Raw genomic sequence first — 57,671 nt, 5'->3', positions numbered from 1 at the left:
ATAGCAATCATTTGGTCAATTGTTAAGTTTGTTTGATAAAGTGGACCATAAGGTGGAAGGATTGGAAGAAAATCTTCACAAGATAAACATCAGTTTTAACATAAATGTCCAATAAAAAAACCATCTCAAAGGATAACTGAAGAGATGATTTTTATAAAACTTTATTATTTGTTTATCTTAGGATAACGACATTCAAACATATGTAAATAAAGAGTTCAAACATATTATATATATCAAATATGTTCGAACTCTTTTGTTGTTGCTTTGTAAAAAATATTGATTAAGAAGGTGCTACAAACATTGACTTAATGACAGAAGAAAAACCATCATTTTGAAAAAACATTGATCAAAATGAGAGCTTTTTTAGTACATTTGAATATTATTTTGTAAAAAAGATTGATTATTTCGGAAAGCGAATCTTCAACTAACGCACCCCGTTAGCCATCCATGTAGCGCAAAAACCAGCGCTACACCACAGAAAATGAAAGATGATTAAGTTCTTTCATGGGAGTTGAATAAGAAAAGAAACGCTTATGCCACAATCGCACCCTTTAACGGAATAACACATGAGCTTCTATTAGCTAGTTTTTTAATAAGAGGCTCTACTACTTGGTAGAAGGTGACTGGCAGCCATAAGAGTATGCAAGACATAGAAAACCACTCTTTTCTAGGATAGGCCTACTCATTGAACTGGCGTCAACAGTAAGGAAAGGATGCCCATTTTCATATGCCTTTTTTGCACGAGTAGCTAAAAGTGCTGTATAATAACCTTTTCCTCGGAACAACGGTAGTGTTGAACCTCCCCATAAGCTGGCGAAGGAGGATTTTTCTTCCAAATACATCCAAGCTGCACTTACAAGCTGACCATCTTCATAAATTCCATAAAGGTATAGGGATTCAGGATTATTCTGTTTATCTCTCCAAAGTCTTTCTCCCAGCTCAGCATGCGGTACATTCCAGATGGCATCTTCTAGAACAATAATGTCTTGAATGCCTTGTTCATCTGTTATTTCCTTTAAATTGAAGTGTCGGTCATTATTAAGTAAGGGGTGCTGTTCATCTAACTTCATGACCATTAGTGCTTCAGGGTCATCTATTGTGAATCCTTCTTGTTCAAGAATATCTTTCAAACTAGCAGGCTTGTCGTAGTTATACACCTTCCACTCAAAATCCTGCTCAAGGTTACTAAAATAGTTTAACTCGTTCTTAATAATTTCTCTTACATCGCCTTCGTTTACATTAGATGAGACAATGAACCCTTTTTCACCAAACTGTGAAATGTGACGCACGACATGTTCTGTTTCCTCTCTTATGTAACCTTTTACTTGAGCCTCTTGTCGAAGTTCTTTGTGGAATAGTGAGATTAATTCATTTTTATCCATGGGCTACCCTCCTATATTTTAAAAATTCTTTTTCTAACGAATCTTATTCCATTAATTAACATATTTATTAGTACCAATTATTTCAAAAGAAGACGTTCGACTCAATCTTTTTTTTCGTAAAAAAGACGCTTTTCTTTGTTCCATAATCGCGCCCTTTAATTGAATAACGATTAACCTTCTATTAGCTGGTTTAGTTCAATAAAGAAAAAAGGGCTGTCTATGCAACTCATTTTATTGAATTTTGTTGTATAAATTTCAAGTTCATTTCTCAAAAGTCAGATTTATTTTTGTGTAAAGACTCTGTCGTTTTAATGGATAATGGTTATTTGACAACAGCTGTAATAATAATTTTCTTGCTTGTTCAAAGATTTTATATTCCTGAAAGAAATGATTATAGTTTGCAATCCGGTCTTCAAGAAATTCATATTGATTATAGTATTCAAAAAAAGACTTATAAAGCATGTCAATTTGTCCTTGTGGAATTTGATTTGTCATATCTTCTAAAACATAACTTAGCGTTCCAGATATGTTCACACAGTAATAACGAAAATCTTCATAGAAATCCACCTCATCCTCATCGGATAATTTCAAAAATTCTGATCGAAAATCTTCACATATTTTATTAATATCACTAGTAGGAAATGGCTTTCTTAATTCGGTTTTAATTTCAGCTAGTTGTTTTAAAATATCATCCATATTTTCACCTCTATAAGTGTGTTATTTATCTATTTTATCAAATTAGTTTATTAGACAAAGCACAAACCTTTCCAAAGCGTCGTTTTGGGAACCTTTCATTAAAGAATTTTATTCAATAATATGGCCCGATTGTTGAACATTTGTTAGATAACACTATTCAACTAAACTGCCGTTAGTTGAATAACAGTACTCCAATGAATCCGTTTAAAAAGCATCTGGTAAATGGTGCTCTTTATCTTTTCTTAATGCTTCAACTGATGTAATTTACTAATTTTCAAAATAATAATAGCGCTATGAGACGTATCGAGATTCAGTAACGCGTACCGTTGCCCATCTCGATTACTTTCCCAGCGCATAAAAAAGTCTTTATCCTTTGTTAAGATAAGGTATCAACCAGCTTAGTTTGTTCACACTTATGAATAATTTTCATAAATATTGGACAAATCTGCATTAAACGATAATTAGCATTATTTAAACGAATAATCCCCTTTTGAACGATAACGATAATTAGAAAGTTGTGACCAAGGTATTTATATTATGTAAACTAAAATTATTTGGCGTGGAGGAGGGCTTGGATACGTCAATTCCCCATAATATCTGTTGTACATTTACAAGAACTTCAGGTCTTTTGGGATAAGAACTTCAGGTCTTTTCTTGTTGTAAAAGGACCCGACAGCATAGATATTTTTTAACAAAATAAACCAGGTACTCAATAATTTTGAGCCTGGTCTATTTTTTTATTCATGTCTTATATACCAGTTTACTTCTTTTTGTTTGCATGCCTTTTCGCAAATGTAGAAGGGGAAAATGAAACTTTGTATTTCCCTTCAAGTTCCTTCCTTACTTTTTCCGTTAGCTTTAATCCTTGTTGATTATGTATTTCTTCAAGTTCAATCCCATTAGGAACTATTCCATCATTAGCCCAATCAATCCACTCACCATATTTTAATATCCATTTTGTTAATTCCGATTGTAGTTCGATGGAAATTGGAACATATGATATTTCAAAGTTACTGAGGCATTTATTACACCATATAGCATCAGCTCCGATATCTGCTTCTACTCTTAAATCATATGTTTCATCACATATACATTGTTCAATCATTGCTTTTTATCTCCTCTTATCTTTTCTCTACTATTTTTTGAGTAAAGAGATGATTTCTTTGTTTTGATCAATTTGGATTTTAATATTTACTCAAATGATCTGAACCCATCTTAATAGTAACGCTACTAACAATATAGGTATTAATGGAAACAACAATCCAACCATATCTACCGTATCTCCAGAAAAATTCATGCAACCCCTTCTCTATAACATAATTTTACCATATATAGAATTCGGTTTAACAATTAAACAATATGGCCCTTTTCATGAAGAAAGATGCTTTCCTCATTACAAAAAGCGCCCGATTGTTCAAGATCGTTTTCAACTAAAGCCCCTGTAATTGAAGTATAGGAACGATTAAATAATGCAGGTTTAAAGCGTCAAATTTACTGATTTTCATTCAGCTAACACACTCTGAATAATTTTGAAAAGCACTATAGTAGACATGTTTCTATATTTGCATAAAAAGCTGCATAGACAATATTCAAAGGAAAATCCAAGAAATGTTGGTTTTACAGCATTTCTTGGATTTCGGTTTCTTTCCAAACTTTTATTTGGGAACGTTTATTATATTTATTTTGTATGCTTTATAAATATTGTTGCAATAAAACACAGGTTAATTTATTGACTCTAATTTTTATGTCTATTCTTTACAAAAATCTACAAATTTTTTTGCCTGTATTAAGGACATACCTGTTTGCTCTCTCAAAAACTTCACCGCTTTAATTTCACCGACTGACTTTATTTTCTCTTTTACTAAGGCAATCAGTTCCTCATTATAGATTTTAGTATAATCCATTTTTTCGCCCCCTCGTGTAATTAAAGTTTAACATTCCCAAAGCGAGATTTTGGGACTTTTTGCTCTTAACGTTGTAAATCCAAATGAACAACAATAAGTAATTATTTTTTATTTTGGCTCTGTTAAATTATTATGTTGATAATCGAATAATAAATTAAGGAAGCCCTAACGAGTTTCCTTGATTTTGATTCTCTATGGTCCAAAAATTCCATTTGCCAACAGTAACAGAAATATAAATATTGATAACGGTATCATAAATGTAATGTTTGAAAGAATACTGAACACCTTTACAGTTATATTTTTAGACCTGACCCCTAAAATTAACGACACAATAAACCCAATGTCTATTAAAACATATAAGAAAATTGGAATCCATAGATTTATATTCGGAGACCTAAATACAAAGAAAATAAATAATGCAACTAAGAACATTGGCTATAATAATAGCCAATATATTACCAAGGATAAAAAACAGCCATAATAGATGTAACATAACACCTAATCCGGCTATCTTATTATTTCAATTTATTAGAAATTTATATTCTACAATTATATTTCAACCTCTGTTTCAGACAAATTCAATGCTTTTCCGCCCACCTTTACCTCAATAATTTCTTTCCCTTGAGTGGTTAACGCTATAACTATTTCTGAAGGTTTTTTCATAGAGTAACCTTGCTCAACAGATATATTAATAACATGTTCAGGTTTGATTTTACCATATTTATATAGATAACATGAAAGGGCACCATTGGATGTACCAGTTGCAGATTCTTCTGGAATTCCATATAAAGGTGCCAAATTTCTACAGTGAGCATTTGAACCCTTTAGTGATTCAAGGGTAAAAATATGATAACCAATGGTATTATATTTACTGCTGATATTTGTTACTTTTTCAAAATCTGGCTTTATAGAATTTAATATATCTAAGTTTCTAATCGGTACAAGTATATCCCTAAGGCCAGTAGATACAATTTGCACTGGTAGATCCCCCAACATTTCATCTATAGTAATATTTAAGGAATCTGCAATTTCCTTCTTGTCTATTATTTCATAATAGCTTGGAGCATTTTGATCCATCATAATTGATAGGTCTTCCATTACTTCTACATTTAAAATTCCAGCCTTTGTTTCTTGAGAATATTTTCCTGGTTTAATATATCCTTGGCTTGAAAGTGTATAGAACGCTGCTATCGTTGCATGGCCACAAAGATCAACCTCTTCATTAGGTGTAAAGAATCTAACCTTGAAGTCAGCAAGGTCTGACTTCATGACAAAAGCAGTCTCACTAAAACCGATGATACCTGCTATTTTTTTCATGTCCTCATCTGATAAATAATCAGCGCTAAGTACCACTCCGGCAGGGTTCCCTCCCTCAATGGATTTTGCAAATGAATTTAATGTATAAACTTTTAACTTCATAATATGATCCCTCCAAATTGTATATCGATTTTATATTTGCACGATTGTCCCAACATTCATTTCTTCTGCTTTTGATACAATATAGTTTGCAACTGCAAGATCCTGCAATGCTATGCCAGTACTATCAAAAATCGTAGTTTCTTCATCACTTGTACGTCCTTTCGCATTTCCAAGTATGAATTGTCCGATTTCAGTCAAATTGTTTTTGCCTAATATACCAGCCCTTATAGCACTTTGTGTTTCTCCGACTGTCGATGCTTGTGTAATATCATCTACATATACAGAAGCTACCTCAAAGATCTTTTCATCTATTTCCTGTTTTCCAGTCATGTCTGCCCCCACACAGCTGAAATGTATGCCTGGCTTAATCCACTCCTTAAAAATCAGTGGTTTTCGCGAAGGCGTTATCGTAATTACTGCATCGGTTTCTTCCAAAGCTTTCACTGGATTTTCTACAGCTACAAACTGAACTGACTCAATTCTTTGTTTCCAGCTCTTATTATAAGTATCGTTGATATCATTTATGATTTTATCTAGTTCCGTCTTTATTGAATACTGGAATTTTGATGCATTTTCATATTTTACGGGGTCATATATATATACCTTGTTGATTGTCTGAACTTGAGATAGAGTGGCTGCTATTTGAAAAATCGCCTGAACTCCTGTACCTACAATCATTAGTGTTTTTGAATCTTGTTTTGACAGGTGTTTCACGCCTATTGAACCTGCTGCTCCAGTACGCATTCCTGTCAAATAACTTGCGTTGATCATTGCCTTAGGAAACCCATTCTTCAAATCAAATAACATAGTCAGCCCAGTTATAGCTGGAAGCCCTTGATTTTTATTTTCACCAAACCATGAAACGAGTTTTAATCCAAACACATCTTCTTCATTAAGCATCCCTGATTTAATATCCATTTCTGCCCTACCCTCAAAAATCACCTCAGATACCATGGAGAATAGTCTCACCTGATTGTTGGCTTTAAGCGCATAGGCTTTTTCTACACATGCTACTGTATTCTTGATATCTAGAATGTTCTTAACATCATTATCACTTAGAATTCTTATTGGTACCATAGTTATCATTCTCCTTTTTAATATCTGTTAATGTAATTGTATTTGAACAACAACAAAAAGTATCCAACCATTCTTGGTTGTTATTTAACCAACCAAATGATAGAGTAAAAATACTATGATTTTGGAGGAATTTTATGTTGGATATCAACTGGAGACCTGATAGAAATAGTCCTATTCGATTGAATATACAGATTGTTAACTTCATAAAAGATAAAATAGCAACTGGAGAATGGCCAGTTGGTTTCAAATTGCCAAGTCAGCGGACACTTTCTGAAATTTTCTGTGTAAACAGAAGTACCATAGTATCTGCCCTTGAAGAGCTGGCAGCTGAAGGCCTTATTAGCGGTAATGCTGGTGGAGGTACAAAAGTAATAAACAATACATGGACATTGTCCATTAATCATTCACATAATTGGCTTCCCTATATATCTTCGGGATTACATCAAACAAATCAAAATATAATGCAGCAGATCAATCAGGCTGAATTCCAACCTGATATCATCAGAATGGGGTCCTGCGAACCTTCCCCTGAATTAATACCTAACAAAATGATTCAGGGCGTACTAAAAAAACTGTCTAAGTCTATGGCATCGCTGGGTTATGAAGAACCAAAAGGAAATATCCATCTAAGAAGAGAGGTATGCACATACCTTAAAACAATAGGAATAGAAGCTGATCCATCCTCAGTTTTGATTACCTCTGGTGTTTTGCAGGCACTGCAGCTTATTTCCCTTGGCCTTTTGCACACGAACTCAGTAGTATATGTTGAAAAGCCATCCTACCTATACTCTCTTAGAACCTTTCAATCGTTCGGAATGCAGCTTTCGGGAATTAAGCTGGATGAAGAAGGTATAGAAATAAATGAATTGGTTGATCGACATAGGCGGAGAAAAGGAGCAATGCTTTTTACAATACCTACTTTTCAAAATCCTACCGGGAGTGTCATGTCACTTGAAAGAAGAAAAACGCTTGTTGATGCGTGTGATAGGGAACGTTTGCCTATTATCGAGGATGATGTATATAGGGAGCTTTGGTTTGATGAACAACCTCCACAGCCAATAAAGGCATTTGATAACAATGGACTTGTATTATATATTGGTGGAATATCGAAAAATTTAAGTCCTGGTCTCAGGATTGGATGGATTGTTGGATCAGAAAAAGTCATTGAAAGATTGGCAGATATAAAAATGCAAACTGATTATGGAACGAGCTCACTCTCCCAGAATGTAACCACAGAACTATTCTCTAGTGGTCTTTATTATCAGCATAACGATATAATGAGGAAAAATGTTAAGATCCGAAGAGATGTTGCTCTTGAAGCATTAAAGAAATATTTTACCGGCATCGGTACATGGAATATCCCTAGGGGCGGATATTTCATCTGGCTTAAGTTAAATGAAGGTATATCCATGTACCAGCTTTTTACTAAAGCCTTAAGTCGGAAAATACTTGTTCACCCTGGAGATTTGTATGAGTTTCACTCTGATCAATATTTAAGAATTTCTTATTCTTATGCATCCTTAAATGAAATTGACTATGGAATTAAAACTCTTTCAGAATTGGTAGCAGAACAAATTTTTTAAGTTTCATATAGAGATTTAAATATGGCAGATAATTATAAAAATGAGTATTGAATAACCACTGTATGAGATTCGAAAGCATCATCAACTCCTCTAGTTCCTGAAGTTTTGAATCATTAATCTATCTAATTTCCTAAAAAACCAATTGTCTCATAACTCAAATAACCTATGCGCAGAACCCGAACTTTAACACAAATATCCATAGTCCTGCGTATTTGTTCGGCCCCCTAAAGCAAATTACGGCATACTATCCCCTTTTCTTAGCCGTTAAGTGCTTAGAAAAGAGGATAGTATTGTTCATAAAAATGCTTATTGGATTCGTTAAATATGTTAGCGTTTATATTCGGGCTGTTCTAGAATAATCGGATTCGGATTGCTAAGTACCCATTGCACTGCCAACTCGCATAGTCTCGCAGGTTCCTCATCTCCATCGCCTTTGTGAAGTTCTTTCGCTAAAGTGATAGACTCCTGAAGTGCAGCGGGATGTAATGGCGTACCAAAGCTAATGTAATGGTTAAAACTTTTGAGCATTTTACGAAAATCATTATCCCAGTTGATCAGGTAACTCTAATTCCAACACGTTTCGGAGCTTCTTCATCATCTGATAAATATGCTGTTATTGAACACTTGTTCATAACCCGTTATAAATGTTGGTGCACGTCCATAGCTTTTAGCTCCGACTATATAGAAGTCCTTTTCTGGTTGGCCTAATATTTCTTCTCCATGTGCTCTTACTGTGCCACAACTATGCACATTTGGATCAATTAGTGTCGCTAAAGCATGCACACATTCTGCTGCTGAATCAATTGAAAAGCGTAGTTAGCAATTAATCGTAAGATCCGGTCGATTTCCTGCATTGAACACAAGTCCCATTCTTATTGAACTATAGCACCCTGTTCGTTGAAGTAGAATAAAGAGCTTATTCAATAATTGCGCCCGATTGTTGAATAAGTCTATAAACTAAGTTGTGCCGTTAGTTCAATAACTTCAACAAAAATATTTTAATCCTTTTTAAACAACAAGAAAAAACGAATTCTAAAATCAAAATCCGTTCTTCGTAAATTCTTATACTAACTCTAAAACAATGTTTGGAGTATATGTGGCAACACATTGGCGCTGATGTGTTTAATTATATTGGCAAAGCTCCTATTTAGTTAAAGCAGAAGGTGTTATGAAGTAATCAAAAGCGTTCCATCGTTAGATCAGTATTTACTGAAACCGCAGCTTTATTACCTTTAGCAGCTGAAATCATTAAAGAGGATGGTTTAGATCTTTCTGTTTCCCCTGCGATATATATGTTTTTTTGGGTTGTTCTACCAACACCATCTGTTATAACTTTTCCATTTTCATGAATTTCACAGCCAAGCTTCTCAGCAAACTGATTTGGGCGATAATAAGATGGGGCAACAAATCCACCCGATCTTATAATTGTTGCTCCTGTTTCAAACTCTATTTTTTGTAAGTAACCGTCATTACCTATTAAGTCTTTTATCTTTTCCGATATAACTTTGATATTGTGTTTTTGTAACTCTATTTTACCTTCTTTAGATAATTGAACTCCATTCGTTAAGACAACCAAATCCTGCGACCAATTATAAATTAACTTAGTCAAATGCAGTACATGCTCTTCTTTTTCTGCAATAACCACTAATGGCTTATCTTTTTGCTCCCAGCCGTCACAATATGGACAACTAAATAGACTTTTCCCATAAAACTTTCTTATACTTGCTATAGTAAATATTTCTTGAATACCGGTGGCGAGTATTATTTTTTCTGAAACAAATTCCTCACTAGTAGATGTTTTGACAGTAAATCGCTCATTACCTATATCCTTTATGATTTCAGTAACTGTTGCAGTAAAATATGATACGGACGGGTAATTCTCCAACTCTTTTAACGCTATTTCTTTAAACGCTTGTGGTTTTATCCCATCTCGAGTAATAAATCCATGTGACGCTTGTGTCACTCTATTCCTATTCATTCCATCGTCAAATAATGCAATGTTTCTCCTAGCCCTTCCTAAAGTTAAGCTAGCACTTAACCCAGAAGGACCTCCACCTATAATGATACAATCAAGGACATTCATTTTTTTACCTCCGTATTGATTTTGTTTTATTTTGAATTGTTATTTGCAATAGAGAACTACATTATTTCCCCCATCATGGATTTCCATTCTTTACACACTAATATTAAATTTGAAAAGAACTGACGGTGTGTTTAGCGACAACAGGAGATATTGCTTTTATTTTTATTCCTAAATCTGAACATCAATAGTATAGTGAGACTACAAAATCATTCATGAATAATAAGTTGTCAAATCAAAAAGATCAAATTATCGTTATTGATAAAATGACCCTATTTTATATCGAATTATTCAGTTTAATTCCAATTAAGCAACCTCTTCACAATGTGCGGAGTGTATGTGGCAACAAATAGGTGCTAGTGAGTTATATAGGCTTAGTTCCTATTTTAGTGGAATCGAGTCTATTTTTCTTATACATATTCAACTTTAGCTTCCTCAACTGAAATACTCTATAGTTAAAGAAGGAATCAGACGCTTATTCCACAAACCTGGCCCGATTGTTGAACACATGTAAAACACCACTCTTCAACTAAACTACCCCGTTCTTTGAGAAAACAACCTATATCTTTTATTACCTAGAAGTTTAAGAAATAGGCTTTAATGTACAATTAATAATTGATACAAGCTCCTTAATGCAACATTGGAGTTGATTTAATTGTTGTAGTAAATAAGGGCATCTTTGGTAAAAAGAGGATAGATAGAGCGAATTTGTTTAAGCTTTTCTATCCTTTTAATTTTTATACATATAATGTGTGACATTAAATAAGAACTCACTATTTATAATAGTTTCAGCTTATAATTTGACTTTAAATAAAAGCAACAATCACGCGTGTTTGTTTAATTGTTAAAAACCTCCTACCAATACATTCATTTATCAAAGAATGTAAACGAACCAGATGCTTACGACAATAAACCAAATGTTTATTGACAACAGGAATACTCGCTCACAAATCCCAAAGATAAATCGCAAAGGCTTGAACATAGTTACAATAACAGCCCCAAGCGAGATAGAAGAAACTATGGTTACGATGTTAAAAAATTGATTTAGATTTTTAAAGCCTTCCAGTAGTTTTAAATGACTTCCTCCACGATCAATGACCATATAGGAAAAAGCGAACGCAAGAATAGCAAATAAGTAATGGAGTTTTCCTTGAACCGTAAGTTTTTCTCCTTCTAGGTCAGTTGGAAAGAATAACATGAGGATACGGGAGATGACCATTAGAATGATTAAAATCGGAATGGACGCGGATATGGAGAAGCGATCTTTTACATTCAACAACACGATAGAAAGTGACAATGCCCCTAAATTGCTGAACCAAGCGTAAATTAAAAATAAATTTTTTGTAGCACCTACACCGTAGTCACTTACAGCATGTCGAATAGGATGATAGCCTGTTTTCTTAAAGTGAAGTATGAGAAAAAGAATGAAATAACTCAAAAAGAACAATACGGCCACAATCGATAGGATTTTCTCGATGGACAAATTCAGACCTCCCAAAGTTCATCAGATTCAGTTCCGCAACAGTTCCTTCCCCGTTTGTTGAAGAGCATAATCGACAATTTAATTTTAAATACTTTATTATTTTTTAAATTATGATTTAAACGACTTTATTATCATCATCCAAAAAAATTTTTCAAAGGTTCTTTCTTTTTATACAACTTGTTTCATTAACATGGGAACAAGTTGATTTGGTAAATGAATGGAAAAGGAAAAAAAAACATATATTGCCCCTTCATCCCCACTTAATGCCGCTTCTAGCATCCTATAAAGCTTCTTTAAGAATATACCAAATTTATCCATCAGAACCTGTTTTCCTAAATAAAAATCGTAAAGCATTAGATCCGCGGGGTTTGCATGTCATTTTTAAAAATGTATTGAAAAAGCAGGCCTCCCACCTACCCGCTTCACGCTACATCACTTACGGCATACTTTTGCAACATTGATGTTACAGCAAAATAAAGAAAACGTTGATTTACGAACATTTCAAGAACTACTGGGTCATGAAAGTATGACATCAACTCAAGTCTATACACACGTTGAATTTGAACAGAAAAAGAAAGCAATTGATTCTTTTTTAATATTTCGATTTCTTATTCTTTAAGAGGAAGCAACTACCCGTAATTGGGTAGTTATTTTTTATTAGAAAAATCGTAACCGTTCAAATGATTTGGATATAGAATGATAATGATTAGTTGTTAACTGCGGTTGATAAGGATTATTCATATTTGTTGACGGCATTGAAAATCCTTCTGATTGAAACCCGACTTGTTGACGATAAGAATAAGGGTTTCAATCAGTTGTCTGAAACGGTGATGTTACATTTTTACCTTCTATTTACGGATTAGAAAATAGTGTAGCATTATTTGAATAAGGACTTGTATTCGATAACATTGCGTGCTCCATTTTAAAAAAAGTAAAACGAATTAGTTGATCTTTAAATTCATTAATATAGTGTGGATTTTTTAATAGATTTTCAAATGCTACTGGTAGTTGTTCATAGATCGTTTCTAAATCCAATAGTTCACCAAACTTCTCTTCCATTTCTAATGCGGTTTTAAGAACTGTTTCCAATAACATCTGTGCAGTACGTAGCTGTTTTAATTCTCGAGAAGACCTAAGGAAATAGCTATCTAAAGCACCTAAAGACGATTTTTTAGAATGTAATAGCAGCATTCGAATAGAATTATCTTGGACCCCCATATCATGGAATATGCCTGCTTATTGAATATCGTAGTCCGTGTGGGGTAAAATACTTTTCTGTTTTAGTTTTCTTTTTCATGTCACTTCCATTGGAGACCGGCATTTCTATAATCCATCCTTTTTAACAATGTAATTCATCTGTTTGTTAGCAAAAGCCTTTCCTTTTAAACCATAAAGCAAAGGATCGTCTGGTGGCTTTCCTTGAGCATATGCACAAAGTACAGCCATTGCTTTTGGTGGGATTGGAAGTAATCCTTCTCTATTTTTTGAATTAATGATTGGTGTTTCTATTTCCTCCTGATTATTTTTTATATCTTCCCTTTTTAGCGATTTAACCTTTAGTTTGATTAAATTCGTATTACGTAATCCAGTATAAATACCCAACAGCATCGGTGCGAGAATGTTTACTCCATCTGCTTGTAATTCATGTGCTGCTTTATATACTTGATACAGCTCCATAATATTCTTTAGAAAAATGCGTTTCACCTGAATAATTTTCAATGGTTACGTTCAAAAATGGATTATTATTTACTACCCCCTCATTATTTAAGTATCTATATAGAGAAGTCATTGTACTTTTCTGTTGATTTAGTTCTTGGCTTATAGATTTCATAGTTATCTTTTAGCCATTTTTTGCAGTATTTACTTGTTACATTCTCGTTTGTTGGTTCTAATTCTAGGCTCTTCATATGTTCAGAAATCTTTTTAATTTTTCTCTGATATACTTTTTTCGAATTTAATGACCAAACACTATATTGCTCTTGCTCCATATATGCTTCTTCTAAAGTGCTTTTTTCTGTAATCGTGTTATTCATTTAAACGGACAAACCCCAAGTTAAATACAAATTAACGTTTAGAAGTAGCGTTAACATTGTATAACTTGGGGTTTTCCCCATTGATTGTTGTTTTTACAGTCCTTTGACTAATAAATAATGTTTATCGTACAAACACTTGTGAAAGAAGCTTCATATATAATATTCGTGTTTTATTTAATCAATAAAGTATTTAGCCGATGGACGAATAGCATTTTTATCATCTTAATACGAATGTTTTGGATTATATAATGCAAAATGGTTCGTTAATTATCTTTTGTAAGGATTAATTACGAACATTCATATCTAACAATTTTTTATTGCTTCAATCCCCTTCTTTTCAATTACTTTCTTTCAAGGATACTACCATTTGTTTAATGATCTTTTTAGATAATTGAGAATGCTTTACTTACAGTGACGCGTTTTCCACAATCGCGCCCGATTGCATAATACCAATTATTTCAAAACCATATGTTAAACTCATAATTGGCAATGATAGGGAAAAAGTATGATAGGCGCTTGGTAATCTTTCGTGTATTCTTGATGAAGTTGATGAACACATCAATATATGATTAAGAAATCAATACAGAATGAAGGAGAGTGCCTTATGAATGAAATCATAGAGCAAGAGAAAGACTTCGGATTTGCTAGAGTATATGCTATTGAACTGCTGTTTAAAGAAAAGCCAGTTGTGGACCGCGAACTACTCTACAGCAAGATAGAACAATACATGGGGAAAACAGATCGACCACAAAATGAAAAGAGTGGGTCGCTGGCAGTATGGGAGCCCTATGAGCAACATGAGAAAGGCGAAATGCTTCACTTCTTTCATTTGAATTATATGGTGAAATATGCAGAAGGAGAAATGCCTGCACAAACAACTCTTACTGGCATGAATGTAGGTCCGATATCTGATTACGAAGCCGCTTTGCAGCAAAGTTGGCATTGGAATGAAGCAGGCCAAACGTTGCAAGAGTGTAGTCACGCGTTGTTACTTGTCGATATGATGGCATCTGGACTGGAGCCAAAAAAAAGATTGGAGCTACATACGAATGTTCTTCGTGCAATCGTGGAAACAGTCCCTTGCGCTGCGATTTATTTTAGAGAAAGCAATAAGTTGGTCGAGCCATCTGTGTTTTTGGCTGCTATTGATGAGGGCGAAATGTTGTATGGAGCATTGAACATTCGGTTCTACAATGTTGAGGGTACTGGCAGTGAACGCCAGGAAGGTCTCATGGATTCCATTGGGCTTGCTGCACTAGGCATTCCTGATGTGCAATGTCACTTCTATGATATGGATACCAATGAGGTTGCAGGCTGCTTGACTAACTTTGCTTATTATTTATTTAATCAAGGTGATATTATTACAGATGGAGAAACGATAGGTTTTACAGAGGAGATGCGTTGGCGCTGCGAGCATCAATATGCATTGGCTGTTCCGCACCGTATAGTCATTGATCTTGATCCCGGTGAGGGCAACTATGCAGGTCACCAGGGTGGGTCTGGAGAATAGTTGCTCCTTTGGGTATATAGTGGTGTAGGTCCTTTTAATACAACCAAAAGTGCGGAGCCTAATTTCAACGGTTTTAATCCTTGAGTACTAGTTTTATCAAAATTTGTTTCTAATGCTTAGACTTTATTAATGGGGCGCCCTAGATAATCGTGGTTATCATACTTTATCAAGGCCTAAATCGTAAAAAATCAGGGATGTTACATATTATACATGGCTAATATGTAACATCCCATTTTTTTTATGTTTCACAATTGCGCCCGATTATTGTATATGGCTGGCATTAAATGTATGCATTTACAACGATAAGCACAAAGAAGTTCCATAATGTAAGTTTGGACACGTTACAAAAAACACAAATGCTCGTGAAAACGTTTGTGTTTTTCATTTTTTATATTTCTAGAAGCTAAAGTTTTAGCAATCTTTTTCTCTTGCAAGGTTTAATCGACATACCTTCTTATGCACTATAAATTATAAGGAATTGAAATATTTAATTCGAAATTGTAGCATTCAAATGTACATTCTGTAATTAACATCAATGTTTCCTTCGTAATTTGTTCTACGCTTTTTTGTAATATTCTTTTTGATTGGTTTAATGTAATGTCATAAAAAGATTCCGAACGTAACGCCCATTTGCGAACTGTTCATCTTTTTCTTTTAATTGACTCGATAAGACTTCTTTCACCTTTTCGAGGACTTGTTTTTCAGCAATATAATCATTCTTTTCACATGTATATTGGAAAATTTGAAGAAGCTCTTCAAGCGTATAGTCATTAAAATGGATAAAAGTATTAAAGCGGGACTTGACCAAAGCCTCAAGGAAAATCTTCTTGCCCTGCAGCAATAGCCTCTTCCCTTGATTTAAATGGTTTACCCCAGTTTTTCCTTACTATGATCATATGTCCAATAGCCTTCATAATCTTGCGTTCCAGCCTTTGTTAATTCCTTTAGTACCTCATTCAAAAAGTTATTCAATTTCAATCTCCTTTTCAGTTGTCATGGATAGTTTAGATATACGCTAACTCTCATTTTCCTTTATATAATCGTGATTTATTAGAGGTAAGAAAGCTTTAGAGTAATTACGCTTATGACAGTATCCGTGACTCCAATTAGGAATATGATTCATATAACTCTAACGGGCAGTATAACGTGGTATAATTTGTACGTAATAGTGACGAGGTGATCGTATACATGGGAAACACAATAACTTTATTTGACAATTGCGATGAAAAAATTGTTGAGTCACTCTCTATGTCCAATGGCGCCACTAATGTGCTTCTCGAAGTACTAGCATTAAGTGGGTCAGACTTATCAGTAACAGCCAGAGAGAAAGAGTTTATCGTTTGGTTGAATCAAAGAGATCAATCAGTTGTAGGTATTGGAACTGTGGGTTTTAGCATTAGTGAGATGCCTTGGACGAAAAGGGATTTTATCGAGCTAAAGAGATTTTTGTTGTCTGTTATTGATGGTGCAATTAATAAATGCAGATGGGAAGATTTAAATTACACCCCAAATGAGTACATGGTAGTAAGGAATTTAAATCATTTATGTTTATTAATAACTAATTTTTATGAAGAATTTGTTGATGAGAGTTATTACACTTACTGGGTTACAGACGAGTCAGATGAGGAGCCTACAATACCTATTGGTTTCCCAAAATGTTCGAACCATAAAGTTCTTCTATCTTGTCATGGTTGCCTATTATGTAATAATGGCATGTAGTCTTACGCTAACAGGCACGATAGTTCATCAGGTAAAATAAAAAAGAAGAGGCAAAGAAGAGGCTGGGACAAAAGGATTTTAGCCAATAAAAAACCCGAACTATATTACAAAACGCTCATTAAGTGTTTCGTATTAGTTCGGGTTTTTTGTTTATATTGCTTTGTAAATTTAAAAATTATCCGGCTTTCATAATGGACAAATTAGTTATGTCCCAGCCCCTCTTTACTAATACATCTCAACTATTAGTCTATCCTTACCAACAGTGAGCAACACATAAGGCAGGTCTCCCAACTACCCGCTTCACGTTGCATCACTTACGGCTACGGCATACTCCTCCCTTTTCTTAGCCTTTAAGTGCTTAGAAAAGGGGATAGTATTGTTTATAAAAATGCTTATTGGATTCGTTAAATATGTTAGCGCTTATATTCGGGCTGCTCTAAAATAATCGGATTCGGATTGCTAAGTACCCATTGCACTGCCAACTCGCATAGTCTCGCAGGTTCCTCATCTCCATCGCCATTGTGAAGTTCTTTCGCTAAAGTGATAGACTCCTGAAGTACAGCGGGATGTAATGGCGTACCTAAGCTAAAGTAATGGTTCAAACTTTTGAGCATTTTACGAAAATCATTATCCCAGTTGATGCTGCCGTTATCTAAAATTTCGTATGAGACTTTACCAGTAATACGAATAACCTCTCCTTGTACAGTTTGCGCATGTCCTTGCGAAGGAATTAGTAAATTCCAAAGTTCATTATGTTGCGCCTGCCAGCCCTTTGTACATACTGTTATTGGAGACGTACCATCATGCGTTTTTCGCTTCTCTACTGGTGGAACATCAAATAGCTCATAAAGACGGGAAAGTGCCTCATCCGTTTCGTTCAAATATTCTTTATTAAAACCTTCTCTGTGAAATTCAAAGTCTTTTCCAATTCGCTTAATAGAATTTTTCATTTCCGGCGTTACAGCTATACCCGCGCTCAGAAAAATCTCAGAAACTTCCACTAGATCAACAATATTTATATTTCTACATACTGCTAAAGCTTTGTCCAAAGGCGTCTCATTCATCATATTTACCGCGCTAATATTTGCGCCTTTAGAAACCAATGTGCGCACCGCATTTGGTTTGAAAAAAGCAGCCGCAGCAAATAATGGTGTTTCGTTTTGATAATCCAAGGCTTCTATATCTGCACCTAACTCAAGAAGCAATTCAATATTCCCCCGCCAACTTATTGCCTGATTATGTAAAGCCGAACTTTTGTAATTGTCTCTCGCATTTATATTTGCCCCCTGTTCCACGAGCCAGCGAACCAATTCATCCGGTACATTGAAAAAACTTAAGGCTGTTGTTTTACTATAACCACCATATGCATCTAGCTCGCACTTTGTAAATACCTCTTGTAATGCCGCAATATCACCTGCTTCAATTAGTTCATTAAAATTTTTCGGTAACGTTTTTCTCTTCCTCGCCATATGTATTTTCGCTCCTTACATTAGATTTTTGAATATAGTTCATTACGTCATTTACCATATATATCGATCTATATTTTACCATGTTATAATTTCTTTGCTAAGAGAGTTTACAGTTAATTATGAAAAGAGGTTATACTTATGCAACCGTTTTGGGGAAATGACTATAAAGAAGATGGGTATTACGCTTTTGGTAATCCAAGCATTGAAGTGATCGAGCAAACAAAAAATTTACCTCCCAACTGTTGGCATTCTTTTTATAATTATTTGGATTATATTTGCTGCTTGGATTAGTATAATTATTATTCATCATATTTAAAGTTTTGTTCAGCAAGAGTCATCCTTCCTTGCTGAACAATTTCTTTCAGAGAAATATCCTTCAGAAGCATCGTTTGGAAAGTAAGAGGATTAAAGTGATATATATAGTTAGAGACGATTGTTTGCAAAAATACTGATAGAGGACTATTGACGAACGATTATAATTGAAAATACTTTAAATGTTCGTGTTTTGATAACGAAAGTGCTTTTCATCCATCAGCTGGATACTTCATAAATTGAGTAAAACACGAATATTATATGTAAAATCAACTATCTAGTAAAGGCTGTTTATCTTTTTGTTTTAGTGATCTATCTTAGGTTTAAGACGTTTAATGTTTCAGTATTCATATTGCTAATTGTAATAGAAAAGCTGCAGCAAAATAGTTACATTTCCAATAAGCGGAATTTTTCAAGTGTAGCAACAATCCGTGCGAAAAGAGCATTTCTCAAAGAAGGAAAAACTGCTTCATATTTTCAGAAAGTTAACATAATGTTTGCTACTTACGTAAGTATTACTTATATGAATATTTTTTAATATTTGGCAAATATACTGTAAACGATTATTAGCACAATTTGTATGAATAATCCCCTTTTGAACGATAAATTATAGGAACCATCCGATAAAAAAATTGTAAATAAGGTATTTATATTATGTAAACTAAACCAATAGAATTGTATAAATAATTAGACATTTACTTTTAAAAATAACGCTATGAGGCGTATCGAGATTCCGTTACACGTACTATTGCCCATCTCGATCGCTCTCACAGCGCACAATAAAAGCTACGGAAGACACTGAATAAAGATAGTAATTTTCAGCAACAGGTGTTTTTGTAATCTTTAATTTACAAATAGTTCGCTATTTTAGAATAATTCAAAAAGTCCTGCTATATAACATAACTAAAGAAAAATATTACTGAGGCTCCCTATTAAAACAAAATGCTTCAAATCTTAAACAATTGAGCATTGTATATAGTATCTTCTATTTAAAGCTATGCCAACTGATTAGTCCCGATATTTATTGCTTGTTGAATTAAGTTCGTTACGGTTTTAACTCTTCCAGGTACTAAATGAACGCCATCAGGTTCAAAATTTTCCGGATGATTAATCGCTGCGGAATGCCAATCAATTAATGTGGTATAAACTAATATTTTCATTTGGCGGAAAGAACATTATGGGCAATGGCGTTTATTTTCCATCAAGGAACCCCTATAAAATAGCACTACTATAAAAGCGTATTCGAAAATTTCTCGAATACGCTTCATTTAATCTTCCATCGTTTCTAAATAGCCTTGTTGTAAACATGTATCCGTCAAAAACTTCTTAAGCCCCGTAGCAAATGACAATTCAATCGTGCTACTCGTAACGGCTAATATTTCCCCTTCTCCTAAGATCACATGATTTACTTTTGAGCCAACGATTAACGCTGACTCGGTTGTAATCGTCCGTTCATTACGGTATTGCTTCAGTGCTTTACTTGGACTTTTTGGCGCTTTAATTGGTAATTCCTGCGGTGTGACGATTTGTTTTAACGCCTTCATGAAAATCGATGGTACCACACTTGTTTTAAAGCGCTTATTATACGAAATTAATTCCAAATAGCGAATAGCACGCGTGATACCGACATAAAAGAGTCGCGTTTCTTCCTCGATTTCTTCTTCTGCCTCACTAGGTAAAATCCCCTCAATCAAGTCAATTAAATACACACGGTCAAATTCCAAGCCTTTTGAACTGTGTAATGTTGTCAGTGTAATTGCATTCAATTCATTTTTTATATGAGACGATCGTGCTAAATTTTCAAGCTGCTTCAAACGACCCGCAAAATCGGTCATCGTTGGCGTATGACGAGCAATTATACCAAGTACATCCACAATATCTAGTAAATTTTCATAATTAAAACCGAGTTCCTCACTCATTTTCTTTAAGGTACGCTCATAACCAAAGTCATAACGGATATGCTCTAGCATGGCTGATGGCGTTGTTTTATCAAATTGAATGCTATCATACGTTTTGCGAAGCCGCTTAATATATTCAGGCTGATAATCCTTTAACTCAACATGCTCTAACAACTGTGTGAATACACAGCCATCCTTCTGCACTTTCTGTAGCGCCTTCAATTGCGTTGGTGTAATATATGCATTCATTTTTCTGTAAACTTTTTCAAATACCGTAATATTTTTTGTATTGTACGCTAAACGCATGAAGTTCATAATATCGTCCACGACCCAATGTGTGAAAAAGCGAATCGTGGAATCTTTCATATAGAAAGGCAAACCTGCTCTGTCAAACGCGTCCATAAGCGGAATGGCTGACATATTATTTCGATATAAAATAGCCGTTGAGCCGCGCTTAGACAGATTTTTCAACTGGTCCACTAAATATTTGGCCTGTAAATTGTAATTCTCTAGGATTTTAAACGAGATTGGCTCTGCTGCAGGATTTTCCGTAAACATTTGTTTGTTATAACGCTTTTTATTTCGCTGAATGAATATATTGGCTGGCTCTACAATCGTTGCAGATGAACGATAGTTTTGCGTCATAAGTAAAACATGCGCTTCCGGATATATCTTTTGGAAATTCAACAAATAATCTGGCTCTGCACCGCGCCAGCTATAAATGGCCTGATCCTCATCTGCACCGACGCATAAGTTTTGATGGACTGCGACGAGCTTCGCGATGATCGCATGTTGAACAGGCGATGTATCCTGACTTTCATCCGTTAAATAATAATCGTAGCGGCGTTGGTATTGCGCCAACACCTCTCGATTTTTTGTAAAAATATCATTCGCCATTAATAGCATATCGTCAAAATCAATTAACAAACGGTCACTACCAATGCGTTTATATTCCTCATAACGCTGTAAAATCTCGACTTTTCTTGGCACCTTTACTTCTGCAATTGCCCATTCCTGCTCTGGCAGCATTTTATTTTTGATAAACGTTATGTATGTCAGTAGCTCGTCTAACTGATCTTCGGTAATTTTTGAGCCATTTAATTGTTCAAAAATCTCGCGAAGCACTCGTTTTTTTGAAACAACACCAGGCTTGTCCGATTCTTCAATGATGCCGTACGAAATGCCCTGACGTTCAAGTGTCTGCCGCACAACTTGAAATGCTAAACTATGAATCGTCGAAAAATCAACTTGTGGCAAATGCGGAAAAAACTTTGCAAAACGTGCCTCCATATCATTTGCCGATGCCTTACTAAACGTGACAGCCTTTATGCGAGAAGGATTCACACCAAGCGCCTCAATCATATAGCCAATACGCATAATAATCGTCGTCGTTTTTCCTGACCCGGGAGATGCCAATAGTAACAGCGGGCCATTCGTTTGCAACACCGCCTGCGTCTGCACATCATTTAGACGAACGCCAAGTGAACGCTCCTTTTCCTCAAAAAACGCTTTTTGTGCTCCATTCATATCAATTGCTCCGTTCTAAAAAATCTATACTTTATTATATCAAATGATGAGGATTCATCCGAGGAAAGCAGCACAATATTAAAGCAAAGAAAGAATAAATGTAAGCGTCAAATAGCGCCTACCTGTTGTTTAGGGGGGCGCTACTGTTATCATAATTTAAATCATTATTTTTTCGACACCTTAAAGTTAGTCAAAACTTCTCTGATCTGAGCATGAGCGTATCTACCGCTGCGTGTTAATGTTTAAATTGTTAGCCACAACATGTCTGAGGCGCTCTGAACTTGTTTCATTAACATGGGAACAAATTGATTTGGTAAATGAAACGATTCGAATTGATGGAAAAGGAAAAAAAGAACGGATATTACCCCTTCATCCTCACTTAAAGCCGCTTCTAGCATCCTATAAAGCTTCTTTAAGTGAGGATCAAGTGTATCCAACAGAATCTGTTTTCCTGAATAAAAATCATAAAGCATTAGATCCGTGCGGTTTGCATGTCATCTCTGTAGATGTGTTGAAAAAGGCAGGCCTTCCACCTACCCGCTTCACGTTGCATCACTTGCGTCATACATTTGCAACACTGATGTTGCAACAAAATAAAGAAAACGTTGACTTATGATCAAGAACTCCTTGGCCATGAAAGTATTACATCGACTCAAGTCTATACCCATGTTGAGTTTGATTAGATTTACCGTAGATTCTTAACATTGCTTTATGGAAATCCTTGAATAACTGATTATTTTCTACTTCCCTAAATCCTTCAGGAAATCGCTGCTCTATTGTTAGATCACTCCTTAAACAAAGGAATCATTGCCGATTATGTCTTAATGGATTCTTGGTTTACACAAGCACCTTTGATTAAAAGTATTCATGACAAAGGTCTATTTGTCATTGTTATGGTGAAACAGTTGAAACAACGTTATCAATATCAAGGACAACGGTTAACACTGCTAGAGTTATACCGTAAAGCCAAGCCATCGATGGGCAATAAAGATATTCTTGGTTCCATCCATGTCCAATTTGGCTAGTTTTGTCCTAGCCTCTTTTTTGTTAAAACATAATAGTAAACAGGACTAAAATTTTCTTCGCGTTCACTTCTAATAAAATCACTTACTTGCCAGCCAACTTTAAAGTAATGAGTAAACACTTTCCGTGTTTGCAAACGCCACTCTAAAGCAAGAGCAAAGTCTTCCTCTTTAATTTTCTGGAATTCACCAGGTACTGGAACAAATAATATTTCATAATCAACAGTTAAATTTGTATTCACTTCTTCAGGAACTGGATATTCATTCTCCCTTTCTTTCACTCTGATAACTGCCATATCTTCTTGATATTTAGGGAGCTTCCCATAAACTCTATCAACTTTATCTTTTACGTGATCACTTTGAATCCACCAGTCAACATAAAAGCGATCAGACGGAATACCAGAATTAAGACTATCTTCCATTTCCCCATAATAGTTCTCTTTATAAGTAGAGCAAACTCCACCAAGCTTTTTAATATTTAAATTGGCATTCACTGTTTCTAATGGATCATACGTCCAAGTAACTAAATCATAACCAATTTTTAAAGCTTCTTTACACTGAGCAAGTTTTAATTGTTCACCAATTCCACTGATGCGGTATTCTGGATGCACCCCAAGTAAATAGGAACATAAATAAGTATTGATTCCATTAAAGCCAGCAAAGCTATATTGAAATCCAATAATTTTATCGTCTAAAAATGCTCCAATTACCATTCCACCATTATCTACCGATGTAACTGCATGGGCAACGGGAACCGGATCATCTGACTGCCAAATGATTTTTTCTAATTCACTTACCTCAACAAACTCCTTCACATCATGGATAGGACGGATTGTAAGTGAAAGGTTTTCGAGCTGACCCATATACTAGTTTTCCTTTCTCTTTTCAATTTATATTTTTGCAGCATTTAATAAACATACTGTTAAAATTTTTGTACCGTAATTGAGTGCATCAATTTGAAAAGACATTTGTGGATGATGTAAGCCTGGCTCTAAACCACACCCTAATCCAATCATCGTTGCAGCAATATGCGGATGCTTCATTGTATAGAAGTGGAAATCCTCTCCCCCACGTGTAATACAAGGTTCTACGAGATGTTCAGGTCCACATATATCCGCAATGGATTTTTTTGCTATTTCAATCATCTTCTCATTGAGTGCAGCTGCGGGTACAGACCCTTGAAATTCATAATTAATTTGAGTATTCGTTAAATTCCCTACTGATTCAAGAACTTTCGCTGTTTTCTCTTGCAACTCAGTCATACCTTCATTTGATTGAGCACGTAAATCTAACGTAAATGAAGCTTTTCCTGGAATAGTATTTGCACTTTCCCCTGAATGAAGCTGTGTCATTTTAACAGAAAAAGAACAACCTACTTGAAGTCTAATCCCTTGCAACACTTGGATTAATAAAGACGCAGCCTCAATCACATTACTTCCATTCTCTGAACGCGCTGCATGCGCCTGCAAGCCATAAATAACACCAACCGTAGTTACAGAGGCACCATGGACAATAGCTGGTGCAGCTTTTCCATAAGGAACTTCGAAAGTTGGACGTAAATGGATGCCAAATAACATCTCAATATCATTCAAAATCCCAGCTTCCATAAACCGCTTAGCACCTTCTCCAGTTTCCTCCGCTGGTTGAAAAATGAATCGAATCGTTTTTTCTGGACGAATCCCAGCTTGTTTTAATGCTAAGGCTGTATGTAACACCATTGTGCTGTGAGCATCATGTCCGCAAGAATGGTTTGCACGAACAACATGATCAACTTCTTGAACAAGAGCGTCCATATCTGCCCTTAGTCCAATAACATTACTTGTTTTACCTTCAATTTCTGCAATGAATCCGTAATGTCCTGAAAAAGTTTGTACAGTAAATCCAGCCGCTTGAAGCTTTGCAATCAAATAAGCTGAAGTTTCCTTTTCTTCCCAACTAGGTTCTGCAAGAGCGTGTAAGTCACGATATGTCTGGATAATATTTCCTTGATTATCACTAATAAAATCGATTGGGTTTAAATTGCTCATTATTAGCTCCTTAATTAATCAAAAATATACATTTATTTAAGTAGATGTATGTCTAAATTAACTTTTTCTTCTAATGCTTTTAGAATATACTGTTAGCTCTTGTAAAATATCTTCATTTACATCAATGCCTAATCCAGGTCGTTCATTAAGCTTAATAATCGGAATGTCGTATTGTAAATTACCAACATCTTTTTCAAATTTTAATGGTCCTGTTAGTTCGGCACTTGTTATGATCTTCTTTGAAAATGCAACATGAAATCCTGCTGCAGATCCAATTGATGACTCTACCATTGATCCAATTTGACATTCGATTCCTGCCATTTCTGCCATATGAGCTAATTTTACTGCAGGATATATGCCACCACATTTCATTAATTTGATATTCACTTTATCAGCTGCTCGCTTCGAAATGATTTGGCGCATCTCTACACTACTATGCAGACCTTCATCTATCATCATTGGTATAGTCGATTTGCTTTTAATTTCAACCATTCCATCGATATCAATTGCTGTTACAGGTTGCTCAATCCAATCGATGGAGAGACCTGCTAATTTATCAAGGATTTGTAGGGCTATCGCACTATTTTTCCAACCTTGATTCACATCAACTCGAATGGCAATGTCTTCCGCAACTCGCTCACGAACTGCTTTGATTTTTTTAACATCTTCTAATGGCTCTGTACCAACTTTTAACTTTAAAGAACGATATCCATCTTCTACACATTGTGCTGCCTCATCCGCCATATTTTCTGGTGTATCAATACTTAAAACATGGGTAATTGGCATACTTTCACGATAACGACCACCAATTAACATATACACTGGTAAACCTGCACTTTTTCCTGCCACATCATAACAAGCAATATCAATTGCAGCTTTTGCGGTTGAAACACCAAAAATTGTCTCGTCCATAAGGTCGTGAATCCGCTCAATATTAAGCGGATTCTCATCAATAATAATGGGCGCTAACGTATGAGCTAGAATATTATACGTACTTTCTAATGTTTCCCCAGTTACATAACTATCAGGTACTGCTTCACCATAACCAACAAATCCATTATCAGTTGTAATTTTAACAATGATAGATTGAATACTATTATATCCGCCATAACTAACTACAAACGGATTATTAAGCTGTAATTCAATTGCAAATAAATCTACTTGTTTAATCTTCATCGTTCTATTCTCATCCTTTTAATTCGTTATTTATAACTTTTTTCATTTGAATCAATTTCATAATTACTTATTCTAGTTATAAAAACGAGCGATTCGTATATTGAATTAATTCATTGTTCGTCACTATAGTGTAATACTCTCGTTGATTGGAGCGTAAGGCGGCGACTCCTGCGGGAACAGCGCGAGCTGAAAGCCCCGCAGGAACCCAGTGACGAGGAGATTGAAGCCGTGCCCACGAAAAGCGTCCGCCTGGAGCGGAAATCAACCTTGTTCTGATTTTAATGTTGATTGTTCAATTATGAAATTGACTTATTGACAGTACGATTGCAGTAGCTTTTGGAACTTTAGCAATCACCTCTTGCTTCGCTGAATGAAGAAAAAATGAATTATCTTGCCAAATCACCACCATCTTCAGCTAATGAAACTGGCACTTCTTTTTTTCGTGTAAATTTAAAGTAATAGAAGATATAGCAAAGTGCTATAAAACCAAATCCAATAAATAACGAAATACGTTGCGTTGGATCAAATGCTGTCATGACTACTAAAACCAAACACAAAGTTATACATACAATTGGAATTAACGGAAAAAGTGGGACGCGATATTTTAAGTCTTCAACTTTACCGCCACTAGCGACATATTGCCTACGGAATCTTATTTGCGAATAAGCAATCACCATCCAAGTGACAATTCCACCAACACCACTAATCGCTAATAATAATACGAATAATGTTTCTTTAGCCATAACACTTGACAATAGAGATACGTAAGCAAAGATTAATGTAAAAGTAAGAGCATTTATTGGTACTCCACGCTTGTTCACTTTTCCAAACATCGGTGGAGCTTGACCACTCTGTGATAAAGAGAACAAAATTCTTGCACAAGCAAACATACCCGTGTTACCTACAGAAAGAATTGCTGTTAAAATAACAAAGTTCATAATATCAGCTGCATATGGAATACCTACCATATCAAACACTGTGACGAACGGACTCTCAAGAATTCCCGCTTCTTTCCAAGGAACAATTGCAGATAATACAAAGTTTGCAAGTACATAGAAAACTAAAATACGTATAATGATTGTGCGAATCGCTACTGGGATATTTCTCTCCGGATTTTCGGTTTCTCCAGCTGCTACTCCAACAATTTCCGACCCCATGAAAGCGTATACAACTGTCATCATTGAAACAAATATCCCGATAAATCCAGTAGGCATTAAACCAGAACTTGTAAAGTTTGAGAAGAATGGAGCTTCTTGACCTTGAATTGGTACAATACCAAAAATAGCAGCTCCACCGATTATAATAAATGCGATTACTGCAAGTACTTTAATCGCTGTAAACCAATACTCCATTTCAGCAAATGCCCTAGTTGTTAATGCGTTAATTCCAAACAATAATGTCGAGAAGACAAGACACCAAATCCATATTGGAACATCTGGGAACCATCTAGCCATCAATAGTCCAGCTGCTACGAACTCCAAACCTAAATATATCGCCCAGCTGAGCCAATATATCCAACCAATCATAAATCCAGTGGCCGGTCCAATAAATTTTTCCGCATGGGCTTGGAACGAACCAGACACTGGCATAATTACTGACAATTCACCAAGGCAAACCATAACAAGATACATAATAAGTCCACCAAATAAGTAAGCTGCAATAGCTCCGAATGGACCGGCTTCTCCAATAGCATAACCTGAACCTAGAAAGAAACCAGTACCCATAACTCCACCGACGGAGATCATAAATAAGTGTCTACTTTTCATCGAGCGTTGTAATTCTTTCGGCCGGCTATCAAACTCGTTTTTCATAATATTCACCCTTTTCAGTCAATTTAACTCATAGCACTACATTGAAAACGGACGGAAGATGCGTTTTGCATCTCCTGTCTATCAAATTTAATATACTACTGTTAGATTTGGTGAAACATATTCCATTGAATCACTTTTCGCCGGTTTAAAAATTTCATATGCAACATCTCTTTGATATCTGCTTTGCTTTTTAGCTTCCGTAAAGAGAGTGCGAACATTTTTACGGCAAAGCTTTTCAATATCATCAATTACTGCTTGTGGATTTGGTTCTACTAATCCAAAAATAACAGCATCGTAAGATCTAATTGCACCAAGGTTTGCTACGAAATCAATTACAATATCAATAGCTTTCTCTTTGATGATTTCGTCTCCTTCTGCAGAAATCGGGATGTTTGCTGCTTCAACAACTAGGCTTGCTTTTACTTGATTAGCATTAGATTTATTAATAACATCTTCTAGTGCACATGGAATTAAAATATCACAATCTACATCAAGCCATTCTGAGTTTGGACGTACTACATAGTCATTTTCAAAATAATTTTGATCCATTTCACCGAACTCATTCTTATGATCAATTAACTTTTGAACATCTAATCCATCTTCGCTAGCGACAAATAGATTCGCATCAGAAATTCCTACAACTTTATACCCTAGTTGAGAAAGTTTTAACGCACAACTTGCACCAACGCAGCCGAATCCTTGAATAACAACTCTTGCACCTTCTCCACCATCTTTATATTTCCAAGCTTCGTCAGCAGAGAAGGCAACGCCATAACCTGTTACTACATCATTCATATACAATCCATCGATTTTTTGAAGTAATAAATCATCGTAATCTTTTATCCCTTTTAAAACAGCTGGATCACTTTTCATAGATTGGGTAAGAGGAATTTCAATCCCAAATTCACGGAAGATTTTCAGTACATCATTATATTTCGTACCAAGGTCACTTCCTAAAGAAACTCCGTTGTCAATATACGGTAGCATAGCAATTATATATCTCCTCAATACTTCAAAAGCATCTGGAGCTTTATAATCATAGGCAATACCACCTTTACAACCTCCAGTAGTTTCTGATTCACTTGCTACATATTTATACGCCATCGCTTCTGCAAGACGCTCAACTTCCTCTCTTGTAACGGATGGGTGCATTCTTGTACCGCCACCTGTGTAACCCTTTACAAAGTTGTGTACAACCATCCATCCTTTTGCATCTGTTTCCGTGTCGTTCCATTCAACAATTAAATATGGTTTTGTAGACATGTATACTCCTCCTAAGTCGAAATATAGAATAGATTCTGCATTTTAACAAAGTTAATTTCCACAACAAATAGAGCTTCGGAACTTTCAAAATCACGCTTTGGCGGACGATTTCCAACGTCCAAGATGTCCTAGTGTCTAGCGTTTGTATCCACAATACAAATAAACTCACTAGTTTTTATTTTTTACAATTCCATAGAGTTATTTCAGGGCGTATATTTAACTACTTTCTATCGATGAATCAAAGGGAATCATAAATAGAAAATCTCATTGGTTTGATTATTTCTCCCCTCCAATTTGCTAATATTGTCTTTGTATCACTCAAACCAATGGAGTGGTTGTGGGATTATATTCATATTAATTTGTTTTGTTTCTTGGTACTCATCCAGTCCATATGTGTAAATACTACGACCTATTCCACTTTGTTTATAGCCGCCCCATGGTGCCTGAATGTTTGTGAGGTGATAAGCATTCATCCATGTAATTCCTGAACGAACTTTCTAATTGACACGTAATACTTTATTACTGTTGCTAGAGAAGACCGCACCAGCTAAACCATAATCATTGTCGTTTGCAAGACGAATAGAGTTTATATCGCTGCGTGATTTGGGATCCCCCTTGATTATCTCATTACTTTTGGTCACATAGTGTTCAATTCTTTGTAAAAGGAGACAGCCATATATAGAAAACGATCTCTTTATGCCCATCATTTTGTTTGCTTATTTGTGCGGACGGAAAGAGCGGATATATTCATTGGAATCGTTATAATTAAGAATTCCAACTGCCTCAACATCAACAACAACCATGTAAGATTTTTTGCTAGCTAAAGCATTCGCTAATCCCTTTTCAAACTCTTCCACAGAAGTTGCTTTTTCCGCTTCATACCCCATAGATTTTGCCATCATAACAAAGTCTGGGTTTTTCAAATCAACAGCAGTTTTTCTGCCATAAGCAGCCTCTTGATAATACTTCAAGATACCGTAACCTCCATCATCAAATAACAGAACAATTATTGGCGCATCTTCATGTACAGCTGTAATCATCTCACCAGCATTTACCATAAACCCGCCATCGCCAGCTACAAGTACTACTGGTTTGTCTGGTTGACCCACCTTAGCACCAATCGCCATTGGTAAACCTTGACCAATTCCTCCGCCTGTCATGTAGAGGTAATTTCTTGATTCATGTACATCAACTAATTTGTTCGCCCAAGTATAACCAGGAATTGTAACATCCGTTACTAAAATTGTGTCATGTGGAAGTTGCTCGTTCATAATTTCAGCAATTTCACCGTAAGGCTCGATTGTACTTCGAAGATCTTCACGAACTCCCTCACGAACTTCTTTTATCTCTTCTGTATAAGTTAGATCTCGAGTGATTTCTACATCCGCTATACCTTTATTAATTGCTGCTAATACAGCTTTTGCATCACCAATTAAAAAGTCTTGTGTATCAAAGTTACGGTTAAATGCTTCTGGATTCAAGTCAATATTAATATGATTTTCCGGAACAGGTGTAGACCAACCATTTGTTTCAGTGCCACGGAAACGAACGCCAACACTAATAAGTAAGTCTGCTTTGCTTACATGCTCCTCAACACGTGGGAACCATGCAAAGTTTCCAATACATAGTGGGTGATCTTCAGGAATAGCACCTTTACCTGATTCACTTGTAATGACACCTGCTTTAATTTTGTTCACTAGCGTTACTAACTCTTCTGATGCGCCAGCGTGAATAATTCCATCTCCTACCCAAATCACTGGGCGTTTTGCTGCAGCGATTTTTTCAATGATTCCTTCCGGTAATGTAACTTGTACTTCTGGATCTTTAACATTTTCTACATTAACTAGATTATTTTCTGGAATAATCATTGCCTGAAAATTCGTGGGAATTTGGACAGTGACTGGTCCAGTCGGAACAGTTACTGCATCTTTAATTGCTTTTCTCATGAATGATTTAATTAGTTTTGGACGTTTCAATAAAAAAGCAGATTTATTCACACCTTCCATCATTTTCAATTGATCTTTACATTCATGGATATAACGTTGATCCGTTCCAATATAGTTTGAATCCGCTTCGCCTGTAATGTGAAGAAGAGGTGTACCAGAGTTCCAAGTTTCTGTTAGTGAACCAGCACCATTTCCAGCTCCAGCACCCGTGCTTGTTAATACAACTCCTAGTTTTCCAGTTGCGCGCGAATAAGCATCTGCCATATTGACAGCTCCGCTTTCACCACGCGATGTCGCCATACGGATTTTCCCATCTCTGAGTATCGCATCATAAATCGGCATATTATGAATACTCACAATCCCAAATAGTACTTCAACACCAGCGTCAACTAATTCTTCTACAATTGCATCGGCTACAGTGTATTCTTGGTAGTTTTTGCTTTTCTCTACAGCTACTTTCTCTAATAGTTTCTTCATTGTGTTCCTCCCAATAATACATAATTTTTTATTATTGATATGGCAAGTTGCAAGTTAATTGCGACTGTCAATTTTAATTAGCCTTTAACTTGTTGATATTTTTCTAAATTACCATCGGTTTCTTTATTAAAATTCTTCTCTGTACTAACGCCAACTACATATGTGACAACAAAGTTTATCATCATAATTAATAGTCCCATATCAAAGTCTTTGATCATACTTGGAAGATTTGGATATAACGTCGCCAATGTAGTATCGGTTACTGTCGAATAAATAACTAGAATGACTCCAACAATCATCCCTGCGAAAGCACCTATTTTGGTAATCGGATTCTTTTTCAGAAGACTAAAGAAAAGTGCTGGGAACAGCTGGACAATAATGCTGTAGACCATAATGTAAATTAAACCAATCAACTTCGATTCATTCAAAGCGAAAAATATAGCAATGACGACTAAGATTGGTACCAATAGACGACTTAATCTTCCAAGTTGCTGGTCGGTTGTTTTAGGTCTCCACACTTTAAAAATGTTTTTCGATAAAAGTGTAGCGGATGACAGTAATACAATTGAGCTTGGAACAAGTGCCGCCAGTGCTCCTGCCCCTCCAACTAATCCGACAAACCAAGGTGGAAATGCACCCTGTGCAAGCTTAAATATAGACATGTCTGCGTCGTTTAAACCCGGCACTTGTAAAACCGCAGCAAACCCAATAAAAACAGAAAATACGATAATAAGTTGATATATAGGCATACTTGCAGCATTCCAACGAAGGGCCTTCGCGCTTTTGGAAGAGAAAACACCCGTTTGCATATGTGGAAAAAGATAAAATGCTAACGCTATCATAATCGACGTTGTAACAAACCATGTAATACTCAATCCTTCAGCAGGAAACAAGAGCATTTCTGGATGTACGCTCTCAATCGCTTGGAACATCGGTTTGAATCCACCATAGTAGTGGAATGGAAAATAAACGCCCATAAATATGATAACTCCAAGAATTAAAATATCTTTGAATATCGCTGTCCAGGCAGATCCGTGCATCCCTGAAATTGTTACATATACGGTGACTAATAAACCACTAAGCACAACAGCAAGTCCTGATGAAATCGACCCATACGATGATGCCGAAACAATAATTCCTAAACCAACAAATTGCATGACTAAATAGGATACAGATGCAATCACACCAATAATCGCAACAACAACTCCAAGACCTACACTCTTATATTTTTTCTCATAAAAATCTGCTTGCGACATAACATTATTTTTCTTTGCATACTTCCAAATCGGTGGTAACATCCAATATGCAACAATAAAATAGAAACAGTTAAATGCATATACTGCAGGCATCCCAACACCATAAGCCATCCCACTTGCGCCTAGGAAAGTGAATGTGGTAAACATTTCTCCCGCTAAGATAAAGAATATAGTTAACGAGCCAAAGCTTCGTCCCCCAACAGCCCATTGCTCCATATTCATTTCTTTACCTTTCCTTGCGCTAACACCTAAATAACAAGCGAATATCAAAATTGCAAATGTAATAAAAAGTGATATATTCATATGTCCTCTTCTCCTTCATGGTTAGCAGGATCTAGAATGTTTACGATGTATAAGAAAAGTGATGTTAAGATGACCCACAATAAAAGCCAGAACAAAACGAAAGGCAAGCCAAGAACGTACGGTTCTATCTTATTTATTACACTTAAACTCCCTATAGCAGGAATTAAACTGAAAAAGTATAACCAAATTCTCCTTTTCATTCTCCTTTCCCCCTTATTCCAATTTTCGACGAAAGATTTTGGCTCATTACCAGTGTGAACGCTTACAAAAACCTTTAGTTCTCATTGGTTTGATTATTGCTATCTCTCCAATTAGCTAATATTGTCTTTGTATCACTCAAACCAATGGAGTGGTTGTGGGTTTAAATTCATATTAATTTGTTTTGTTTCTTGATACTCATCCAGTCCATAAGTGCCAATGCTACGACCTATTCCACTATGTTTGTAGCCGCCCCATGGTGCCTGAATGTTTGTGAGGTGATAAGCATTCACCCATGTAATTCCAGAGCGAACTTTCTGAATGACACGTAATGCTTTATTACTGTCGGTAGAAAAGACCGCACCAGCTAATCCATAATCAGAGTCGTTTGCGAGACGAATAGCCTCTTCTTCATCTTTGAACTTTTGAATCACAACAACTGGTCCAAAAATTTCTTCCTTAACAATTCGCATATCGCTCGTTACATTGGTAAACACCGTTGGTTCAATGAAGAAACCTTTCTCCATCCCATCTCGCTCAATACGATTACCACCGCAGGCCAATGTAGCCCCTTCTTCTTGACCGATACGGATATATTCAAGAATGCTGTTCATATGATTCTCGCTAACTATTGCACCCGCTTTTGAGCTTTCATCATGTCCGGGGCCAACTTTAATTTGTTGTGCGCGTTTTACGTATTTTTCAACAAACTTATCGTAAATTCCCTCTTGCACTAACACTCGACTTCCAGATGAACACACTTGTCCACTACCATAAAAGATTCCAAATAAAGCATAGTCAACAGCTGTTTCGAAATCAGCATCATCAAAAATAATATTAGGGGATTTCCCGCCAAGTTCTAATGATACTTTCTTCAAGTTTCCAGTCGCCGCATGCATGATACTACGCCCAACTCCTGTGCTTCCTGTAAAGGAGACAACATCCACATCGTCACTTTCAGCAATCGTCTGGCCAACGACGGTTCCACCACCCAGGATTAATTGCGCAACACCTTTCGGTAAATCTGTTTCATCGATTAACTGAAACAGTTTGACAGCTGTTATCGGTGTAATTTCAGCCGGCTTTAATATAATTGAGTTTCCTGCCGCAAGTGCTGGAGCTACTTTCCAAACCGCCATTAACAATGGATAGTTCCATGGAACAATTAACCCCGCTACTCCCATTGGTTCTTTCACAATCATCGTTTGTAAACCTTCCATTGCTTCATATATTACACCTGCTTGATTTTGAATAAGGCCTGCATAATAACGAAAAGCGCTAATTGAGTCGGCAACATCACCCTCTGCTTCCCTTAACACTTTTCCGTTGTTTTGTGTTTCTAACTGAGCAATTTCAGCTGCATGTTCTTCCATTTTGTCAGCAATTTGTAGTAATATCGCAGCTCTTTCTTGTGGATTTTTTGAAGACCAAACGCCACTTTCAAAAGTTGCTTTCGCAATTTTAATCGCTTGTTCAACCTCTTCTTTAGTTGCTTTCGGGGCTTTAGCAATCACTTCTTGATTTGCAGGATTAATTACATCAAATAGTTGAGGATTACTTGAATCAATCCATTCTCCATTTATATAAAGCTTTAATTGTTCTGTCATCTGCTTTCCTCCCTAACTGTTTATAAAATTATTTATGTTTATTAGTACTAAAGCATGCAGGTATTGCATAATTCTTAAAACTGCATAACTTCAACGTTTTGTTTATAACTTGATAAGAACTCAAGTGAGTTTTTTATACTCACATCTATGTGTTTTCTCCTGTTACATTACATTTTCTCTTTACAATTATTTAGGAATGATTAAAAGAGTCTGTTATTTATAACATTTTTTTAAATGTACTTTCCTTTTTATTAGCAAGTTTAAATTATTATTCAGGAATGCCCATTGCTTCCTTGTACTGCTTGTGGAAATGCTTTATACCATGCTCAGTTGGTGAATAAATCCCATTATCAAAGGCCTTTGTATGAAGCCCAGATTGCAATAATTCAACGAGATCAAAGTCTTCTTTACGAACTTGATCGACAAATTTAATAAGTTCTTCTTGTTTATCCGTAATTTTCTCGGAACTAAAATAGTAGCTGTAAATTGCCAAAGATTGGTTTGGCGAGATAGGTAGTATTTGGCTTGTCGTTATGTTTCCTTCATCACCAGGATAAATGCTAATCATTAAGTTAGGCCATACCCAATAGAAAAATGCTGGATCTGCTTCTTCTCCTTGTTTCATCTCAGAATATTGACAAGTGTATGTGTTAAACGTGTCGATATTGTAATTTTCCAAATCAAATGTTTTAGCAAATGCAGGGTGCGCTAATTTACAATGATCACACTCTAAATAATTGTCAACGACTGCTTTCCAATTTGCTTCGATTACCCTTTGAGTCGTTCGGATTCTCTTCAAAGCATTTAAAAACTTATATTGATCAAGACTTTCAACTAGATCGCTATATTCGGATTGAAACGATTTAGCGTTTGGATCTAAGTTTACAAAAATGAGAGATTGGTAAATTTCTAGCTTAACAGGTGTCATGCAATTGTGGTCACCTAAACTATCTTTATCAAAATTTGGTGCACGATTTACTTTTCCGTCTAGTTTGAAAGACCAACCATGGTATGAACAGAGAAATACTTTTTTGTTTCCGAAAGCGCTTTTTTCAACACGTGTACCGCGGTGTGGGCAAATGTTATAAAAGGCATTTACTTTTCCATCGTTGTTTTTGCTAACAATAATGGATTCTCCAGCAATTTCGAAAGTGAAAAAATCGCCTACTTTTTCTAATTGACTCATATGGCCAACGAAGACCCACTTTTTAGAAAAGATATTTTCTTTTTCTTCATCAAAGTATTGTTGTTCCACATAGTTTTTGTAAGACAAAGTCGCATTTGCTTTGTTGCTAAACGTATTGATTGTCATTGTTCTTTCATCCTCCCTATAAAAAAAGCATTTTGATATCTATAGCTCTATATCGCAATTATTGTACCAACTTCGAAAAGACGATAGCATCAAGGCAGAGAAGTTTTTTTACGCTTAGAAATGGGGAAAGTGAGTTTTTCCTAACTCAAATTACGTCTTATTTTTTTATAGTAAACGGTTCAGTCGCGATTTTAATCGAATTTGTTGGACATTCCTCTACTGCAATTTCTAATTCCTCTATAAAATCTTCGTGGATCTCGGTATTACCAGCATTTAGATCAAGTACTGAAAAGGAAAGACCTTCTTCATCATGGTCAAATAAATGAGGAGCGTTTTCAGAACATGCACCGCATGCTATACATGTTTCGCGGTCCACCATCGTATATACTGTCATATCTTTTCCTCCTCATATGATTTTTAGTTTGTTACTTTCTCTTTAAATGTTGTCTCCATCAGGCTTGTGCTATGAAGTGTTTGTTTTTTTGCTTGTGGATCAATGTACATTTTCGCCTCATTGACTGCAATCGGCGCCTCTCCAAATCCTGTTACAATTAGCTTTACTTTTCCTTTGTACGTACAAATATCCCCTACTGCATAGATCCCTTCAATATTTGTTTCCATCTTCGAGTTTACAACGATTGAATTTTTTTCGATCTCCAATCCCCAGTTTTTTATCGGACCTAGCGAAGAAACGAAACCGTAGTTTACAAGAACATCATCTACCGTTAATTCGATTGTTTCTTCACTTTTGTTGTTTTGAATGATGACTTTCTCTATTTGTACGTCTCCGATTAATTTTGTTGGGACATATGGTGTTAGGATTTCCACACGTGATTTTTTTAACAGATCAACACTATACTCATGTGCCTTAAACGAATCTCTTCTATGAACTAATGTTACTTTTTTTGCAATTGGTTCTAACATAAGCGCCCAATCAACAGCAGAGTCACCGCCGCCGAATATTACAACTTCTTTATTAGCAAACTTCTCAATCGTGTCAACGAAATAATGCAAGTTCTTTCCAACGAAAGTTTCTTCATTTTCCAACTTCATTGTTTTTGGTTGGAACGCACCATTTCCAGCAGTAATAATAATCGTTTTTGAGTAATGCGTTTGTTCATTTGTCGTAAGTTCAAAAACACCATCGTCGCGTCTATAAATCGTTTGGACTGTTTGGCCAAGACAATGATCCACTTTAAACTGATTCATCTGTTCGATGAGGTTATTCACAAGGTTTTGCGCACTTACTTTAGGAAATCCTGCTACATCATAAATAAACTTTTCCGGATAAAGTGCCGATAACTGTCCGCCAAGTTGCGGTAAACTTTCAATAATATTGATGGAGGCTTGGCGCATTCCAGCATAAAATGCGGTGAATAAACCAACGGGACCTCCACCAATTATTGTAATATCATATATTTTGGAATATCCATTCATTAAAAAAACCTCCGTTTTTTGCAATTAGAGTAATTATAAATATCAGACATTTACATTACTTCCTATATCCTATAGAGTAAACTTAGGCACATCATTTATTCATTCACATCAACATCCTCTCTTCACTTAAAAGTCCTTGATGAACGATTCATAAACTTATAAAGCAATTTTCATGCCACTTTTAAGTAAGCTTGATGTTTAGCTAGTTTCGTTATCAAAATGCGTGAACTCTTGATGATTGAACGAACTTAAATTGACTCAATTTGAATTTTATTAGACTCAATTTTAATGAGGGGGAGGTTTTTAAATGTTCGCTAGTTTATCTACTGATCTTGAAATGGAGGCATTGCTCCAAATTTTAGATTATTCGTCGGATGAGATCTTTGTTCTTGATGAAAATAGACGAATTATTTTTGTGAATAATGCATGTGAGCGGCATTACGGATTGAAGAAGTCTGATGTAATCGGAAGATTTAGCGATGAATTATTTAACGAGGGGTATTGGACACCGTCTGTACTTCCTGAAGTATACGAAAAGAAAAGACCCATCTTCATAAAACAAACTACTATCTTAGGTGCTGAATTGCTAACATCTGCTATACCTATAATAAATAAGGATAATGAAATTAAATTAATTGTGACGACAGCCCGAGAATTGCAAAACTATAAAATGCTAAAATTGACGCAGCAAAATAAGATGGATCCTAATCGAGAACCCAATATAATCGAATCGGAGATGATGACAAATAATAAAAAGGTAAAGAAATTGCTTCTATTAGCACAGAGAGTTGCAAAAACCGAATCGACGATCTTAATACAAGGGGAATCAGGAACTGGGAAGGGAGTGCTTGCGCAGCATATTCATAATGCTAGCAATCGTAAATCTCATCCATTCTTAACCATTAATTGTGCGGCGATTCCGGCAGATTTGTTAGAAGCCGAATTATTTGGGTATAGTGCTGGATCTTTCACGGGTGCAAATAAGGGCGGTAAAATCGGATTAATTGAATCAGCAGAAGAAGGCACATTATTTTTAGATGAGATAGGAGAGTTGTCTTTACCCCTTCAAGCAAAATTGCTTCGAGTAATTCAAGATAAGATATTCATTCCGATTGGTAGTGCTAAAGAGAAAAAAGTGAATGTCCGTATTATCGCAGCAACGAATCAAAAGCTTATTGAAATGGTAGAAAAAAAACAGTTCCGCGAAGATTTGTTTTATCGTTTAAATGTGATCGATATTCAATTGCCGTTACTTAGAGAGAGAAAAGAGGATATCATTCCGTTAACGTATAAATTTTTGTATAAATTTAATGTCATGTACGAAACGAATAAAGTTATTTCAGAAAAATGCTTAAAGTTGTTTACGGAGTACTCTTGGCCAGGAAATATTCGACAACTCGAAAATGTCATGGAAAGATTAGTCATTATAAGCGATGACGTCATTGATGTGGAGGACTTACCAGAGTTAATGTACCGTCAAATCGAACAAGTGCATCAAGATTCACCTACTACGTTGAGAGAAGCAATCGATTTTGTGAAAGAAAAAATGGTGAAAAAGTCATATGAAAAGTATGGCAGTTCTAGAAGAGTGGCAAGTGATTTACAAATTAGTCAAACACAAGCATCGAAACTAATAAGGAAATATTGTGATAAAAATTGATAGCAAGTCAAATCAGAAACAATATATTTAGCTTTTCGATACTCGTCATATCTATTCAATAAAAAACTCGATCACTTACAAAAGCGTACCGCACTGACCTAATTATAGGAGACAAATAAAAACACCTTTCATTGAATAGCGGGTATTTAAACCTGAAATACTCAATCTGGAGGTGTTTTTTCTATGGGGACAAGGGTTCAAATAATATTATTTAGTTTAAATGGGGTATAGAATGGGACTCCCCCCTTTTAGCATTGAAAGAAGTGTATGAAATATTTCTACAATTAAATTTATCTTACTGTTATAAAAATCTAAGGTTGTCCACAACTTCTTTAGCAACAATCCCTACCAACTAATCATTTTAGACCTGTAGAACCAAACTCTTCTTCTCCTCTATCTGATACATTTAGCTCCAAATTAGTTTCAATTAGTTCAACCTCAGGAAGTTTTTTAGCATATTATCCCTCCCGTTAAGAAGGTATGTTCTACAGCTACCGAAAACACATTTCTTAAAGTAACTTGCTCTGCATTAATCCATGAAGTTATACTGCGCAAAGATGTTGAACTTTAAATGTGCAACATCATATTTAATTATTTGTAGATTGAGTGAAAAATATTGGTAGTGGTCTTTATATCGTCTGCCCTCCTAGAAACCAGTAGGCGTGATTATCCATATTACCTTCAAAGTTTCTTTTCCAATATTGCGCCAAGCATGGTGTTTATGACTTGGAAAATTAATTGTATCTCCAATATTTAAGATATAAGTATTTGTATCTACGGTAATTTCCATCTGCCCTTCTAAAATTATAATACATTCCTCATCACCTGCATGATTATACTGAGAACCACTGCATCCTCCCGGCTCTACTTCACATAAAAGAACCTGTAGTTTTCCTTCTCCTGTTGTCAGCATGTAGTCCGTTAACTTTCCATTTGGATATGGCATTTTTTTTCGTCTATCTTTACGAACGATCGAGACATCCTCAATTATATGTGGATCCACTTCATTGTCACTAAATAGTGCAGAAACAGGTAGATCTAAAGCATCTGCTATTTTTTTTATAGTTGCAACTGAGCCATCCGTCAAACCACGCTCAAATTGGCTGATAAAGCTTGCTGTTAATCCAGTTTTCTTTGCGATTTTTTCAATGGTATAGTGTTTTTCCTTACGAATTCTTCTAATATTCTCTCCTAATGATTGGTTATTCATAAAAAAACCTCCTTGACTGAATATTCCGAATATTGTACATTTTAAGTGACACTTAAATATTAATATTTTTGTAAGTGTTGCTTAAATTATACCATGAATTGGAAACAATCGTTATTTCACTTTTTTTTATCTAAGGGGTTTATTTATTATCTAAAGGAGGGGTTATAATGGGAGAATTTATTTTTACAATAGCTTATGGAGGTTCACTTATTGTTTTGGGCTTTATTACAAGGAGTTATTTAACAAAAATGGAACAGCTAGCTTCTCAACCAACTATACCTAAAAAAGTTGATAAGGAGGTGTAGTCGATGGTATTTATCATAGGGATCATTGTATCGTTTATTTTATATATTGCTATTGGTGCAATACTATCAAAAAACGTCAAAAATACGGAAGACTTTTATATATCTGGTCGAAGTGGATCAACGTTAATGGTTACAGGGACGTTAGTGGCATCCTTTTTAAGTACTGTATCTTTTATGGGGGAAGCCGGGTTTTCTTATGAAGGTTATCCGATTCCATTATTAATTCTAGTAATTTTTAATGGAAGTGGTTATATATTTGGAGTTTTTCTTTTTGGACGTTATTTAAGAAGAAGTAAATCTCTTACTGTTCCTGAGTACTTCGGGAATCGCTTTAATTCAAGAAAAGTTCGCTTAATTGCTGCGATTACAACAGTTATTGGTATTGCTGCATACTTAGTAGCAGTTACTCAAGGCTCATCTCTTCTATTGTCCGAAATATTCAATATCCCTTATGCCATAGCTATTGTGATTATGTGTATTGTCTTCGCCTCCTTTACGGTAATGTCAGGTGCAAAAGGTGTAATGGTTAATGACACGATCATGTTCTTTATTTTCTCGTTAGCAGCTTATGTGTCTTTTCCATTCATCATCAAAGCTACTGGCGGTTTCCCTGCTGCAATTATGAAAGCTGCTAATAATGTAGAAAAACCCAATATCTTTAGCTGGCACGGTGTTACCGGATCAGGCGCCTATATGGGGTCGCCAACTGATGTATTAATATGGGCAGTTATAATGGGACTCGTATGGGGTTCTGTAGTAGCGATTAGTCCATGGCAAAGCAGTCGATACTTAATGGCCAAAAATGAGCATGTAGCCATCCGTTCAGGTGTTTGGGCAACTATTTCGATTTTTACGATTTATATATTCTTACATTCTAGTATGGCGATGATCAACAATGTGAATTCCTCTATTCACCCTACGGAAAAAGTATTTATTTGGGCAGCAATGCATCTTGTCCCTTCTTGGCTTGGAGTAATCATTGTAAGCGGCATTATGGCAGCAGCTCTTTCATCATGTGCAACATTTTTACAACTTATCGGTAGTAGTATCGCTAATGATATCATTCAACCATTTAGTAAGAAGAAATATAGTGATCAGAAACTACTGAGTTTTAGTCGAATTTCAATGATTATGGTGACGCTTATCATTCTAATAATTGGTATATGGCAACCTCCTGCTGTCATGTGGATTGGCTATTTTGCAGCAACTCTTTTTGCAGCATCATGGGGACCTGTTGCTTTTTCAAGTGTATTTTCAAAAACTGTAACAAGTCTTGGTGCTTTCTGGAGCATTATTGCAGGTTTTTTAGGAGTAATTGCTGGAGAAGCGATCGGTACATTAATTAAGTTACCTATTTACCTCCATCCAGTAATTATAGGATTTATCCTTAGCTCTATTACTCTGTATGTAGTTTCTAAATTTGGTGTTATTACCGAGGAAGAAGTTTCATATCAACGAATGCTTCATCAACAACCGATGGAAGAAAATGAGAAACGAGAAATGGCAATTACAAAACGATACCCTACTTATTTAATCATAAGTGGAATCGCTGTCGTAATTATCACATTTGTTTTCTATTATTGGCCTATCTCACATGCTTAAAAGAAGGAGGATTTGCTATGTCAGTATTTAAATATTTATTTACACCTGTTGAAATTGGAAATACGACAATCAAAAATCGTATTTTATCAACAGCACATCAAACAAATCACGTATTGGACGGTATTCCTACAGATGATTTAATTGCTTATCATGTTACTCGTGCAAGAGGTGGTCTTGGTTTGATTATTTTAGAAGCTGGTGCAGTGCATTCATCTGGTCTTTTAACGACACATACAATTGCTGCTTTTGATCCTAGTATTAAAGAAATCTATCGTAAGTTGATAGAGAAAGTTTCTCCATATGATACGAAAGTGTTTGCACAACTTTTTCACGGTGGACGTGAAATTGTGTCCAGTAATTATCGATCTGCTGCACTAGCGCCCTCTTCTATCCCAAGTCTGCGTTTTGGCACAATGCCACGGCCAATGTCAGTCTCAGAAATTCAAGAGGTGATCACAGGTTTTGCTAAGTCAGCGCGCAATGCAAAGGATGGCGGACTACACGGTGTTGAGGTTTGTTGTTCCCATGGGTATTTGCCTGCACAATTTTGGAGTGAACAAACCAATAAACGCAACGATGAATATGGTGGAAGCTTTGAAAATCGTATGCGTTTTATAGTAGAAACAATACAAGCAATATGGAAAGAAGTTGGCGAAGATTTTACTGTAGGAATTCGAATGAGTTCTGATGAGATGACAATGGATGGATTAACTATTAAAGACTCCATCAAAATTGCAGAGTATTTGACGGATAAAGTTCGTGTTGATTTTATTAATATTACTGCTGGCGATTCCAGTACTTATGCAGGTTCTACTCACATTGTTCCGCCGGCTCCGATGAAACAGGCATATTTGGCCCCTGATAGCTTTAAAATACGTCTAGAAGCAGCAGTCCCTGTGTTCGTTGGTTCACGAATTGTCGACCCGATTCAAGGTGAAAAAATTATTAGTAGTGGTCGAGCGGATATGGTTGGAATGACACGTGCTACTATTGTCGATCCTGATATGCCAAATAAGGCAAAAAATGGTGAACATCAAATGATAAATGCTTGCATTGGTTGTCTACAAGCATGCATTGGGCATTACCATAAAGATTTACCAATTGGTTGTGTTCAAAATCCACAAGTAGGTAACGAAGTATTCTTTGAGCGCGTTCTTCAGCAAAATAACCCTTCTAGAAAAGTACTAATTATTGGTGCTGGACCTGGTGGACTTGAGGCAGCCATAACTGCGGATACTATGGGTTATGATGTAACAGTGGTGGATCAATCGGATCGTATTGGTGGGTCGCTTAATTTGATGCTACTTGCCCCACAACGAAATGAAATGGCTTCAGCGATGCTCGATAATTTTTCACGCCAGCTGGCATTCACTAATATCCAACTAAAGCTTAATACAAAGTTGTCTCCAAAGGAAATTGAAGATTTTAAGGCGGATGCAATTATTTGTGCAGTTGGTTCACGACCTTATATTCCTAATGTCGAAGGAGTAATGGATGAAAGAGTGATATTAATTGATGATGTATTTAAGAAAAACATTTTTAAAAAGAACGAAAAGGCAGTAGTATTTGATTTTAAAGGAGATTGGGCTGCGCTAGAGGCAAGCCTTTATTTAGCAGAAAAGGGTTGTCAAGTAACACTTGTTACTGCGCGTTTATATATTGCAGAAGATGTACATCAGTACTTACGAAATGAATATATGAAGTACTTATACGAGGCAAATATCGAAATGATTACACATCACGATTTTGGTGGAATCTCGAAAGATGGAATTTACATGCGTAATCTATTTACACATGAGAAAAGATTAATAAATGCTGATCATGTTATTTTAGCTGTTGGAAGAATACCAAACACAGAACTGTTTGAGACAATAAAGAACATGGCTCCTTATGTAGCTCAAATTGGTGATTGTCTCGCACCAAGAACGATTGAAGAAGCAACGTTGGAAGGTTTAACAACTGTTACTCAAATTGAAGAACAAATAACTAATGCTTTGAATTTAAATAAATAGTTTAAACCTTGGTATCTTACAAACGTAAAACACTCTTATCTAAATATAGATAAGGGTGTTTTACATCTATTATTAAACTCCTTCTTTACAATAAGAATCTAAAATATTTGAATCATTAAGTCTCCCTCTTTTGTACCGATTGATTCGGGATGAAATTGCAAGCCAAATACCGGGATATTTCGTATGCTGAATGGCCATAATCTCTTGATCATCTTCAGCAATTGCTGCAATTTGTAGTTCAACCGTTAAAAAATTATGAATAAACTATTTATTTTATGTAAACTAAAACAAAAGAAGTGGAGGCTTTCCTATTGTTTGTGTATGGACAAGAACTTCTAGTTTTTTTAAATTATTGAGCCAAGAAATTTTAGACATGTACATTAAAAATAACGCTATGAGACGAATCGAGATTCAGTATCACGTACAGTTACCCATCTCGATCACTCTCACAGCGCACTATAAAAGCCTTCCATGTTTCTCGATTTGACATAATTTAGGGTGAATGCCTCCTTGATTTTCTACAACTATAGACTAAAGCTTTTCCTAATTTCTTCAATATTTAATACTAAGCGTATTTTTCGGTTTCACTTTAGTCTTCTATTAGATTTTGCAAGATCATAAACAATGCACCTATACTATTTCCTTTCAAAAACAAAAATTGGACTTATGAAACTGATTCAATTAATAAATTATTTGAACTTTTAACTAGAAAGTCACCTATTAAATAAACACTATATAGCATAATATAACAAGAATATTTGATATGAATCATACATATATTGATTTTAGTATTTCATTAAAACAGAAGTCTATTATTATCCTAATGATGGGATTATATTATAAGCGGAAATTTTCTATAAAGATAGGATGATGACAATTATTGAAAAATCGGTTCTTGCTATGGTTATTTTACGTGTATTGTCTGGAAGTATTGAAGTAAGTGCTGGATTGTTGATGCTAAAGTTGAATAATTTAGAAAAAGCATTCTATATTAATACAATGCTTGCTTTGGTTGGTCCAACAGTTTTAATCGTAACGACAGCAATTGCATTATTTGGACTAGCTGATAAAATTCCAGTGGCGAGAATCATTTGCCTATTTACAGGAATTACACTTATTCTTATTAGCTCACATATTAAGTAATAACGAAGTATTCCCGAAAAAAGTAATAAATCAAGTAGTTCAAAAAAAATAAAATTCTCCAAAGAGTTTGTTTTACAATGGATGTTAATTAAATCCTAATAATGTTCAATAGTTTGCTGTAGCGTGTGACGACGCTACGTTTTTATGTATAAGTAATCTCTACTTGGACAAAGTGTATCGCACGTACTGATTCGGTTGTGGCGTTGGTTGACCGTCACATCCTCCCTTATTCAGGGTCAACTTAACTCAGTGATTTATAATTTCTTTTCTCGTATTGTTTAGTAACATTACACTGCATCAAGTAGTTTTCTACTTGAATAAAGAATGAATCTTTAAAGCAACTTCTTTCGGCTTAACATCGATCGTCAACATTTTTTCGACCTCTACCTATATTGGTAAATAAGTTCCTCTATCTTTGTTTTTGTCAGTGTACTCTTCATCTTGCCCAGTTCCAAAATCACCTCCAATTATTTCCGATAAGAAAAAATATTGATTGCCATTAAATTTTACTTCTGCGATACAATCCTTGATCCTTACCTTTATACCTAACTCTTCTAGCGTTCTTGCTGCATCTGCTGGCTTAGGTTACATTTTTGTCTAACAATTGGAAGTGCAATTAATTGTTACGGTGAATATTTTATTCGTCTTAAGGAGAATCTAGATTAAACGATAATTGGTATTATTTAAACGAATAATTCCCTTTTGAACGATAAATTATAGGAAGCTTTCGATAATTAGGTATCTATATTATGTAAACTAAAATTATTTGGCGTGAAGGAGGGCTTAAATACGTCAATTCCCCATAATATCTGTACTTTTGTATATGGCCAAGAATGTCCAGACAACTAAAATTACTATTGAGGAGAGGATAAAAGAAATCAATAAATATCAAAAAGCATAAGCTTTTTACGCCTACGCTTTTTCAAAAATTAATGTTAAGACAACATCGTTATTCTTTTACAAGCTATTTTTGCTGCTGGAATTTCAACACCAGCACCAAGTGCTGTATCTACTGATTCTCCCCAAGAACCACTGCTAGCCTTTATTTCTTTCCCTGCTGTCAAAACTCCCTCTGCTACAATTTCAACACAATCATAATAGTCTGGATTAGGATTACTTTCAAGATACTGTGCAGCTAATTCGTCTGCTTTCTTTTGTATTGAAAGTCGACCTTGTTCAGCCAATGAACTAAAAATACTCTCAGCTTGCCCACCAAAATGTACTATTTCGTCGTTAATGTCTTGACCAGTACGATGTATTTCTCCCATTTCAGATGACATATATAGTCCTCCCAATCCTTGAAATTTGAACTTTTTAAGTTCACAAATATTTTATCCAACTGAGATTGATCTTATCCATCAACAACTATTTCTTTTTGGTAAGGCTTGAATAATAGCTGAGAAATATAATTTTTAATCATAATTAGGTTCCCATTCACGGATAAATTCTTTTGAATCATCTTCATCCCAATTTTTAATAATTTATATTTCAATCCTACTCGGACTCTCCGACAGTGCAGTCAGGGGAAATCACATCCCACTTTCCAAGCAGCGTCAAACCAGCTGCTTTAGCTAGGAATGTAGAGGCTTCGTTATCGAGCTGGCATCTATACTGTGGTTCGTACCCCTGCTCAAAGGCGTACTTGCAGATTGAACGTACCACTTTGCGAGCATAACCTTTTCCTCTAAAATGTGTCAGAGTCAGTACGCCGAGATCAGCAATTTGCACATCTTCTTCCCAAGGATACATGCTGGCAGCGCATACTAGGCGATTTTGCTCAAAAGAGCCGAATACCGCCCAGTGATCCAACTCGACATAAGCATCATCTAAGTCTTGTTCAGTAGCGGAAGACTCGAACTCTGAGAAAATCGCACCATCTTGCTCTGTTAATTGACGCAATGTACCTCCCAGGCTTTCTTGCAGCAAGACATTCTTTTCTCCTTCTGAAAAATAAAAAAGATAATCTGCGCCATGCAATGTGACTCCTGCTTCATTTAATTTCTGGCGGAAGATCAGCTCAGACAGTTCTTGTCCTTTAGTAAGGTCTAACTTTTCGGCCATCTCAGGCGACAAGACTGCCAAAATCCGGCCGTCAGTAGTTTCCAGCACCATGATCCGACTGTCTTCGCTCAGGTCAGGGTTAATGGTGACCGTAAAGATTTCATCATTGTAGATAACGTCTCCGTTTAAAAATTGCGACTTCCAATAGTCAGTTATCGTTTGTGAAAATAAAGACATGCATATTGCCCCCTATAGTTAAAATTTTATTCAAAATACCATATTTTCTCTATTGCTTTCTAATCCTTTTTTCTAACTTCTTTTCATAGGTCCTTCACCTAATTCTAGTAAACATTTGCATCAAAATTGTAATTATTTAATCATGCACTCCAATTCTTTGAATTTTATCAACTAAGCATTTTTTCTGGAATTCACTCTAAAAAGACACCTAGAACGAATCAGTATTAATATAAAGCTTCACACAATGTGAAGCTCAAGTCTTTTCTGGATAAAAAATATGGACAGCCAATACAAGACGGTCGTGATGTTACGCCAACAAACTTCTTCACCACGTCTATCATAAGCAACAACTATCCTTCAAATTAGCAATTTTTATAGCTATACCTACTTCAGTGACATATTTATCGCTATCTAATGTAATAAACTCATCTGTATAATATTTTTCTTTAAAAGGACCCTCTAAAAGATATCCATTTGAATGAGCCCAGTCATTTAAGGCATTATAGGCATAATTAATATTGTCATAATTACCTATATGTATTGTATAGATATAATTTGTTTCCTCAAAAAATTTTATTCTAGTATCTTTTACTTCCTCTTCTACTATTATTGGTTGACATACTTCTATATCATATCGAGAATAATCCCCATCCTTCATTGAATGAAAAATCGCAAAATGTTTGCCGTTCAAAATTGGATCTCAATAAAATGGTGACTATTATTCTTTGTCTCACTAATTAGTAATGGAGGATATCATGCGAAAAGGTGAACAAACACGAAAGCACATCATCCTAAAATCGGCAGAATTATTTAATCAGAAAGGGTATGCTGGCTGTTCAATGAATGACATTATGGAGGCTACAGGACTGCAAAAAGGGGGAATTTACCGCAATTTCAAAAGTAAAGATGAGATTGCTTTTGAGGCGTTTGATTACGCTATTGATACTGTCTCACAACATTTTTCTGAAGCATTACACGAAACTAATACAGTATCAGAAAAAATCGGTGCTTTTTTTAATGTATATGAAGATGTAATAAATAATCCACCAATAAAAGGGGGATGTCCGTTGCTGAATACTGCCGTAGACAGTGATGATACCAATCCACAATTAAGAGAAAAGGCACTTCGTGTTTTCCATACATATCTCGAAATGATTGAAGAGATTATCGAAGAAGGTATTCAAAACGGAGAGTTAAAGCCTAATATCGATACAAAGGCGGTTGCCTCCTTTATTGTTGCAATTTTTGAGGGAAGTATTATGGCTAGCAAACTAGAAAGAAATAATATACATGTTGCCTACAGTAAGCAGCAGATACTACATTATTTATCTATGCTACAAACTGACGCATATATATAAAGATTTTGATCTGTTTTTTTAAAACTGTACTGATAGGAATAAAATCTAGACTATGATCCTAATTACATGTATCTCGGCTGTCCCTCTAAAAAAGTCGATTCCTTTCCTTAACGAACAGAAGTCGTTTGTTTAATTTCATAGATGCTTATACCACTAAGTAAAGGTTGTTCTCTCAAGTCATGGCAGTACAACTTCTGCTGCATACCGTACAGCCCATTCCAAAAATCCAATAATACATTTGATATTTATCAGTCTCTATATGTTTTGGGTTGATACGGTTTGCTAAATTATCTTCGAGTGGAATAAACATTTGTTTAGCGACGGTTGGTGAAGTAGTCGGTGCTTCTACAGGGGTATTGCAGGAATCTTGATTTTGAACTATCACAACACCTCTTTATTTCTTGATTATTTTTATCAGCATGATTATTTGAATTACAATATTCTGCCATTCCTATCCCTCTAATCTATATGTTTAGCACAACATGCAACATCAGATTAAACATCTTCTAATACGATATTAAACATTTCAAGTAACTCTCGAATGCGCTCATTTCTCAAGATAATAACAGTATTTTCCTTCGGTTCGACCCCAAGCTATGTGTTGCGAAATATTTGAATGATTGCCTTTATCTGCGAAGCGGTTTTTTCCCTATCTTTAATACATTCTAAAATTTGAAGTCGTACCTTATTTGAAAATCATGTATTAGTTTAATTTTTAAATCGATAGAATTATGTGTCATAAATTCTCCTCCAATTCATATTAGATAGAACTAATATATGTATCAAAATTATTTCAAAAAAGTAGGCAGTTTATGCTGTCACCTATTAAATACAGCAACATTCTTATACATTAACTTGTCCCTAATATGTGTTAAAACATTTAAAAAACTCTGATCATAATTGATGAAAACTACTTGACGTGTGAGAAGGAGTTGTTATAATGACGTTATTATATGAATATATGAACAAATGAACATATATTAATTTAAAATAGGAAGTGGGATAAAGAAATGTTAGATGTTATTGTGATTGGTGCTGGGCAAGCTGGATTAAGTATGGGGTATTATTTGCAACAAGGAGGCTCTAATTTTGTAATACTTGATGGAGAAAAAAGACTTGGAGATTCATGGAGAAAAAGGTATGATTCCTTGGTCCTGTTTACACCTAAATCGTATAGTTCACTGCCAGGGATGAGATTAGAAGGAGATAAAAACGCATTGCCTACAAAAGATGAAATCGCGGATTATCTTGAAGCATATGCTAACCGTTTTTTGTTACCGGTGAAAATGGAGACAACTGTACATAAAGTACAAAAAATAAAGAATACATTTGAAGTCACTACTGATAAGGAGATATTTCATTCCAAACATGTTATTATCGCATCTGGTGCTTTTCAGAAACCGTTCATTCCGTCAATTTCCCAAAGTCTTTCACAAGAGGTGTTTCAAATTCATTCTTCCCAGTATCAATCACCGGAGATGATTCCAGATGGTCCTGTTCTAGTGATTGGAGGAGGAAATTCTGGTACGCAAATTGCGACTGAACTCGCAGAAAATCGTGAAGTAACCATTGCTATTAGCCATTCATTTAAATTTTTACCACTTAGTATTATAGGCAAAAGTATTTTTTACTGGTTAGAAAAGATTGGTCTCTTATATGCAGGAACTGATACAAGGCGCGGATCATGGTTCCGAAAACAAAGTGATCCTATTTTTGGCCTTGAATTAAAGCATCTGATTCGTAAAGAAAAAATTAATATTAAACCAAGAGTCATACAAACACAAGGAAGAGAGATAACTTTTAGCGATCATAGCAAAAAAAACGTGCAAAATATTATTTGGTCAACAGGATTTGTTCCTGACTACAAATGGATAGACATAGAGGGAGTTTCAGATGCAAAAGGTTTTCCTCTTCATAAAAGAGGTGTAAGTCCAATACAAGGGTTATATTATATAGGATTACCGTGGCAACATCAAAGAGGATCAGCACTTATTTGTGGAGTAGGAAAAGATGCTGAGTTTTTATATTCAGTTCTGAAAAAGATGATTTAAGTTTATCAATTTCGCCTTGGCGTAATTGATAATGGCTTCCCCACCCCATATTAGTTTCATTAATATTCACTTCTTGCGCCATTAACATATACAAAATCCCAAGGAAAAGACGACCACAGCTTTTCCTTGGGATACTCTTTTTCCGTCAAGGTTTTTACGAATAAGTAAAACCACCTCAATTGCATTGGAGTACATATTTGGAGGGAATTTAGTATAAGTTTAAGAAAAAAAATATCATTGGCTTTACTATCTTAAATGTTCACATGATTGCTATTTTAATCATAGACCTAACAAATGTAACATCATTCGAATGGCTATCTACTTGTTTAGCGATAGTAGGAATCATTATGAGCTAATTTAGAGCGAGCTGAAGGCCATTTAGCACCTAGGAATATGGCTATGATTAGTTGCTAGCAACTACAGGTAAGCGGCGTTCGGAGCTTGTTGAATTAACTTAGGGTCAATTAAATACTGATAATGCAGTTGTACATACACTTGTAGATATTTCCTCCATCAGATTGGTAGATTAGTCCAACTTGTGTTTTTGCCGAGATTTGATGTAATGTTTACTAAATAATTCAAAAAATTCAGGATCGAACGATGTTACCGATAACATTCTATTTTTTATTACGAATTACTACTTTTTCTTCTTCTCCTTCCCATTTAATTTGAATAGGTACGCTATTAGGAAGGGCATCACACGGTCCACCGCAGTTTACATGAATTTCAAATTCCTCTTGGTTTTTAAATTCGCCATCGCCAAATGTTGGGTTGTGTGAAGATTCATATATTTCATATTTAAAATTTAATGGTTTATTCTCTTCCCCAATATAAGAAATAATATAACGCCTGTTGCTATCCATTTCGCTTACCATTTTTACATACCAATTATCACTTTTTCCTTCAAAATATTGTTTTTTAAATTCTGACTGACTTGTTTTTTCATTTGTACAAGCACCAAGTATCATCATTATTACAAGACATCCAACGAGCAATATAATTTTCTTAATGTCTACTCCAAAAGAATGTCTATTCATAATTGGCCATCACCCTTCCAGATGGGAGAAATAAGTACTATTACTGGCTCTATGCTGTATGAAAAGCAGCTTTGCAATAAGGTCAACTGAATGTTCTCTTTCGTTCTACTTACTGTAAAAATTTATATTTCAAATAGCTTTAAATGTACTGAATAACTACATTTCTTTATTTATATGTCATGCATACCTCATTTAAAATCTCAAAACAGAAAGTTAACACAATGTTTGCTAATGTATTAGCACATTTTATTCGAATAATCCCCCTTTTGAACGAAACCATCCGAAAATTAGAAGGTTATGACCAAGATATTTATATTATGTAAACTGAAATTATTGTGTGAAAGAATGCTTCGTCAACTACCCATACTATCTATACTTTTCGACTTGCAATCTATATGACCTTGATGGATCTACAACAGCTATTTAACTATTTAGAACGCAACTAATCACGTTTTTCTTAATGTTTAAATTGTTAGCAGCAACAGGTCTGAGGCGATCTGAACTAGTTTCATTAACCTGGGAACAAGTTGATTGGGTTAATGAAACGATTCGAATTGATGGAAAAGGGAAAAAGAATGTATATTGCCCCTTCATCCCGCTTCTGGTATTCTACAAAGCTTCTTTAAGAGCATATCAGAACCTGTTTTCCTAAATAAATATCGTCAAGCATTAGATCCGCGGGGTTTACATGTTATCTTTAAAGATGCGTCGAAAAAGGTAGACCTCCCACCTACTCGCTTCACGCTACATCACTTAAGGCATACTTGTGCAACATTGATATTACACCAAAATAAAGAATACGTTGATTTACGAATACTACAAGAATTACTCGGCCATGAAAGTATTACATCAACGCAAGTCTATTCACATGTTGAGTACGAACAGAAAAAGAAAGCAATTGATTCTTTTCGATTATATTGATTAATTCCCTTTAAATAAGAGCTAATTACCCAATTACGGGTAGTTAGCTCTTATGAAAATTATCGTAACCGTTAAAATGCGTGGGATAATTTAGGTTGATAATGAATAGTTGTTAACTGTGGTAGCTAAGGATAATTTAAGCTTGTTGAAGGTTCCTAGTTGAAGTTTCTTAAAAAGTGCGTCATTAATACTTTAATCGTTTCATGAGGATCCCCCACGGCATCTTTACTTAAATAATGGCTATATTATTACAGATTTTCCGAACGAGAAAGCCTATGCAGGGTGTAGCCCGTCTTTCGATTATATTAGTTTCACACGCGATAGTTCGTTAATTACCTTGTGTCTGGATTTTTGTCATCGATTGTCTCTAATTATATATATCACTTCAATTCCCCCTCATACCAAAATTACTATTTATAACGCTAGGGTTCGAAACCCTTCTTGCTAATAAAAAGTTCATCTTCCGAAAAATACTGCCGCATTCGTTTATAAACCATTTGATAGACGGATGGATGATACCATTCTTCCATTTCCAGATTTCTATATAACGCTTGTAAGCCCATCTTGTGTGTGCGTTTACCACCACTGCCGTCCCCCATAAAATAATCGTCGATACATACTCGGTTAACTAAGGGACGCAATATTTCTGCAAATCTCTCGCTACTTGGTAAAACGGGTGCGATGGCAACCTGTGTAGGAATACCGAATTCAGCAAGCAGTTGGAGTGTTTTAAGCCTTGCTGGAATAGGCGGAGCATAGGGCGTAAAAAGCTTGCGAATATCTTCTCTATCGGTCTCTACTGTCATACTTACCCGAACTTTATCTTTAAAATGTTGTAGCAAATCGATATCTCGACTTACGAGTGGGCTTCTCGTCTGTACAAATAGGAAGTCAGGGGGATTTTCTACCATAACTTCTAGTAAAGATCGCGTCACTTTTTCCTTATGCTCTATTGGTTGATACGGGTCAGTACTTGATGACATAAAAATAGTTACATTCCCTTTGGTTTTGGCGCGATGGAGCTCCTTTTTTAATAAATTTGCAGCTCCGTTTTTAACATCGACCCAATTTCCCCATTCTCCTTCTCGAAAAAGAGATACAGGCATTTCACGTACATAACAATAGGAACACCCAAATGAACAGCCTGTATAAGGATTTAGTGAATGAGTATATCCGGAAAGAAAGCCAGTCCCTTTATTCAAAATGGTTTTCGGATTTTTATAGAATATTTCACTTTTCATGACGGAACCTCCATTCATTGTGCGTCAATAATTACCCATTGCTAGATGAAGCTCGCTTTTCTAGATCCAGTAGCCGTGTCTTCATTTCTAAACTTCCCCGATAGCCAGTTAATGAGCCATTCTTTCCTATTACACGATGGCACGGTATAGTAATTAATACCGGATTAGCCCCAATAGCCGCTCCTACAGCACGAACAGCTGCTGGTTTATTTATATCATTTGCAATGTCGGAATAGGATTTCATCTGTCCATAAGGAATTTCACAAAGTGCATTCCAGACTGCTAGCTGAAATTGCGTACCTACGTACTCAAATGGGACAGTAAAAGCTTTCCGTTCTCCTTCTAGATACTGAGTGATTTCAACGACATAGGGTTCAAGCTTTTTATCATCTTCAACAAGAGGACTTCCTGGAAAGCGTTTCTTAGCCCATTCGAACAATTCCTCGAATGGTTTGTTCTGTGAACCTACAAACACAAGCCCCTTTGAAGTTGAAGCAATATAAAAATTCCAATCCTTAAACTTTAGTAAAGACCAATAAAGGGTTGGTTTATTCTTTGTTTCCATTGTACTTTTCCTCCATTTTACTCATTTGACGAAATTGTGCTGGTGTCTGTCCAGTTTTCTTTTTAAATAAAGTAATAAAATATGGCGCGTTAGCTATACCTACACATATGGCGATATCTCCAATCGCTTTATTTGTCTGAATCAAATACTTTTTAGCCGCGTGTACTCTAACTTGTTGTATATATTCAACCGGCGTAATACCTTTAATCTTTTTAAATGTTCGATGCATATGATACGGACTCCCATGACAAATAGTTGCTAACGATTCTAGCGTTAATTTTTCTGTGAAATTTTTATCAATGTATTCAGTAATTAAATTAACCCACTCGCTATCAGGCAGATTTTCATTAGTGGGCTTGCAACGTTTACAAGGGCGAAAATTTGCGCGGAGGGCTTGTTCTGCGTTTGAAAAAATACATACATTTTCTTTTTTCGGAACGCGGGATTTACAGGATGGTTTACAAAATATCCCTGTCGACTTTACAGCGTAGAAAAATTGATTATTGTACGCTGCATCATTATTTAGTATTGCTTGCCACTTTTCATCTGTTAACAATTCTACATCATTTGAAATTCGATAATCATGTCTCTCTTTATGTCCGTTATTGATACTATCCGGCATTTATCTCACCTCTCCTTACAATATACTTCCTATGAATTCAGAATGTACAATTCTGGGTATGAAATAGCAAGATATTGAAGTTTAATTTTTATCCCGCATTAACGGGCTGTAAGACTCCCACCTCAAAACATAGAGAAATCGGAGAAGTTTAGGTGGGAGATGAACAGCCCGTAAAAGCCCGATTGGTTTAACTAATGATCAGTGGGGGATGAAGAGACCCCCCACTGATCAAAGTTTCACTTTATTTAGAATCGTGAAAAATGATTCCAAGACCGTATCGTTCTCCAGAAGTAATCGTGCTTACTCCGTGACGAACCGTATTTTTATAATATCCTTTTTTCCCTAGAACAGGTCTATGGTTCGTAGGAAAGACCAGCGCACTGCCTTGTTCCAAAGTAATGACATGTCCCCTACTCTGAGCACGAGGAATTTGTTCCACTAATAGAGATTCTCCACCACAAAAATCTTTATCCCGTTGATTTAATACAAATACTACTTGAAACGGGAAAAATATATCGCCATATAAATCTTGATGCAAACAATTAAACCCGCCTGTTTCATACTTTAATATTAAAGGTGTCGGTCTAGTTTGTTCATATTCTTCACAGGTGTTCAGAAAATCTTGAAGATGATCTGGAAACTGTTCGGTTTTCTTTAAATAACCTAACCATCGATTTGCTGTTTTGGCCAATTCTAAATAGAAGGACTCTCTTAAACGTTGGATGATTTCAGGTAATGGATAGGAAAAATATTTGTACTCTCCATTCCCAAAGCGATATCTCGTCATATTGATGGTCGTTCTGTATGACTCTTCCTCACAATACGATTCTATGAAGAATTCACATTCCTCTTTTGTTAAAATCGCTGGAAGCTTTGCAAATCCTTGCTCATCTAATTCATATTGAATGGAATCCCAATTTAAGTTTTCGACACGTGTTTTTATATCTTGGACCATCTTTATCCACTCCTATTTAGCATTCTTGATAACTAACACTATAACCTCATAAATAGAAAAAAATAAGGTGTTTAGAATGTAATAGCAAGATAACAAAATTAGTAGAGATTATTATGTGATAAAGTAAAATTACATTAGAAAATCATAATAAGGTTAGGAGAACGAAAAAATGACATGGCATGAAATCAATGATGATATTGTCATTACATTACCTGATACTTTCGACATGAATGCAAACCTTGGCTATCTAACAAGGGAAAAAAATGAATGCATGTATGAAATAGAGAACGATATCATTACAAAAGTTATAGCAATTGGGGAAATTCGTTCTTTAGTACAGGTAAGCGTAATCAATAATAAACAAATGGTTGTTCAATTCCTAAATGATTCTAGACCTATTGAAAAGTGGCAACGGGAAGCGATTGTAAAATATATTCATGAGTGGTTTGATCTTGATAACGATTTAACGCCGTTTTATGAAATGGCCAAAGCAGACCCCTTACTTAAAATGCCTGCCCGAAAATTTTATGGATTGCGAGTTGTCGGCATTCCTGATTTATTTGAAGCTTTATGTTGGGGAGTTTTAGGGCAACAAATTAACTTAGCCTTCGCGTACTCCTTAAAGAAGCAATTTGTAGAAGGATTTGGCGATTCTATCGAATGGAATGGCAAAAAGTATTGGGTGTTCCCATCGTACGAACGAATTGCACAGTTAACACCTCCCGACCTAGCACATATTAAAATGACTGTAAAGAAAAGTGAATATATCATTGGAATCGCCAAATTAATGGCAAGTGGAGAATTATCAAAGGAAAAATTAATGA

At 35.5% G+C, this 57,671-nt stretch carries 54 protein-coding genes and 1 pseudogene (1 of these 55 cut by a window edge); 17 read left to right on the top strand and 38 right to left on the bottom strand.

Annotation, left to right across the window (positions count from 1 at the left end):
- Window positions 1-605: 605 nt before the first annotated feature.
- The 6 genes from ACMZ42_RS03635 to ACMZ42_RS03610 form a co-directional block, all read right to left on the bottom strand.
- On the bottom strand, window positions 606-1,382 hold the full coding sequence (locus tag ACMZ42_RS03635; protein WP_370076449.1) for a GNAT family N-acetyltransferase: 777 nt from the start codon (window positions 1,380-1,382) through the stop codon (window positions 606-608).
- 261 nt (window positions 1,383-1,643) lie between these two features.
- The gene (locus tag ACMZ42_RS03630; RefSeq protein WP_415730608.1) at window positions 1,644-2,078 is read right to left on the bottom strand and encodes a YxiJ family protein; all 435 of its coding nucleotides are present in this window, start codon (window positions 2,076-2,078) and stop codon (window positions 1,644-1,646) included.
- Between the two features lie 760 nt (window positions 2,079-2,838).
- Complete coding sequence (locus ACMZ42_RS03625) at window positions 2,839-3,183, bottom strand: hypothetical protein (protein WP_415730607.1); 345 nt, start codon at window positions 3,181-3,183, stop codon at window positions 2,839-2,841.
- 643 nt (window positions 3,184-3,826) lie between these two features.
- Window positions 3,827-3,982, bottom strand: coding sequence for a hypothetical protein (locus tag ACMZ42_RS03620; protein ID WP_169786300.1), 156 nt, complete (start codon window positions 3,980-3,982; stop codon window positions 3,827-3,829).
- Window positions 3,983-4,531: 549 nt separating this feature from the next.
- Complete coding sequence (locus ACMZ42_RS03615) at window positions 4,532-5,401, bottom strand: PhzF family phenazine biosynthesis protein (protein WP_415730606.1); 870 nt, start codon at window positions 5,399-5,401, stop codon at window positions 4,532-4,534.
- Window positions 5,402-5,431: 30 nt separating this feature from the next.
- The gene (locus tag ACMZ42_RS03610) at window positions 5,432-6,478 is read right to left on the bottom strand and encodes an ornithine cyclodeaminase family protein (protein ID WP_415730605.1); all 1,047 of its coding nucleotides are present in this window, start codon (window positions 6,476-6,478) and stop codon (window positions 5,432-5,434) included.
- A gap of 134 nt (window positions 6,479-6,612) precedes the next feature.
- On the opposite strand from ACMZ42_RS03610, the gene ACMZ42_RS03605 reads away from it, so the two are divergent.
- Entirely contained in the window at window positions 6,613-8,061 is a 1,449-nt protein-coding gene (locus ACMZ42_RS03605) for a PLP-dependent aminotransferase family protein (protein ID WP_415730604.1), read from the top strand.
- Between the two features lie 541 nt (window positions 8,062-8,602).
- Here ACMZ42_RS03605 and ACMZ42_RS03600 read toward each other — a convergent pair.
- The 3 genes and pseudogenes from ACMZ42_RS03600 to ACMZ42_RS03590 form a co-directional block, all read right to left on the bottom strand.
- Window positions 8,603-8,925 (bottom strand): annotated as a pseudogene (locus tag ACMZ42_RS03600) (flavoprotein); the annotation flags it as partial.
- A 313-nt stretch (window positions 8,926-9,238) separates the two neighbouring features.
- A complete protein-coding gene (locus tag ACMZ42_RS03595) occupies window positions 9,239-10,144 on the bottom strand; it encodes an NAD(P)/FAD-dependent oxidoreductase (protein ID WP_386842868.1) in 906 nt (301 codons plus the stop codon).
- Between the two features lie 871 nt (window positions 10,145-11,015).
- Entirely contained in the window at window positions 11,016-11,624 is a 609-nt protein-coding gene (locus tag ACMZ42_RS03590) for a DUF998 domain-containing protein (RefSeq protein ID WP_415730603.1), read from the bottom strand.
- A gap of 391 nt (window positions 11,625-12,015) precedes the next feature.
- On the opposite strand from ACMZ42_RS03590, the gene ACMZ42_RS03585 reads away from it, so the two are divergent.
- The gene (locus tag ACMZ42_RS03585; RefSeq protein ID WP_415730667.1) at window positions 12,016-12,243 is read left to right on the top strand and encodes a tyrosine-type recombinase/integrase; all 228 of its coding nucleotides are present in this window, start codon (window positions 12,016-12,018) and stop codon (window positions 12,241-12,243) included.
- Window positions 12,244-12,476: 233 nt separating this feature from the next.
- Here the strand turns inward: ACMZ42_RS03585 and ACMZ42_RS03580 are convergent, their stop codons facing one another.
- From ACMZ42_RS03580 to ACMZ42_RS03570, 3 genes are all read right to left on the bottom strand, one after another.
- The gene (locus ACMZ42_RS03580; RefSeq protein WP_415730601.1) at window positions 12,477-12,842 is read right to left on the bottom strand and encodes a hypothetical protein; all 366 of its coding nucleotides are present in this window, start codon (window positions 12,840-12,842) and stop codon (window positions 12,477-12,479) included.
- A gap of 105 nt (window positions 12,843-12,947) precedes the next feature.
- Window positions 12,948-13,343 carry a hypothetical protein gene (locus ACMZ42_RS03575; RefSeq protein WP_415730600.1) on the bottom strand — a complete coding sequence of 132 codons (396 nt, stop codon included), beginning with the start codon at window positions 13,341-13,343 and terminating at the stop codon, window positions 12,948-12,950.
- A 53-nt stretch (window positions 13,344-13,396) separates the two neighbouring features.
- Window positions 13,397-13,657 (bottom strand): hypothetical protein, encoded by a 261-nt coding sequence (locus ACMZ42_RS03570; RefSeq protein WP_402872865.1) that lies wholly within the window; start codon window positions 13,655-13,657, stop codon window positions 13,397-13,399.
- Between the two features lie 604 nt (window positions 13,658-14,261).
- Here ACMZ42_RS03570 and ACMZ42_RS03565 point away from each other — a divergent pair.
- Window positions 14,262-15,167 (top strand): DUF4261 domain-containing protein, encoded by a 906-nt coding sequence (locus ACMZ42_RS03565; protein WP_415730599.1) that lies wholly within the window; start codon window positions 14,262-14,264, stop codon window positions 15,165-15,167.
- Between the two features lie 589 nt (window positions 15,168-15,756).
- On the opposite strand, the gene ACMZ42_RS03560 is transcribed toward ACMZ42_RS03565, so the two are convergent.
- Window positions 15,757-16,008, bottom strand: coding sequence for a hypothetical protein (locus tag ACMZ42_RS03560; RefSeq protein WP_415730598.1), 252 nt, complete (start codon window positions 16,006-16,008; stop codon window positions 15,757-15,759).
- 347 nt (window positions 16,009-16,355) lie between these two features.
- Between ACMZ42_RS03560 and ACMZ42_RS03555 the strand changes: the two genes are divergently transcribed.
- Window positions 16,356-16,886: a hypothetical protein gene (locus ACMZ42_RS03555; protein WP_415730597.1), complete on the top strand. Its 531-nt coding sequence runs from the start codon at window positions 16,356-16,358 to the stop codon at window positions 16,884-16,886.
- A gap of 413 nt (window positions 16,887-17,299) precedes the next feature.
- Here ACMZ42_RS03555 and ACMZ42_RS03550 read toward each other — a convergent pair whose 3' ends face one another.
- Window positions 17,300-18,355 (bottom strand): ankyrin repeat domain-containing protein, encoded by a 1,056-nt coding sequence (locus ACMZ42_RS03550; RefSeq protein WP_415730596.1) that lies wholly within the window; start codon window positions 18,353-18,355, stop codon window positions 17,300-17,302.
- A 138-nt stretch (window positions 18,356-18,493) separates the two neighbouring features.
- On the opposite strand from ACMZ42_RS03550, the gene ACMZ42_RS03545 reads away from it, so the two are divergent.
- A complete protein-coding gene (locus tag ACMZ42_RS03545; RefSeq protein WP_415730595.1) occupies window positions 18,494-18,646 on the top strand; it encodes a hypothetical protein in 153 nt (50 codons plus the stop codon).
- A 1,289-nt stretch (window positions 18,647-19,935) separates the two neighbouring features.
- Here ACMZ42_RS03545 and ACMZ42_RS03540 read toward each other — a convergent pair.
- Window positions 19,936-22,092 carry an ATP-dependent helicase gene (locus tag ACMZ42_RS03540; RefSeq protein ID WP_415730594.1) on the bottom strand — a complete coding sequence of 719 codons (2,157 nt, stop codon included), beginning with the start codon at window positions 22,090-22,092 and terminating at the stop codon, window positions 19,936-19,938.
- A gap of 238 nt (window positions 22,093-22,330) precedes the next feature.
- Between ACMZ42_RS03540 and ACMZ42_RS03535 the strand changes: the two genes are divergently transcribed.
- A complete protein-coding gene (locus ACMZ42_RS03535; RefSeq protein ID WP_415730593.1) occupies window positions 22,331-22,708 on the top strand; it encodes a tyrosine-type recombinase/integrase in 378 nt (125 codons plus the stop codon).
- A 160-nt stretch (window positions 22,709-22,868) separates the two neighbouring features.
- Window positions 22,869-23,117, top strand: a complete 249-nt coding sequence (locus tag ACMZ42_RS03530) for a hypothetical protein (protein WP_415730592.1) — start codon at window positions 22,869-22,871, stop codon at window positions 23,115-23,117.
- On the opposite strand, the gene ACMZ42_RS03525 is transcribed toward ACMZ42_RS03530, so the two are convergent.
- The 13 genes from ACMZ42_RS03525 to ACMZ42_RS03465 all read right to left on the bottom strand — a co-directional run bounded on the left by ACMZ42_RS03525 (window position 23,114) and on the right by ACMZ42_RS03465 (window position 37,927).
- Window positions 23,114-23,977, bottom strand: coding sequence for a GNAT family N-acetyltransferase (locus ACMZ42_RS03525; protein WP_415730590.1), 864 nt, complete (start codon window positions 23,975-23,977; stop codon window positions 23,114-23,116). The two genes, ACMZ42_RS03530 and ACMZ42_RS03525, sit on opposite strands and share 4 nt — an antisense overlap.
- A gap of 27 nt (window positions 23,978-24,004) precedes the next feature.
- On the bottom strand, window positions 24,005-25,141 hold the full coding sequence (locus tag ACMZ42_RS03520; RefSeq protein ID WP_415730589.1) for an amidohydrolase: 1,137 nt from the start codon (window positions 25,139-25,141) through the stop codon (window positions 24,005-24,007).
- A 57-nt stretch (window positions 25,142-25,198) separates the two neighbouring features.
- Window positions 25,199-26,317, bottom strand: coding sequence for a mandelate racemase/muconate lactonizing enzyme family protein (locus ACMZ42_RS03515; RefSeq protein ID WP_415730587.1), 1,119 nt, complete (start codon window positions 26,315-26,317; stop codon window positions 25,199-25,201).
- A gap of 386 nt (window positions 26,318-26,703) precedes the next feature.
- Window positions 26,704-28,128 (bottom strand): amino acid permease, encoded by a 1,425-nt coding sequence (locus ACMZ42_RS03510; protein ID WP_415730586.1) that lies wholly within the window; start codon window positions 28,126-28,128, stop codon window positions 26,704-26,706.
- Between the two features lie 87 nt (window positions 28,129-28,215).
- Entirely contained in the window at window positions 28,216-29,391 is a 1,176-nt protein-coding gene (locus tag ACMZ42_RS03505) for a Glu/Leu/Phe/Val family dehydrogenase (RefSeq protein WP_415730585.1), read from the bottom strand.
- Between the two features lie 314 nt (window positions 29,392-29,705).
- Window positions 29,706-29,873 (bottom strand): aldehyde dehydrogenase family protein, encoded by a 168-nt coding sequence (locus tag ACMZ42_RS03500; RefSeq protein WP_415730666.1) that lies wholly within the window; start codon window positions 29,871-29,873, stop codon window positions 29,706-29,708.
- Window positions 29,874-30,107: 234 nt separating this feature from the next.
- The gene (locus ACMZ42_RS03495) at window positions 30,108-31,814 is read right to left on the bottom strand and encodes a thiamine pyrophosphate-binding protein (RefSeq protein WP_415730584.1); all 1,707 of its coding nucleotides are present in this window, start codon (window positions 31,812-31,814) and stop codon (window positions 30,108-30,110) included.
- Window positions 31,815-31,891: 77 nt separating this feature from the next.
- Entirely contained in the window at window positions 31,892-33,373 is a 1,482-nt protein-coding gene (locus ACMZ42_RS03490) for a sodium:solute symporter (protein ID WP_402872890.1), read from the bottom strand.
- The gene (locus ACMZ42_RS03485; protein WP_415730583.1) at window positions 33,370-33,573 is read right to left on the bottom strand and encodes a DUF3311 domain-containing protein; all 204 of its coding nucleotides are present in this window, start codon (window positions 33,571-33,573) and stop codon (window positions 33,370-33,372) included. Before ACMZ42_RS03485 ends, ACMZ42_RS03490 begins: the two co-directional genes overlap by 4 nt.
- Window positions 33,574-33,705: 132 nt before the next feature.
- Complete coding sequence (locus ACMZ42_RS03480) at window positions 33,706-35,178, bottom strand: aldehyde dehydrogenase family protein (RefSeq protein WP_415730582.1); 1,473 nt, start codon at window positions 35,176-35,178, stop codon at window positions 33,706-33,708.
- Window positions 35,179-35,446: 268 nt separating this feature from the next.
- Window positions 35,447-36,490, bottom strand: a complete 1,044-nt coding sequence (locus ACMZ42_RS03475; RefSeq protein ID WP_415730581.1) for an aromatic ring-hydroxylating oxygenase subunit alpha — start codon at window positions 36,488-36,490, stop codon at window positions 35,447-35,449.
- 157 nt (window positions 36,491-36,647) lie between these two features.
- The gene (locus tag ACMZ42_RS03470) at window positions 36,648-36,884 is read right to left on the bottom strand and encodes a ferredoxin (RefSeq protein WP_415730579.1); all 237 of its coding nucleotides are present in this window, start codon (window positions 36,882-36,884) and stop codon (window positions 36,648-36,650) included.
- A gap of 23 nt (window positions 36,885-36,907) precedes the next feature.
- A complete protein-coding gene (locus ACMZ42_RS03465; protein WP_415730578.1) occupies window positions 36,908-37,927 on the bottom strand; it encodes an NAD(P)/FAD-dependent oxidoreductase in 1,020 nt (339 codons plus the stop codon).
- Between the two features lie 307 nt (window positions 37,928-38,234).
- On the opposite strand from ACMZ42_RS03465, the gene ACMZ42_RS03460 reads away from it, so the two are divergent.
- Window positions 38,235-39,587: a sigma-54 interaction domain-containing protein gene (locus ACMZ42_RS03460; protein ID WP_415730577.1), complete on the top strand. Its 1,353-nt coding sequence runs from the start codon at window positions 38,235-38,237 to the stop codon at window positions 39,585-39,587.
- Window positions 39,588-40,233: 646 nt separating this feature from the next.
- On the opposite strand, the gene ACMZ42_RS03455 is transcribed toward ACMZ42_RS03460, so the two are convergent.
- Entirely contained in the window at window positions 40,234-40,797 is a 564-nt protein-coding gene (locus ACMZ42_RS03455) for a helix-turn-helix domain-containing protein (RefSeq protein ID WP_415730576.1), read from the bottom strand.
- Between the two features lie 167 nt (window positions 40,798-40,964).
- Between ACMZ42_RS03455 and ACMZ42_RS03450 the strand changes: the two genes are divergently transcribed.
- Genes ACMZ42_RS03450 through ACMZ42_RS03440 form a run of 3 tightly spaced genes read left to right on the top strand, consistent with a single transcriptional unit; the run spans window position 40,965 to window position 44,716 of the window.
- Window positions 40,965-41,102: a hypothetical protein gene (locus tag ACMZ42_RS03450; protein ID WP_415730575.1), complete on the top strand. Its 138-nt coding sequence runs from the start codon at window positions 40,965-40,967 to the stop codon at window positions 41,100-41,102.
- Window positions 41,103-41,105: 3 nt separating this feature from the next.
- Window positions 41,106-42,704, top strand: coding sequence for a sodium:solute symporter family protein (locus tag ACMZ42_RS03445; protein ID WP_370076392.1), 1,599 nt, complete (start codon window positions 41,106-41,108; stop codon window positions 42,702-42,704).
- 17 nt (window positions 42,705-42,721) lie between these two features.
- Window positions 42,722-44,716: an FAD-dependent oxidoreductase gene (locus tag ACMZ42_RS03440; RefSeq protein WP_415730574.1), complete on the top strand. Its 1,995-nt coding sequence runs from the start codon at window positions 42,722-42,724 to the stop codon at window positions 44,714-44,716.
- Between the two features lie 98 nt (window positions 44,717-44,814).
- Here ACMZ42_RS03440 and ACMZ42_RS03435 read toward each other — a convergent pair whose 3' ends face one another.
- Window positions 44,815-44,928, bottom strand: a complete 114-nt coding sequence (locus ACMZ42_RS03435) for a glutamine amidotransferase-related protein (RefSeq protein WP_370076388.1) — start codon at window positions 44,926-44,928, stop codon at window positions 44,815-44,817.
- 655 nt (window positions 44,929-45,583) lie between these two features.
- Between ACMZ42_RS03435 and ACMZ42_RS03430 the strand changes: the two genes are divergently transcribed.
- On the top strand, window positions 45,584-45,859 hold the full coding sequence (locus tag ACMZ42_RS03430) for a YqhV family protein (RefSeq protein ID WP_068984284.1): 276 nt from the start codon (window positions 45,584-45,586) through the stop codon (window positions 45,857-45,859).
- A gap of 935 nt (window positions 45,860-46,794) precedes the next feature.
- Here ACMZ42_RS03430 and ACMZ42_RS03425 read toward each other — a convergent pair.
- The 3 genes from ACMZ42_RS03425 to ACMZ42_RS03415 all read right to left on the bottom strand — a co-directional run bounded on the left by ACMZ42_RS03425 (window position 46,795) and on the right by ACMZ42_RS03415 (window position 48,788).
- A complete protein-coding gene (locus ACMZ42_RS03425) occupies window positions 46,795-47,139 on the bottom strand; it encodes a hypothetical protein (RefSeq protein WP_370076385.1) in 345 nt (114 codons plus the stop codon).
- Window positions 47,140-47,353: 214 nt separating this feature from the next.
- Complete coding sequence (locus ACMZ42_RS03420) at window positions 47,354-48,097, bottom strand: GNAT family N-acetyltransferase (protein ID WP_415730573.1); 744 nt, start codon at window positions 48,095-48,097, stop codon at window positions 47,354-47,356.
- Between the two features lie 337 nt (window positions 48,098-48,434).
- Window positions 48,435-48,788 carry a GyrI-like domain-containing protein gene (locus ACMZ42_RS03415; protein ID WP_415730572.1) on the bottom strand — a complete coding sequence of 118 codons (354 nt, stop codon included), beginning with the start codon at window positions 48,786-48,788 and terminating at the stop codon, window positions 48,435-48,437.
- A 64-nt stretch (window positions 48,789-48,852) separates the two neighbouring features.
- On the opposite strand from ACMZ42_RS03415, the gene ACMZ42_RS03410 reads away from it, so the two are divergent.
- Both ACMZ42_RS03410 and ACMZ42_RS03405 read left to right on the top strand, forming a co-directional pair.
- Window positions 48,853-49,455, top strand: coding sequence for a TetR/AcrR family transcriptional regulator (locus tag ACMZ42_RS03410; protein WP_415730571.1), 603 nt, complete (start codon window positions 48,853-48,855; stop codon window positions 49,453-49,455).
- A 1,010-nt stretch (window positions 49,456-50,465) separates the two neighbouring features.
- Window positions 50,466-51,506, top strand: a complete 1,041-nt coding sequence (locus ACMZ42_RS03405) for a flavin-containing monooxygenase (RefSeq protein WP_415730570.1) — start codon at window positions 50,466-50,468, stop codon at window positions 51,504-51,506.
- A 617-nt stretch (window positions 51,507-52,123) separates the two neighbouring features.
- Here ACMZ42_RS03405 and ACMZ42_RS03400 read toward each other — a convergent pair.
- A complete protein-coding gene (locus tag ACMZ42_RS03400) occupies window positions 52,124-52,543 on the bottom strand; it encodes a hypothetical protein (RefSeq protein ID WP_370076373.1) in 420 nt (139 codons plus the stop codon).
- A 460-nt stretch (window positions 52,544-53,003) separates the two neighbouring features.
- On the opposite strand from ACMZ42_RS03400, the gene ACMZ42_RS03395 reads away from it, so the two are divergent.
- Both ACMZ42_RS03395 and ACMZ42_RS03390 read left to right on the top strand, forming a co-directional pair.
- A complete protein-coding gene (locus ACMZ42_RS03395) occupies window positions 53,004-53,195 on the top strand; it encodes a tyrosine-type recombinase/integrase (protein WP_370076371.1) in 192 nt (63 codons plus the stop codon).
- The gene (locus ACMZ42_RS03390; protein ID WP_370076369.1) at window positions 53,126-53,464 is read left to right on the top strand and encodes a tyrosine-type recombinase/integrase; all 339 of its coding nucleotides are present in this window, start codon (window positions 53,126-53,128) and stop codon (window positions 53,462-53,464) included. Before ACMZ42_RS03395 ends, ACMZ42_RS03390 begins: the two co-directional genes overlap by 70 nt.
- A gap of 422 nt (window positions 53,465-53,886) precedes the next feature.
- Here the strand turns inward: ACMZ42_RS03390 and ACMZ42_RS03385 are convergent, their stop codons facing one another.
- The 4 genes from ACMZ42_RS03385 to ACMZ42_RS03370 all read right to left on the bottom strand — a co-directional run bounded on the left by ACMZ42_RS03385 (window position 53,887) and on the right by ACMZ42_RS03370 (window position 56,847).
- Window positions 53,887-54,705 (bottom strand): SPL family radical SAM protein, encoded by an 819-nt coding sequence (locus ACMZ42_RS03385; protein WP_415730569.1) that lies wholly within the window; start codon window positions 54,703-54,705, stop codon window positions 53,887-53,889.
- Window positions 54,706-54,736: 31 nt separating this feature from the next.
- Entirely contained in the window at window positions 54,737-55,270 is a 534-nt protein-coding gene (adaB, locus tag ACMZ42_RS03380) for a methylated-DNA--[protein]-cysteine S-methyltransferase (RefSeq protein ID WP_415730568.1), read from the bottom strand.
- Complete coding sequence (locus ACMZ42_RS03375; protein WP_415730567.1) at window positions 55,254-55,892, bottom strand: bifunctional transcriptional activator/DNA repair enzyme AdaA; 639 nt, start codon at window positions 55,890-55,892, stop codon at window positions 55,254-55,256. The genes adaB and ACMZ42_RS03375 overlap by 17 nt, the downstream gene beginning before the upstream one ends.
- A gap of 241 nt (window positions 55,893-56,133) precedes the next feature.
- Window positions 56,134-56,847 (bottom strand): 2OG-Fe(II) oxygenase, encoded by a 714-nt coding sequence (locus ACMZ42_RS03370; protein WP_415730566.1) that lies wholly within the window; start codon window positions 56,845-56,847, stop codon window positions 56,134-56,136.
- Window positions 56,848-57,016: 169 nt separating this feature from the next.
- On the opposite strand from ACMZ42_RS03370, the gene ACMZ42_RS03365 reads away from it, so the two are divergent.
- Window positions 57,017-57,671: the 5' portion of a DNA glycosylase gene (locus ACMZ42_RS03365; RefSeq protein ID WP_415730565.1), read on the top strand. The gene runs 257 nt beyond the window's last position; only the first 655 of its 912 coding nucleotides appear in the window; the start codon lies at window positions 57,017-57,019; its stop codon lies off the right edge, out of view.

The organism is Lysinibacillus sp. NPDC056185 (genome assembly GCF_047737915.1).
GTDB lineage: Bacteria > Bacillota > Bacilli > Bacillales_A > Planococcaceae > Lysinibacillus.
The sequence above is the reverse complement of the archived record's forward strand: the minus strand, read 5'-3'. Positions and strand labels throughout refer to the sequence as shown.

What these genes read in the sequence shown, in the direction of transcription:
- ACMZ42_RS03405 (WP_415730570.1), top strand. Translation starts at nt 50,466, where the DNA reads ATGTTAGATGTTATTGTGATTGGTGCTGGGCAAGCTGGATTAAGTATG.
- ACMZ42_RS03605 (WP_415730604.1), top strand. Translation starts at nt 6,613, where the DNA reads ATGTTGGATATCAACTGGAGACCTGATAGAAATAGTCCTATTCGATTG.
- ACMZ42_RS03435 (WP_370076388.1), bottom strand. Translation starts at nt 44,928, where the DNA reads ATGATCAAGAGATTATGGCCATTCAGCATACGAAATATCCCGGTATTT.
- ACMZ42_RS03540 (WP_415730594.1), bottom strand. Translation starts at nt 22,092, where the DNA reads ATGAATGGAGCACAAAAAGCGTTTTTTGAGGAAAAGGAGCGTTCACTT.
- ACMZ42_RS03375 (WP_415730567.1), bottom strand. Translation starts at nt 55,892, where the DNA reads ATGCCGGATAGTATCAATAACGGACATAAAGAGAGACATGATTATCGA.
- ACMZ42_RS03450 (WP_415730575.1), top strand. Translation starts at nt 40,965, where the DNA reads ATGGGAGAATTTATTTTTACAATAGCTTATGGAGGTTCACTTATTGTT.
- ACMZ42_RS03425 (WP_370076385.1), bottom strand. Translation starts at nt 47,139, where the DNA reads ATGTCATCTGAAATGGGAGAAATACATCGTACTGGTCAAGACATTAAC.
- ACMZ42_RS03610 (WP_415730605.1), bottom strand. Translation starts at nt 6,478, where the DNA reads ATGGTACCAATAAGAATTCTAAGTGATAATGATGTTAAGAACATTCTA.
- ACMZ42_RS03460 (WP_415730577.1), top strand. Translation starts at nt 38,235, where the DNA reads ATGTTCGCTAGTTTATCTACTGATCTTGAAATGGAGGCATTGCTCCAA.
- ACMZ42_RS03470 (WP_415730579.1), bottom strand. Translation starts at nt 36,884, where the DNA reads ATGACAGTATATACGATGGTGGACCGCGAAACATGTATAGCATGCGGT.
- ACMZ42_RS03625 (WP_415730607.1), bottom strand. Translation starts at nt 3,183, where the DNA reads ATGATTGAACAATGTATATGTGATGAAACATATGATTTAAGAGTAGAA.
- ACMZ42_RS03420 (WP_415730573.1), bottom strand. Translation starts at nt 48,097, where the DNA reads ATGTCTTTATTTTCACAAACGATAACTGACTATTGGAAGTCGCAATTT.
- ACMZ42_RS03580 (WP_415730601.1), bottom strand. Translation starts at nt 12,842, where the DNA reads ATGGGGGTCCAAGATAATTCTATTCGAATGCTGCTATTACATTCTAAA.
- ACMZ42_RS03385 (WP_415730569.1), bottom strand. Translation starts at nt 54,705, where the DNA reads ATGAAAAGTGAAATATTCTATAAAAATCCGAAAACCATTTTGAATAAA.
- ACMZ42_RS03520 (WP_415730589.1), bottom strand. Translation starts at nt 25,141, where the DNA reads ATGAGCAATTTAAACCCAATCGATTTTATTAGTGATAATCAAGGAAAT.
- ACMZ42_RS03595 (WP_386842868.1), bottom strand. Translation starts at nt 10,144, where the DNA reads ATGAATGTCCTTGATTGTATCATTATAGGTGGAGGTCCTTCTGGGTTA.
- ACMZ42_RS03555 (WP_415730597.1), top strand. Translation starts at nt 16,356, where the DNA reads ATGGGAAACACAATAACTTTATTTGACAATTGCGATGAAAAAATTGTT.
- ACMZ42_RS03440 (WP_415730574.1), top strand. Translation starts at nt 42,722, where the DNA reads ATGTCAGTATTTAAATATTTATTTACACCTGTTGAAATTGGAAATACG.
- ACMZ42_RS03550 (WP_415730596.1), bottom strand. Translation starts at nt 18,355, where the DNA reads ATGGCGAGGAAGAGAAAAACGTTACCGAAAAATTTTAATGAACTAATT.
- ACMZ42_RS03630 (WP_415730608.1), bottom strand. Translation starts at nt 2,078, where the DNA reads ATGGATGATATTTTAAAACAACTAGCTGAAATTAAAACCGAATTAAGA.
- ACMZ42_RS03400 (WP_370076373.1), bottom strand. Translation starts at nt 52,543, where the DNA reads ATGAATAGACATTCTTTTGGAGTAGACATTAAGAAAATTATATTGCTC.
- ACMZ42_RS03535 (WP_415730593.1), top strand. Translation starts at nt 22,331, where the DNA reads ATGTTTAAATTGTTAGCCACAACATGTCTGAGGCGCTCTGAACTTGTT.
- ACMZ42_RS03430 (WP_068984284.1), top strand. Translation starts at nt 45,584, where the DNA reads ATGATGACAATTATTGAAAAATCGGTTCTTGCTATGGTTATTTTACGT.
- ACMZ42_RS03565 (WP_415730599.1), top strand. Translation starts at nt 14,262, where the DNA reads ATGAATGAAATCATAGAGCAAGAGAAAGACTTCGGATTTGCTAGAGTA.
- ACMZ42_RS03395 (WP_370076371.1), top strand. Translation starts at nt 53,004, where the DNA reads ATGTTTAAATTGTTAGCAGCAACAGGTCTGAGGCGATCTGAACTAGTT.
- ACMZ42_RS03495 (WP_415730584.1), bottom strand. Translation starts at nt 31,814, where the DNA reads ATGAAGAAACTATTAGAGAAAGTAGCTGTAGAGAAAAGCAAAAACTAC.
- ACMZ42_RS03525 (WP_415730590.1), bottom strand. Translation starts at nt 23,977, where the DNA reads ATGGGTCAGCTCGAAAACCTTTCACTTACAATCCGTCCTATCCATGAT.
- ACMZ42_RS03410 (WP_415730571.1), top strand. Translation starts at nt 48,853, where the DNA reads ATGCGAAAAGGTGAACAAACACGAAAGCACATCATCCTAAAATCGGCA.
- ACMZ42_RS03485 (WP_415730583.1), bottom strand. Translation starts at nt 33,573, where the DNA reads ATGAAAAGGAGAATTTGGTTATACTTTTTCAGTTTAATTCCTGCTATA.
- ACMZ42_RS03490 (WP_402872890.1), bottom strand. Translation starts at nt 33,373, where the DNA reads ATGAATATATCACTTTTTATTACATTTGCAATTTTGATATTCGCTTGT.
- ACMZ42_RS03570 (WP_402872865.1), bottom strand. Translation starts at nt 13,657, where the DNA reads ATGAATAACACGATTACAGAAAAAAGCACTTTAGAAGAAGCATATATG.
- ACMZ42_RS03465 (WP_415730578.1), bottom strand. Translation starts at nt 37,927, where the DNA reads ATGAATGGATATTCCAAAATATATGATATTACAATAATTGGTGGAGGT.
- ACMZ42_RS03445 (WP_370076392.1), top strand. Translation starts at nt 41,106, where the DNA reads ATGGTATTTATCATAGGGATCATTGTATCGTTTATTTTATATATTGCT.
- ACMZ42_RS03545 (WP_415730595.1), top strand. Translation starts at nt 18,494, where the DNA reads ATGCAACCGTTTTGGGGAAATGACTATAAAGAAGATGGGTATTACGCT.
- ACMZ42_RS03505 (WP_415730585.1), bottom strand. Translation starts at nt 29,391, where the DNA reads ATGTCTACAAAACCATATTTAATTGTTGAATGGAACGACACGGAAACA.
- ACMZ42_RS03455 (WP_415730576.1), bottom strand. Translation starts at nt 40,797, where the DNA reads ATGAATAACCAATCATTAGGAGAGAATATTAGAAGAATTCGTAAGGAA.
- ACMZ42_RS03620 (WP_169786300.1), bottom strand. Translation starts at nt 3,982, where the DNA reads ATGGATTATACTAAAATCTATAATGAGGAACTGATTGCCTTAGTAAAA.
- ACMZ42_RS03635 (WP_370076449.1), bottom strand. Translation starts at nt 1,382, where the DNA reads ATGGATAAAAATGAATTAATCTCACTATTCCACAAAGAACTTCGACAA.
- ACMZ42_RS03480 (WP_415730582.1), bottom strand. Translation starts at nt 35,178, where the DNA reads ATGACAGAACAATTAAAGCTTTATATAAATGGAGAATGGATTGATTCA.
- ACMZ42_RS03475 (WP_415730581.1), bottom strand. Translation starts at nt 36,490, where the DNA reads ATGACAATCAATACGTTTAGCAACAAAGCAAATGCGACTTTGTCTTAC.
- ACMZ42_RS03510 (WP_415730586.1), bottom strand. Translation starts at nt 28,128, where the DNA reads ATGAAAAACGAGTTTGATAGCCGGCCGAAAGAATTACAACGCTCGATG.
- ACMZ42_RS03615 (WP_415730606.1), bottom strand. Translation starts at nt 5,401, where the DNA reads ATGAAGTTAAAAGTTTATACATTAAATTCATTTGCAAAATCCATTGAG.
- ACMZ42_RS03515 (WP_415730587.1), bottom strand. Translation starts at nt 26,317, where the DNA reads ATGAAGATTAAACAAGTAGATTTATTTGCAATTGAATTACAGCTTAAT.
- ACMZ42_RS03370 (WP_415730566.1), bottom strand. Translation starts at nt 56,847, where the DNA reads ATGGTCCAAGATATAAAAACACGTGTCGAAAACTTAAATTGGGATTCC.
- adaB (WP_415730568.1), bottom strand. Translation starts at nt 55,270, where the DNA reads ATGGAAACAAAGAATAAACCAACCCTTTATTGGTCTTTACTAAAGTTT.